The sequence below is a fragment of the Chryseobacterium piperi genome (assembly GCF_002285635.2).
Classification (GTDB): Bacteria; Bacteroidota; Bacteroidia; order Flavobacteriales; family Weeksellaceae; genus Chryseobacterium; species Chryseobacterium piperi.
The window spans coordinates 634,385-692,055 of the sequence record NZ_CP023049.2; the positions used below are offsets into that span (position 1 = coordinate 634,385).

Genomic DNA, 57,671 nt, shown 5'->3' on the forward strand with positions numbered 1-57,671 from the left:
GACAATTCATACTATTATTTTTTCATTTTATGTTCATGTTTTTTCTTTAATAGTCTTTTTAATCTGCTGTGATTAGGATAGCTTCTGTTAGGGGTAATATTGTTGAAAAATAAAGCTACAAGTAGTAGAATGACGCATCCTGAAAGAACAGGGGATAGAGCATACCAATATCCAAGTTCAGGAATTTTCCCCGATGAGGTAACGGCAATCAGTGCTGTAGCACCACCCGGTGGGTGAAGGGTTTTTGTATACTGCATTAAAACAATTGAAAATGCAACGGCTAATGGTGCGGAAAGCCAGAGAATATCGGGAACAATTTTATAAATGGTGACACCTACCAATGCAGAGAGAACATGCCCGCCAATTAAATTTCTGGGTTGTGCCAGAGGGCTTTGGATAGCTCCGTAAATCAAAACACTGGAGGCTCCGAATGAACCGATAAGGAAAATGTTTTCCTGTTCCAAAAGATAATGGGATTGTATAAATGCAATAATTCCAATTCCAAAAAAGGCCCCTAAAAAAGACCAAAAATGTTCCTTGTAATCTACAAGTGTTTCTTTATAAATTACATATTTTGAAACTCTGAATGTTCTTTTTATTTTCTGCCTCATGTATTCTTCTTTATTTTTTTATCAATTGGGTTAAATTTTCAATAAAAGCCTTTGTATAAAGGCCTTCTTTATCATAATCAGGATCTAATATAGTGATTTCAATTCCGATACATTTTTCATTTTCAAACAATGGTAATAAAATATCTTTAAGATCATCATAGCTTATCCCATCTTCCATTCTACTGTCTACTGCAGGCATAATTTCATCTTTTAAAACATCCACATCAAAGTGTATGAAAAAGCCATCCAGTTTTTTTTCATGAACCATTTTCAAAAAATCTTCAGCCGTTTTTTTGAAACCGTTTTTTCTGAGCTGATAAAGATCAAAATAATGAATGCCGGAATGAATAATCTGATCAACGTATTCCTGGTCATCCGTTTCTGCATTCCCGACACAAAATATATTTTCTTCTGAAAAATAGGGCTTTAAATTTTTAATATTGGTAAGCTTTTCATGTCCCATTCCTGTTACAATCGCCAGATCCATTCCTGCAATACCTCCGCTGGGAGAAAGTTGGGGCGGAATATAATCGGTATGACCATCCAAATAAAATAAACCGAAGTTTCCCAGTTGTTTTAATGCAATGGCGTTTCCTATGAGGATACTGCAGTCACCACCAAGCATAATATTGAAAATATTTTTATCAAAATTTTCAAGGATAAGCTCAGATTGTTTTTCAGCATATTCAATTATCTGATTTGGATTTTTAACGCTGGTATCAGTATCAAAATCCATAGCATATTCGGGAGCTTCCAGTCTGAAAATATTTTTGGGGTTGATTTTTTCGTGAAATCCGAATTTCCGAAGCCATTCAGGAAGCTTTTTAACACCCGGCTCAGTTTCGTGATCTTTTTTTGTCAAACCTAAGTTAAGGGGGAACTCAAAAATAGTAATCTCTCTTTTCATACTATAATTTATACTTCAAAGATACGGATTTATCCATTTTCAAACGATTACAAATGAATTATAAATCTGTAAAATTGGTAAAAGAAACAGTAATTGGTATAAGGTTATTATGATGGGTTACTTGTTAAATTTGTTTTATACCTGGGTTTTTATAAAGATATATTAAATAATGTTAGGTATTTATTGACATATAATAACAAAATGAAATAACTATTTATCAGAAATATAAAATAAGTAATTAATCAAAAAATAAAAGTATTATGCCATTAGTTAGAATTGACGTTATAGAAGGAAGATCAGATAAAGAACTGACCCTTCTTGCAGATACAATACAGGAAGTATTGATTGAAACATTTGCCGCACCGGAGCTTGATCGTTATCAGGTTATTCACGAACACAGAAAAGGTCTTATAAAAGCATTAGATACTGGATTAGGCTACAAAAGAACTGATCAGCTGGTTCTTCTCCAGATTACACATCAGGGACGTAATAGACAACAAAAAGAAAAAATGTATGCTGCAATGAGCCAGAAGCTTGAAAAAATAGGAATTTCTCCTACGGATTTAATTATTTCATTAATTGAAAATAATAAAGAAGATTGGTCATTTGGATTGGGAAGAGCACAATTCCTTACCGGAGAATTATAATAAATTAATAGTATGCATCGTCGAAAATTTATTAAACAGGTTGGGATTGGATTTGTGGCTTTACAATTCCTTCCAACATTGGGTCTTGCCCAATCAAGGAAAGATAATAAGGCTTATAGTAGTCTGCCCTTGGTAAGAATTGATGTAGTTAAAGGAGAGCGGAGTGATAAAGAATTGGCTGAGCTTGCAGATGTAATACAGGAGGTATTGGTCAAGACTTTCAATGCACCACCCAAGGATCGTTATCAAATTATTCATGAGCACAAAAAAGGACTGATAAAAACACTGGATACTGGACTTGGGTACCCCAGAACTAATAAAATTGTGATTCTGCAGATTACCCAACAAGGAAGAACAAGAACTCAAAAACAAGCCATGTATGAGGCTATGGGTAAAAGTTTAGAAAAGATTGGAGTTCCACAAACAGATCTTATCATTAGTGTCAGTGAAAATACATTGGAAGATGGGTTCTTGGGATTGAATAAAGCTTAGTTCGTTATGAAAGAATTTACAAAAGAGAGATTCAAATTATTGAAATAATCTGGCATCAATAAAAACTTAAAATTTTGACCTTGCTCAATTATATATAGATTCATTTTTTTACATAAAAACAATGAATTTTGAACTGGATCTGCTAATGACTTGTAAGTCGTTATTACTAATATTAAAATAAAACACTCATTATGAATAAAAAAACAAGTATTCTTAAAAATTCCTTATGCCTGACAATACTGTCATTAAGTCTTGCAGCCTGTAATAATAGTGATCGTGAAGACAATACCCCTGCAACTGTATTGTCGGAAAATTATTCATTTAAATCTACAGGTTTTTATCCTGAGGGAATTGATTTTGACACAAAAAACAACCATTTTGTAATCAGTTCCTTTCGGAAGGGCACTGTATATACTTTAAGTGCTGATGGAAAAGAATTCACTCAATTGGTAGATGATGCTAACCTGATTGCTGCTTTGGGAGTATATACTGATGAAGCTAATGATAGAATCATTGTTGCGAGTGGAGATGCTGGAGCTTCAGAAAAAAGTGGTGCGAATGGAAGTACAGCGGGGCAGAAGGCCTATGTCGGAATTTACAATGCAAAAACAGGTGTTCTAATCAAAAGTATTGATCTAAAACCTCTTGTTACGTCCGGTGGTGTATTTCCTAATGATATTGCTATGGATGGAAACGGAAATATTTATGTTACCGATTCCTTTTCGCCAATTATCTATAAAATTGATCAAAATTATAATGCTTCAGTGTTTATAAGTAATAATAATTTTTCAGCTCCTCAAGGGTCTTTTGGACTTAATGGGATTGTTTATAAAGATGGTTATCTTATTGTATCACATACTCAAGCTGCTAAGCTTTTCAAAATTAATATTGCTGATAATAGTGTCGCAGAAATTACGGGCTTAAACAATGCCTTTAAAGCACCTGACGGATTGGAGTGGAAGGATAATAATCTCATTGTTGTAGAAAATGGATTAGGTGAGGGCAAAGTACATCTACTTTCCACCAGTAATGATTGGGTTTCATCCTCAAAAATTAAAGAATCCACCATTGGTAAAACTGAATTCCCAACGACCGCATTTGCTGCTAATAATGGAACTGTGTATGTACTTCAGTCCTATCTTGGGAAATTGTTAGGCGGTGATGCTTCACAAATAGATTATCAAATAAAAGGAATAAAATTTTAATACATTTTTTTACCCAAGTTTTCTAGGTGAAGTTGTGAAGCTTTTAACAACTGAGTAATTTTATAATTTTTTGTTAACCGTAAATTAAAGAAGACCTCAAATAGTGACTCTTTTTCATAAGTATAATTATTTAATTGATAAAGATTAGAAGTTGGCTGGATTGGCCTGAATTTTATGAAAACATTATCCGTTTGCAAACGACTACAAACGAATTTAAATAATTTGTAACCGACTTAAATGTGTGGGTTTGTCAATCTTTGCAACAGAGGTTTGAGAAAACAGTGAACGCTCTTACCTAAATTATTAATCTTTAAAAATTATAGTTATGTCACTAAGAAACAAAGTAACATTAATTGGTTACACAGGAAAAGAGGTTGAAATGGTAAACTTCGATAATGGAAATGTAAAAGCAAATGTGTCTTTAGCAACGAGTGATCATTACACCAATGCAAAAGGTGAAAAAGTAGAAGAAACACAATGGCATAATCTGGTGGCTTTCGGAAAAGTAGCTGAAATCTTTGAGAAATATGTTCCCAAAGGAAAAGAGATAGCTGTTGAAGGAAAACTGACTTATCGGTCTTATGATGATAAAGAAGGAGTGAAACGATACATTACGGAAATCAGAGTAGATGAAATCCTACTGCTGGGAGGAGGTAATAAATAATATAAAAACACAAATGATGAAAATAAAAGTTTTTAAAATAAGATTGCCTCAGGAATACTTACATAAAGATCAGAAGGCATTAGATGATTTTTTGAGCAGTCATGAAATTATAAAAACAGAAACGGCGTTTGTTCAGGATGAAAATTACTGGTCTGTCGTTCTGTATTTTGAAGAGTTTAAAACAACAGGAACAAGTGTCAAAGAATCCAAAGTCATAAAGTATTCTGCAGAAAATGATGTATTAAGTGCAGATGAGGTGAAAATTCTAGATGCCTTAAAATTATGGAGATCGGAAAAGGCAAGAGAACAAAGCCTTCCTACTTATTTTATTGCGAGTAATAAGGAGCTGATGTCAGTTGCTAAATATAAGCCTGCTAAGAAAGAAGAACTATTAGAGATCAAAGGCTTTGGTAAGCACAAAATAGAAAATTATGGAGAGGAGATACTTGAAATTCTGGAAAGTATTTGATTTTTAATAGATCAATAAAAAACACAAATGATGAGATATTATGAAAGAAGCTGAAGGAAATTATTTTCTTCAGCTTCTATGTTATTTAAAAGTCCTTTCAATTCCTTATTTTTGCAAGACTTATCAATATTATTATCATTTATCTATTATAAAATGAAACCAAGCTTAGCAAAAGGGACAAGAGATTTTACCGCACAGGAAGTTTCAAGAAGAAAATATATCATTAATATCTTACAGAACAATTTTGAATTATTTGGATTCCAGCCTTTGGAAACACCAAGCTTTGAAAATCTGTCTACATTAACCGGGAAATATGGAGAAGAAGGAGATCGCCTGATATTTAAGATCCTTAACTCAAGTATTAATGAAGCAAAAGAAGAGAAGAAGGCACAAATGCTGAATGACTTCCAGCGAGCTTTAGACAAGCCTTTCAGTTCAGAAAGCTTGACAGATAAAGCGCTTCGTTATGATCTTACTGTACCTTTTGCGCGATTTGTAGCCATGAATCACGGACAACTTACATTTCCATACAAGCGTTACCAGATACAGCCGGTTTGGAGAGCAGATCGTCCTCAAAAAGGAAGATTCAGAGAGTTTTATCAGTGTGATGCCGATGTTGTAGGAAGTGAAAGCCTTTTACAGGAAGTAGATCTGATTCAGTTGTATTTAAAATCGTTTGCTGATTTAAAAGTTTCTGTTACTATTCATGTTAATAATAGAAAGATTCTTTCCGGCTTAGCTGAATATGCAGGGATTACAGACAAGCTAATTGATTTTACAGTAGCTCTTGATAAATTGGATAAAATAGGAAAAGAAGGAGTCGTAAAAGAATTGTTAGAGAGAGAAATTTCACAAGATTCTATAGATAAACTGGATTTCTTATTTTCTCAGTCTGATGATGCATTAGAAAATCTTCTCCAGCTTAAAGAAAAATTCATAGGGAATGAAATAGGACTTAAAGGAGTAGAAGAATTAGAATTTGTTCTTACCCAGTCTCTCAGCCTTGGGGTTGACATCCAAAACCTTGTTTTTGATATTACATTAGCGAGAGGGCTGGACTATTATACAGGGGCTATCTTCGAAGTAAAAGCTGATGAAGCTCAAATGGGATCTATCGGTGGTGGTGGAAGATATGATAATCTTACAGAAGTTTTTGGAGTTAAAAATATTCCCGGAATTGGTATTTCTTTTGGACTAGACAGAATTTATTTAGTAATGGAAGAGCTGGATCTTTTCCCTAAAGAAGCCACTTCAAAAGTAGAATATTTATTTGCTAATTTCGGAGGTGAAGAAACAGTGGAAGCTTTAAAATTGATTATGCAGTTAAGAGCAAAAGGTATTTCTGCTGAGCTCTACCCTGAAAGTTCAAAAATCAACAAACAGTTCACTTATGCTGAGAAGAAAGGAATTAAAAACCTAGTATTTTTAGGAGAAGAAGAACTTAAAAACAGAACCGTAACCTTTAAGAACCTTGAAGCGGGGGAACAAAAGACAGTTTCTCTGGAAGAGTTTTTAGGATAAAAAAAATAAACAATAAAAAGAGTCTCCTTAAATAACTAAAGAGACTCTTTTTTTATTGTAGCTTAGCTTTTATCGCTTCATATATTTTTCGAGTGTAAGGTACTTCAATGTCTGATTCACTTCCGTATCTGATAATGGCTCCGGCAAATAATTCTAACTCACTGTTTTCTTTCCCGGAATTGATATCCAATTGTAAAGATGTTGGTGTTTCATAAGGGAATGTAGACGCTTTTTCAAAAGTTTTTTCAACAATATTCTCGTCCAGATGAATATCTTTCTTCTTAGCAATTGATTGTATTTCTTTCATTATTTCTTTTGCCTCATTATTTTGTAATGAATCCGTACAAACTTTGCCAATAGAAGAGTTGTGTAAAGCTGTCACCAGTCCAAAACTTGCTATGAAAGTAAATTTTGTCCAAATATCGGTCAATGGATTATCTTTAAATTCAAAATCAATATGGCTTGTTTCGAGCATTGTAATTATCCAGCTGATATCTTCGGAAGGATGTTGAGGGTCTTTACCCAATATTATTTTACCCGCACTTCCTTTATGCTCAACCACTCCTTTTTCCTTGATATGAGAAGCTACATAAATACAAGAAGGTAAAATAACATGATCAGGAATGATTTTTCTTATTCTATCATAAATGTCTGCTCCATTCATCATCGGTAATAGAACCGTATGTTCATTAATGACTTCTTTTAATTCCTCACAAACTCTTTCTAAATCATATTCTTTAACACAAATCAATACAAGATCAGGATTCACTAGATCACTAATGTTTTCATACACTTCATTAGGTTGTGTTGTGTTATGACGATGCTCTGTTGAAATTAGTGTCAGTCCTTCTTCTTTTACTTTTTTGTAGGTTTCACCTCTGGCTATAAATGATATGATATATTGTTGAAAAGTTTTATTGTTTTGGCTGATTTTAAATCCAAAATAACCACCGACACCCCCAAGTCCAATGACTACAACATGTTTTTTACTCATAATATTTTACTGATTTATTAATTTTTTACTAATAATAAAGATGGCAATTTATTTTAACAATAAAAAAAGATATAATCTATATTTACCGTTAGATATAAACGATAAAAGATGTTTGTAGATTTTCTATTAAAAAATTAGTATTAAAAATTATATTTGATAAAAAATAAATAGCCATTAATCATGGAAAATTACTTAGAAATTAATAAAAACTCATGGAATGCCAAAGTAGATCCCCATTTGAAATCAGACTTTTATTTTGTTGATGAATTCTTAAAAGGAAAAAATTCACTCAATTCAATTGAGCTGGATCTCTTGGGTGATATCAAAGGAAAAAGCATTTTGCATTTACAATGTCATTTCGGGCAAGACTCTATTTCTTTGTCGAGGCTGGGTGCGAAAGTTACAGGAATAGATTTGTCTGATAAAGCAATTGAAACTGCAATTAATCTTGCGAAACAATGTGAAACGGATACCCAATTTATCTGTTCAGATGTTTATGATCTTCCTAATCATCTGAATGAACAATTTGATATTGTTTTTACAAGCTATGGCACAATAGGCTGGCTTCCGGATCTTGAAAAGTGGGCTCATGTGGTTAATCATTTCCTAAAGCCTGAAGGAAAGTTTGTGATGGCCGAATTTCATCCTGTAGTCTGGATGTTTGATGATGATTTCAAAGAAGTAAGCTATAATTATTTTAATGAAAAACCAATCATTGAAACCTATGAAGGAACTTATGCTGATCTTTCAGCATCTATTGTCCAGGAATATGTAATGTGGAATCACTCTCTGGCGGAAGTTCTTCAGAATTTAATTAACAAAAAGTTAAACATAGAACATTTTAGGGAGTTTGACTGGTCACCTTATCCTTGTTTTAAGCATGTAGAAGAATTTGAAAAAGGGAAATGGAGAATATCCCAGTTTGGAAATAAAATACCTCTGGTATATGCTCTTTCTGCGCAAAAAAAGTCATCGTAATAAATATTACGATGACTTTCTATATATGAATGTTAAAAAAACTAGTATTAACTCAAAGAATCTTCAGCTTTTGTTTTTGCTTCGTTTACTTTGCCCTCAACTTGAGAAGCTACATCATTTGCTTTAGTTTTAATATCATTTCCCCACTTGTTAAGGTTATCCTTAGCAGTGTTGATCTTATCTTTTACAGCTTGTTGTTCTTCCGGAGTTGATTTCTTATACTTCCAGTAAGCTAAAGCACCTAAACCTAATAAAGCTAATAATCCATTTGTTTTATTTCCCATGATTTCTATTTTTTTAAATTAATATTAAAAATTTGTTGTTTAATATCATGTAAAATACGTGCCAAAAAAAAGATTATAATGATAAAAAAATGTTAAATTAATTGAAAACCTCAAAATTTTCTCCATCAAAACTTGCAAAAACCATGGTTGGATAAGAATCTTGATGATACATATTCCCATTTTTATCAATAGCAATGGCCCCTGCGAAACCATCGATTGTTTTTAATTCATCAAAAGTTTTATGGAACGCATTTTCCAGATTCATTCCATCGGTAACTCTTGTTACTATTTTTGTTGCAGTAGCATTGCTTACAATATCTTCTCCCACTCCCGTACAGCTTACAGCACAAAACGAGTTGGCATAGTTACCGGCAACTGTAGCCGAATCAGAAATTCTTCCCGGAATTTCGAAGCCTTTTCCACCAGTAGAAGTGGCAACTGCCAATTTCCCAATCTTATCAATGGCAACACAGCCTACCGTACCTTTTCCTCCATTATGCAGCTTGGCTTCATACTCTCTTCTTCTCTGAGTAATTTCAGTAGAAAAATTTTCAAAGCCATGTTCTGAAGCATAGTTTTTGGCCCCGCTTCCTCCTAAAACTCTGTCATCTTCTTTAATTAATTCTTTAGCAACAAAAATTGGGTTTTTGACATCCTGAATATTGATAACACCACTTAATTTTTGTGTTTCTCCATCCATAATGGCTGCACTCATTCGTATAACCCCATCACTTTGAATTTGAGAACCAATTCCCGCATTGTATAGTTCATCATCCTCCAAAAGAGAAACGGCATACGCGACAGTGTCAAATGCAGAATGAGACTGCAGGTATTCAAAAGCCTTTCGGGCTATATCTTTTAAAGAATTTTGTTTGGCAACTTTTACTTCGTGGCTTTGATCACTTTCTGAAAAGAAACCGCCGTGAACTATTATTTTCATATTAATTTGGTTGATAGTTGATAGTTGATAGTTGATAGTTGATAGTTGTGAGCAATAAGGGTAAAGAAGAATTAAATATACTTAAAACTCCCTCTTAACTACTCCCTCAACTTATTATTTATCTTGTGGAATCGGATTAAATTGAGAGTTTTCTATTGTTAATGTCTTAGTGATAAGGTCATAATGGTCATTCATAGACATCACATGCACTGTTAAATTGTCTATAGAAATAGGCTCTCCTAAATTGATATTTGTAAGATTGGTATCTTTGATAAACCGGCCGTCAACAATAATCACAAGACCTGAACCTACGGCAGTCATTACGTCGTTATGAATAAATAAACCTGTATCTTCTCCTAAACCTATTCCTAAAGTTCGCGGATTATTGACAACAGCCTGGAACAAACGTCCGATTCTGCCTCTCTGTACAAAATGTGTATCAATAATAACATTATCAATTAAACCTAAGCCTTGAGTAGTTTTGATTTCTCCTTTTAATAATGCTTCAGAACTGCTTCCCTGATAAATCATATTTTCGGATGCAGCGGCGGCTCCGGCAGAAGTACCGGAATAGATAAAATCCTGCTCCTGATATTTCAGAAGAATGGTATCATGAAATCTTGTTCCACCAAGAATCGAGGTTAGCCTTAGCTGGTCTCCACCGGTAAACATGACTACATCAGCAGCATTAGCCCTGGCTACCATTGCGTCAGAATTAGCCTCTTCACGATTATGGATGTCAAGGATATTTACATTTTTAGCACCTAAAAATTCAAATGCTTTTTTATATTCTGTACCTACAATTTGAGGAATTTGTGAAGCGGTTGTTACCACTTCAATGACAGAGTCTTCTTTTAGTTTAGATTCATTAATAATCTTTCTTAAAATGCCTCTTTCGAAAAAATTGAGGTTTTTTTCAATGTTCTGATCGTAATCGTTTTCTGCAAAACTTCCTTTGTTTACAGCGCCTCCGATAACAATTAATTTTCCAACAGGTTTCATCATAGTATGCAAATTTAAAAAATAATTAATATTTGACGAAATAACATTGACATTTAAAGTTGATTTTGAGGATTTTAAGATTGTTAAGGATATTTATATTTTTTTTAAGAAATCTTTAAATGGGCTATGGTTTTGTTTATGCTTTTACATTATCTTTGATTTTAGAAGATGTTATTATTAATCAAGAAAAGCGAGAATTGACTATGAAAATTGAGAAGATACAGGCTTTGCGCGGCCCCAATATTTGGAGCATTAGACGGAAGAAGCTGATACAGATGAGGTTGGATCTTGAAGAGATGGAAAGTTTTCCTACCAATAAAATTGATGGCTTCAGAGAACGGATAGAGAAAATGCTCCCTTCTTTGATCACTCATCGATGTTCGGAAGGAGTACACGGAGGCTTTTTTCATAGAGTAGAAACAGGTACCTGGATGGGACATGTGATTGAACATATTGCACTGGAAATTCAAACCTTAGCAGGAATGGATACCGGATTTGGGAGAACACGTGAAACAAAAACTCCGGGAGTGTATAATGTTGTTTTTGATTATATCGAAGAAAATGCGGGAATTTATGCAGCAGAAGAAGCTGTGAAAATTGCCGAAGCATTAATTGAAGGAAGAGACTATGACATCAACCATTGCATTCATACCTTGAAGGAGATCCGTGAAAGGGTTCGTTTAGGTCCATCCACAGGAAGTATTGTAGAAGAAGCCGTTTCGAGAAAGATTCCATGGATACGCTTAGGAACCAATTCTTTGGTACAGTTGGGATATGGAATTAATCAGCAAAGATTTCAGGCTACGATTACCGGAAAAACAAGCTCCATTGCTGTTGATATTGCATGCAATAAAGAATTGACAAAAAGAATGCTTCATGATGCTGCTATTCCGGTTCCTATCGGAGAGCTGGTCATTAATGAAGAAGAATTAGATTTGGTCATCAAAAAAATCGGATATCCTATAGTTCTGAAACCATTGGATGGAAACCATGGAAAAGGCTCTTCCATTAATGTCAATGATTGGGAAAGTGCTAAAATAGGATTGGAGCATGCCCAGAAGTATTCCAAAAAGACTATTGTAGAAAGATATATTACAGGATATGATTTCAGAGTCCTGGTCATCAACAATAAAATGGTTGCAGCAGCAAGGAGGGTTCCTGCTCATATTGTTGGAGACGGAGAATTGAATATCCAGGAGTTGATAAATAAGGAAAATGAAGATCCAAGAAGGGGATATGGACATGAAAATGTTTTAACTGAAATAGAAGTTGATAAGGATACTTTGGAGCTGCTAGAAAAGCTTCAGTATACCCTGGAAACGATTCCCCAGAAAGGAGAAGTTGTTTATTTAAAATCAACAGCTAATCTATCGACGGGAGGAACTTCTATCGATGTAACTGATATGGTTCATCCTGAAAACATAACAATGGCCGAAAGAATATCTAAAATTATTGGATTGGATGTTTGCGGAATTGATATTATGGCGGAGAATCTTACACAACCTCTTAAGGAAAGTGGTGCTGCTATTATTGAAGTAAATGCAGCTCCGGGGTTCAGAATGCATCTGGCTCCGAGTGAGGGCCTTCCAAGAAATGTTGCAGCTCCTGTAGTGGATATGCTGTATCCGCAGGGAAAACCATTTACGATTCCAATTATAGCGGTAACAGGAACGAACGGAAAGACGACCACCACAAGATTAATCTCCCATATCGTTAAAAATAACGGATATAGAGTAGGCTTTACAACATCTGATGGTATTTATATTCAGAATACAATGCTTACTAAAGGAGATACTACAGGTCCGCTTTCTGCAGAGTTTGTTTTAAAAGATCCAACCGTGGAATTTGCGGTTCTGGAAACGGCAAGAGGTGGGATTTTACGTTCCGGATTAGGCTTTTCTCAGTGTGATATCGGTGTTTTGACCAACATTAAAGAGGACCATTTGGGTATGAATGATATTCACAACCTGAAAGATCTTACTAAAGTAAAAAGGGTAGTTCTTGATAGTGTAAAGAAAAACGGATGGAGTGTGATGAATGCTGATGATGAGTATTCTATGAGAATCGTTAATGATCTTGACTGTAATGTTGCTATTTTCAGTTTGGATGAGAATAACCCATACATCAAGAAATTCGCAAAAGAGGGTAAAATTACCTGTGTTTGTGAAGAAGGTTTTGTAACGATTAAAAAAGGAGACTGGAAGATCAGGATAGGGCGTGCTAAAGACTTTCCGATTACCATGGAAGGAAAAGCAAGATTTATGATCGCCAATGTTTTGGCTGCAAGTTTAGCTTGCTACTTGTATGGTTTCGGGATTGAAGATATTTCGAATTCTTTAAGAACATTTATTCCAAGTGCGCAGCTGACTCCGGGAAGATTAAATATTTTTAAATTTAAAAACTTTAAGGTGCTGATTGATTTTGCCCACAATCCTGATGGATATGAGGCGATTGAAGATTATCTTAAAAACATAGAATCTACGAAGAAAATAGGGATTATTTCAGGAGTGGGAGACCGAAGAGATGAGGACATTAGATTATGTGGCAAAATTGCAGGAAGAATGTTTGATTACATCATTATCAGAAATGAAAAACATCTTAGAGGAAGAAAAGAAGAAGAAATCAATGGATTGATCATAGACGGAATTAATGAAGCAGGCAGAGACGTAAGCTATGAGATTATTCCTAAAGAAATTGAAGCATTAAAGCATGCTATGGGTATGGCTGAAGAAGGTACCTTTATTACTGCTCTCAGCGATGTTATTTCCAATGCGATAGACCTAGTACAAGAATACCAGGCTAAAGAACTGCTTGAAGATGACAAAATTTAATTGAGAATATAAATAAAAAAAACCTCCGATCGGAGGTTTTTTTATTTATAAGATGTTCCAGTTTTTTTCAATATCCCTCATTTTTAATAAGTAAAAGTATAAAGGAATTAACTCCATTCTAAGTGTAAAGTTGATATTTGAATTAGTGAAAGGAATAATGACCATCATGATGGTACAGACGGCAATACCTACTATAGCATCAATGATTGCAGCTTTTGGAGCCCATTTTTCTTCAAACCAAAGTCCATAAGCAACAATGCCTTTAAAAATTAATAGAACACAAATAATAAAACCAGGTATGCTGTAAGGATGATAGGCTTGGATTCCATAAATTGATAAGGAAACATTAGTTAGGAAAAATCCGGAAATTAATATCAAAGCGGCTACAGATCCACCAATTAAAAATAACCAGGTGAATATTTTAATCCATACCGGTAATAAATCACGCCTTCTTGCAGGATTGTTTTTTACATCAAATTCTTCAAAAGCAGAGTTTTGTTCCATAAATATATTTTAGTTTTTAATTAGTTTTACATCTCTCCAAAGAACACATTAGAGCTTCCAATCCAGATGGCATCTTTTTTATTGAAATCCACATTTACCATAGCAGCTTTTGTCATTCTTCCCAGGTTTTCCAGTAGAATAGGGCGGTCATCATTTTCCCTCCAGATATAGAGTAGGCGAACTTCAGCTTTTGAAAACTCTCCGTTGATATCTTCAAAAATGGGCTCATAATTCACCTTTTTTTGTAAAATATAATTTTCTTTGTCCTTGATTGCATTGGTAATTTCTTCTGTAGGGTTTAGGTTAACTCCACTACCGGCAAAAGAGAATAGAGGTTTCAAAACATAATTATCGAGATTCTCATTTTCAGGAAACTCATGTAAGAAATAGCTTTTAGGAACAAATTGGTGCTGAAGAAGAGGAAGCAAGAACTTCGAAATTTTAAAAAACCAGTTAGGGTGCGTAACCCATTTTACATCCACTTCTTCACGAAAATCAAACGAAGTAGTAAGATCAGGAATTTTATCCAGTTCATCAAAAATAACCCGGTTATAAATTCGTTTTATTTCAATGAGTGATCCATTATTCTCATAATATAGTTTTCTTCCTTCCTTCTTTATTTGAGTCAGACAGACTGTTTTTATGCCTAAAAGTTTTTCTGTAAGAGCAAAGTCAATAGCTGTTTTTTGTTTTTCGGGAAAAATTTCCAGGAGAATTACATTTTCAGGATTTTCGTCATTGACGATTAATTCTTTTAGATAAGTTGTAAAGTCATCAAAAGACATAGGGCTTCTAATCTCTGAAAGAAAAGGGTAGACTTCACAAAATGTATTTTCAAAAGCCTTTTGAAAAGCATAAAGGGAAGGAAATGCCTGAAGTTCTATTAGCTGAGGTTCTATTTCTCCATTCTCACTTTTACAGATACCAAAATCAATGGTAAAAAAATGAGGTTGATCTGTATCATTAGGAACTCTGCAGTTTTCTGGAATGGCTTTTTGAAGTATTTCAGAAGGAAGAGCTTTGATCTGGTCAATAATACTTTCACTGGCATCAACAAGTTTACGTTCAAACTCTTTAGTAAGAAATAAGGGACTTTCCGAAACTCTGAATGAGGTTTCAAGACCGCTTTTTTGTTTTAAAATATCTTTAAGCTGGGTGTATTTTTCAGGTGAAAAGTCCCGGTTAAACTGTTTTCTATATTTTGGGATCATATTTTTTTTCTTTGTGATTTTAAAAAATCGAGCAATTTTGCTCGATTTATATAGGTGTAATTATTTCAATATTATTAAGCTTATGCCATCGCCTCAGCTCTTTTCAAAATATTCTTTCTTGCAAATTGTAAAAACCTTGGAAGTATCTGAGATCGTGTAAGGATGATTTTATCTTCATCATCAATTCTATCTAACGTTTCCAGATATTTTTCCATTCCGAAATTTTCAATCATGGCTTCTTTGTTCTTTTCATCCTTTAGATTCTCAATTATACTGTCTGAGTTGGCTTCCGGATGAAATTGAGTTCCGAAAATTTCTTCTGAAAAGCGAACAGCCATTACTGCTCTTTCCAGATCTATATGAGGGCGGAACTTTTCTATAGCCATAATTTTCATTCCTAATTCTTCAAAACGCTCATGATCCGGCTCAATGAACTGAAATGATCTTGAATCAACTCCATAAAAAGGATCTGCCAGGTTTTTGAATAAAAACTCTTTCTGGCCATCTTCCGTTTTGTGAATAGGCATTACTCCAAAAGAGAAAGATTTTCTTGGACAGATATTTCCTAAATTCCAATGAATACTCGCTATTTGGAATGAGTGGCAGATTAAAAACAGATATTTTTTATCATCACTATGCTGATTATGCAGATATACAGAATCTAAAAAACGGGCATATTCTGTTTCCCACTCCAAACCCTCTTTATGTGGAGTTCCCGGACCTCCTGACGAAATAAAAATGTCAAAATCATCTGCATTGGGAATTTCATTTTTATACCTTACATCAAAGATCTGAATGCTTACATTTTCCTCACAACTCTGCTGAAAGGCTTCAGAAATTTCTTTAATGTTTCTAAATCCCTGATTGACATGATTGTTATTCATATCCAGCAAAGCGATCTTAATATCTTTCATACTTCATATTTTTTACAAAGTTATCAAAATATTATGATATGGATTCTCCGTGAGTGATACCATATTCTGTTTCAGAAATCATATAATCCACTACTTTTGTAAGATCTCCGGTCTCTCTAAAAATCTGAAGCTGTCGATCAGCTCCGGTACCGTTTTCTAATATTTTCCATGCATATTCGACTTCATTTCTACAGCCCAGATCATCCACAACATCATCTATAAATTCAAGAAGTTCTTTTAATAAATCTGGATAAGGAACAGATTCTTCCTTACCAAAATCGATAAGGTGAGAATGAATGCCATCCTTAGAAGCACGCCATTTATTCTCATTGAGTAATAACCTTCTATAGCTTCTGAAACTTAAATTCTGTTGATGAAGTTTATAAATTTTAGCCACAAGGCTTTGCATGATGGCCGCCAAACAGACTGTTTCATCAATTCTTAATGGCATATCACAGATTCTGAATTCAATTGTAGGGTAGAATGGATGCACCCGCAGATCCCACCAGATTTTTTTAGCATTATCAATAGTCCCGGTTTTGATAAGAAGATCTACATAGCTGTCAAATTCAGATAATGAATTAAAATAGCTGGGAATCCCGGTTCTTGGAAATTTCACAAAAATTTCTTGCCTGTAGGATTTAAATCCGGTATCTCTCCCGATCCAAAAAGGAGAATTAGTTGATAATGCGTAAACGTGAGGAAGGAAATAACGCATGATGTTCTGAATTCTTACGCCTTCTTCCCGGTTGGGTATACCTATATGGACGTGTAGCCCGAAAATAAGATTTTCTCTGGCAACGTCACCCATGTCGTCAACAATCTTGACATATCTTTCCCCTTGTGTAATGGAATTATCCGACCAATGTGAAAACGGATGGGTTCCGCCTCCTGATACTCTGAGTCCCTGCTCATGAGCAGTATTGATAAGATGTCTTCTTAAGTTGGTCAGCTCAGTTCTTGCATCCTGAATATTCTGACAGATGCCTGTTTCCATTTCAATCATGGATTCATGCATCTCATGCTTTAAGTTTTCACTTAAAACAGCTTTACCACCTTCAATAATTTTCGAAACATGAGAGATAAGATCTCTGCTCTCAACATCAATAATTTGATATTCTTCTTCGATTCCTATAGTAAACTGATGCATTTTTTGTGTTTTTTTATATTCTCTTTCAATGGCTTATCTCACCGAATCTTTTACAAAATTCCCCCAGGAAATATTAGGTTTTCCAGGTATGTACTCTTTAGCTTTTTCAACCGCAAACTTTGCAGCATGCTCTACAATCCAGGCGAAGTTTTCTTCTCCCACAGAGTTTCTGTCGGCATCAGGTGCCGGATTACAAAAATCTATTGCATAAGGAATTCCGTCTCGTACTGCAAATTCTACTGTATTGAAATCATATCCTAATGCTTCATTCATGGTAATGGTATAATCATGAATTGTTTTTAATAGCTTTTTTAATTCTTCTCCTTCTGTTTGGTGAGTCGTTGCATATCTCAAATGAGGCTCATTTCTTGGCTCATAAGGCATAATATGGACATATTTTTTCCCAAGACAGTATACTCTGTAATAGTCATCAAAAATAATTTCTTCCTGAACCATCATGACAAGTTGTTCAGTTTCTCCTAATTTATTCCATAAATCTTCGGGACTATCCACCCTGTATACATTTCTCCAGCCACCTCCGTCATGAGGTTTCATATAAGCCGGAAATCCTACGTAATCGAAGATATATTCCCAATCATGAGGAAATTTTAAATTTCTAAATGATGTTTCCGATGTATTGGTTGGCCTTTCATGTGATGGTAATAAAACGGTTTTTGGAAGTGGAATTCCTAGTTTTATCATCAGGGCATTATTGAAAAATTTTTCATCAGCACTCCACCAGAACGGATTATTGATTACATAGGTTCCGTTCAAAGCTGCGTTTTTAAGATAAGCTCTGTAAAAGGGGACATCCTGAGAAATTCTGTCTATAATTACAGCATATCCATAATCAGCACCCTGTTCCAGCTTATCAATATGTACAGGTTCTGCTATAATTTCTCCACCTCCCAGCTCATTGACTTTATCAATGAATGCCCAGGGAAACGTGTCCTCCATACCGAATAGAATTCCCACTTTTTTTGCCATAATTTTTGTTTTTTAGTGTTTTTTTATATTAATATCTGATCATTTCTCATTTTATGAGAAAAAAGCACCAATGAACTTTGGGAAAACCATCCTCCAAAGGGGCCAGTCGTGATTGATCCATTTTCTCTCATCATACCAGTAATCGATTCCTTTCGACTGTAATATCGCAGCCATTTCCAGATTTTTATCTTTACAGATATCCTGATCTGAAGTACTTAATACGATATGCATATGCTTATATTTCCATGCTTCATCATATTTTACAAACTCTTTAGGACAGTTGAAGTATACCAGATCATCTGAATAGCCATCCATGAAATTTCTGATACTGAATGCCCCCGAAAGGCAAAACAGGTGAGATACAACATCCGGAAACCTAAAGGCAAAGTTAGCAGCATGATATCCTCCGAAACTCGCTCCTGCCACCGCTACACGATGGGTATTATGAAGTTTCTGAATGTAAGGAACATACTCCTGAATCAAAAACTGTACATATTTCTCATAATTTTTTATTCTTTGCTCTGGAGAAATAGCATTGTCATAGAATGTCCAGCTGTCTATGGTCTGGATATTATAAAGCTTTACTTTTCCCTGTTCTACAAACCAATTGATACTTCCGTTAAGATGAAAATCATGATTCTGAGTGTATTGCCCCTGAGACGTAGGGAACATAATGATCGGATATCCGTAATGTCCGGTTACTTCTACTTTAATACTTATTCCTAATATGTTTGAATAATAATCAGTATGTTCTATCTGTGGCATTTTTCTTAATTGGTTTTTATTGTTTCATTTGGGCTTATATAACTGGTGTCAATTAAATAATTCAATTGTCTTTTAGTTGATCATGTCTACCGCATTGCATTGATTTCCTGTAAGCCTGATATTGAATAAACTATTAATTGTTAAGTTAAATAAATATATATGATTTTTGAATATCATTACTTCATATGAAATTTATGAACTTGGTTTTCCATTACTTTTAGGCGGGAGGATGTTAAGCATCCCTGCATAGATTTTTTCGGCTGTGCTATCCAATCGTTCTTGTATGATTTCCGGTTTGCCAGATTTGTATACAATTCCTACGTGATAATCTATTGGCAAAAACTTGACCACTTCTTCACATTCGAAATCATTATAATCAGGCTGCTGGTCTTTTATGAGCGCAATGATTAGTCCTGAATAATATTCTGCAGGTTTTGAAATGGTATAACTTTTCGATCTTAATAATGAATCCTCAATTTTTGCCCACTCTCTCCAGATATTGATATTACTGGAAGCTTCAACCAAATCAGGAATATGGGCACCACCAACCCGTGATGATGTTTCCAGGAAATACCATTGTCCATCATCCTTACTTCGGATAAACTCAGTATGAGTAGCTCCGTTAAGGAGCCCGAAATGAGACAGAACTTTAGCATTAGCCTCTTTAAGAGATTTAAATTCATCAGAATTTTTTCCTAAAGTTTTTGTTCTGAAGACTCCTCCTTCGTGAGAGACCTCCATTGGGGGGGCAAGATATTTTGATGCTGAAGTAAAGACTATTTCTTTATTGAATGTTAAACTGTCAACATGATAAACATCGCCGGGCTTAAAGCTTTCCAATAAGAAGAGATGACGTTCTTCACCCAACGCATTCAATGCCTCCCAGAGTTGGTCTTTTGTCGTAATCTTTTTTATTCCTGAAGCCGAAGCTTCTGACCGGGGTTTTAGAACCCATGGTGCGGGGATCTTGTCAATAAACGCATTCACTTCATCATTATTAAAAACGGGAGTGAATTCCGGGACATTGATACCTGAGTCTTTGGCTTTCTGCCTCATGGCCAGTTTATCTCTGAAATACCGATGGGTAGTCTGTCCCATTCCCGGAATACGGAAAGTTTCCCTGATTAATGCTGCTTTTTCTACATCATAATCATCAAGAGCAACTACTGCATCCACTTTTCGGGTTTGCATCAAATGCGAGAACCCTTGAATTAGATGATCAAGATTCCATACAGACGGCTTTAATTCGGGCATATAAAATACCTCATCAATAGCATGCCATGGCCAATTCTTTTCCTTAATGTTTTCCGATGTAATCAAGATTATTTTATTACCGAGCTTCTTCATTTCATCCATGAAATCATAGCCCTTGTAATAGCACGAAATACATACTATAATTTTCTCCTCCATACAGTGTTTTTTAGTTTTTGATAGATTTTCAAAAATAAAAGCAAAACTTTGTTGATTAATTAATATCAAAAGAGCATCATTGCTGTGATTTTGGGAATCTTAAATCAATTATACAGAGAAATTTTGTAATAAACTAATTTTTATCGATAATTTTCGATTAAATCGGCTAGCAACTGTACTCCAAAGCCTGTTGCCGCTTTTTCTTTGGCATATCCGACACTTCCGAAAGCTACTCCGGCAATGTCTAAGTGAGCCCATTTTGGATGGTCTTCAATAAATTGTTCTAAAAACTTTGCCGCGACAATACAGTCGCCAATCGGTTTCATCGAGATATTTTTTAAATCAGCTACGTCTGACTGTATATCTTCTTTCCAGATATCCCATAAGGGAAGATTCCATAGCCTTTGATTGGTTTTATCTCCGGCTTTGATTAAGGTATTTTTAAGTTCTTCGTTATTTGAAAACAGAGCTCCGCAGGTATCTCCAAACATTCTCACAGAACTGCCTGTTAGCGTTGCCAGATCAATAAGAAGATCTGTTTTGTAGTTCTTTGAAAGATAAGAAAGTGCATCTGCCAGGATCATTCTTCCTTCTGCATCTGTGTTTAGAACCTCAATTGTTTTTCCGTTATATGCAGTAATCACATCACTTGGCAGAAAAGCTTTTTCAGAGATCGCATTATCGGTAATAGGAAGAACAGCGATAATATTTACCGGCAACTGCATCTCTGAAGCATAAATTAAAGTGCCCAATACAGCTGTTGCGCCTCCCATATCAGACTTCATATAATGCATGTTGTCAGGGTTTTTTAAAGAGATTCCTCCAGTATCAAACAGGATACATTTTCCTACTAAACCAATGGTTTTAGCATTTTTTACTGATGTTTTGTATTCCAGGATCGTAAAAGCGGCATCGTAAACACTTCCCTGGTTTACGGAAAGATAGGCTCCAAGACCTAATTCTTCACACTTTTTTCTGTTGAAAACGGTATATTTTAGCTGATTCTTCTTGGCTAAATTTTTAAGATATAAGCTTAAAATATCTGTTTTTTTTAGATTCGCAGGCTTATTCAGCCAGTCCTGGCAGGCAGTCTGTCCGTTGGCTAATGCAATGGCCCGTTGACTGATAATATCCAGTTTTTTCTGGCTTAGATTTTCAAACTGAATTTCAAATTTAGCATTCCAGAATGGATGATTTTTTTCAAAAGGATAATGATAAGTACCTGTTAACAGGCCTTTCACAAATTCTTCAAATTGTTTTTCAGTGATGAAATCTGCCAAGACTAAAGTAGGAACAGCTTGTAATGTTTTCTTTTGTGTTTGTGAAAACTTTACGGCTACCTGCTGTATTTCAAAATCCTGGAATTCTGATTTTCCAAGGCCTATGAAATAAGTAACGGTTTCTTCATCAGTATTGATGAAGACCTCGTATTTCTTACCGCTGAAAAAAGTAGAAATATTTTTATTGAAATTATTATTTGTTTTTGCCCATTCTTCTTCTGTAAATAACTGAAAGATCTGGGTATATGCTTTATTTTTTTTATTGATTAGTTTCATAAATTTTTATTGTTTAATGCTTTTTTGTTGTGGAGTAACTTCTACCGGATTTTCTGTATTGTCATAGAAGAGCCATTCAATAGCTCTTGGAAATTCCTGAGACCAATAAAATTCACTGTGGGTACCTTCAGGATTGATATTGGTTTTAAATTCGAAATCAAATAGATTTTTTTTCTCCCATTTTTTTAAATATTCTTCAAAGACACGAATTCTTTTGACCATTTTAGAACCTTCCTGACCTCCGCCATACAAATATATTTTTGTTTTGAAAGGAACCCTAAAGTTCATCATTGGAAAATTATTGTTTGGCTCTACCCAGAGAGAAGGAGAGAATATCAGAAGTTTAGAATATACTTCAGGGTAAAGAAAGCCACTGTAAATACTTATTAAAGCACCCAGAGAGCTACCTCCGATTCCAGTGTTGTCCCTGTCTTTTTTAGTCCTGTAATTTTCATCGACAAAGGGTTTTAAGGTATCTGCAATGAAACGGATATACTTTTTGCCTTCAGAACCATTGGCAATATTATCATTATCGAATATGTATTCTTTGATTCTTTCAGCACTTCCATGTTCTATAGCAATGATGATAATATCGCCACGACCATATTCTGCAAGGATGGAAAGCTTTTTGTCAATCTCCCAGTTTCCGTATTGGCTTCCTTCATTGAATAAGTTTTGAGCATCCTGAAGATACAATACAGGATAACTTTTATTGGAAATGTAATAATCATAGGGAAGTAGCGCCCATACCTTACGGTATCTGTCCAATTGTGGAATGTAAAATTCTTCAGAGATCATTTCGACAATGGGAAAGAATTCGTCTTTAAAGGGCCCCCAGTTCAATCTCCATTGTTCTACAACATTATCCGTTGAACCTAATGATTTTTTTACTTTCCGGTTTGGGGTTATACTGCCGTATGGATCAAGTTCAACATTTTCCCAACCTCCTTTTGTAAACTTATATTCGATATCTTCAGGGAGTACATCGTCACTAATTTCGATAAAATAATTGCCTGGATCTGTTTGTTTAAGCTGATAGTTGCCGTCTTTGGGATTCCAGTTATTAAAATTTCCTGTTATGTATACAGTTCTATCGTCACTAATTGCAGTGTAAAGCTTAAACTTCATTATGTGTTTTTAAATTCTGATAAATTTATAAAAAAACTTTAGATATGGTTCATCCCAAATTTTATATATTTGATAGGAAGGTGGATGAAAGAACATATATAACAATTATTTGAATTTTAATTCATTGTTTCTAACAGTATTTTTCGTAGTTTCAAGGAATATAAAAATTAAATGTGCCTGATGAATTCGGTTAAAACATACACGCTTTTTACGGATCATGATGTTTATCTTTTTAAAGAGGGTAGGCATTATAAGCTCTACGATAAGTTCGGAGCACATTCCGTGATTAAAGATGGAATTCAGGGCGTTTATTTCTCTGTCTGGGCTCCCAATGCTAAAAAGGTTTCGGTGATCGGAAATTTTAACAGCTGGAATCACAAAGACCATATTCTGTATCCGCGCTGGGATGGTTCGGGAATCTGGGAAGGATTTATTTCCGGATTGACATGGGGAACCCTCTACAAGTATGCTGTTGAAACGGTTCATGGAGATATTTTAGAGAAAAGCGATCCTTATGCACTAAGCTGGGAACAGAACTTACAGGCTGCATCACTGGTATCTACCACATGGTATGAATGGAGTGATCAGAGCTGGATAAAGACCCGATGGAAAAATAATAGTTTGAAAGCTCCGATTTCAGTATATGAAATTCATTTAGGATCTTGGATAAGGGATACAGAGCGACCGGACGAGTTTTTAAACTATAGAGACATAGCTAGGAAGCTTGTGCCTTATTTAAAAGAAATGGGATTTACCCATGTAGAGTTTATGCCGGTAATGGAGTACCCTTATGACCCAAGCTGGGGATATCAGATTACAGGTTTTTATGCTGCAACATCGCGTTTCGGTTCTCCTCAGGATCTGATGTATTTAATCAACGAGCTTCATAAAAATGAGATTGGTGTTATTTTAGATTGGGTTCCTTCACACTTTCCGGGAGATGCCAATGGTTTGCACAAGTTTGATGGTTCTTTTTTATACGAACATGAAGATCCTAGAAAGGGCTTTCACCCTGACTGGAAATCATATATTTTCAATTACGGAAGAAATGAGGTGAAATCATTTTTAATTTCAAATGCCATGTTCTGGTTGGAAAGATATCATGTAGACGGATTAAGGGTGGATGCCGTAACATCTATGCTCCATCTGGATTATTCACGAAATGAGGGAGAATGGGAACCGAATATATACGGCGGGAATGTAAACCTTGAAGCAAAAGCTTTTTTACAGGAGTTTAACACGGCTGTTTATAAAGAGTTTGGAGATCATATTATAACCATTGCAGAGGAAAGTTCAGATTTTCCTATGTTGACAAAGCCTGTACATGATGGAGGAGTCGGTTTCGGAATGAAATGGATGATGGGCTGGATGCATGATACTCTGGATTATTTTAAATTGGATCCTATTCATAGAAAAAATAATCATCATAAGCTGACTTTTGCTTCGATGTACATGTATAACGAAAATTATATGATGCCTTTATCACATGATGAGGTAGTACACGGGAAAGCAAGTCTGATTTATAAAATGCCGGGTGATGAGTGGCAAAAGTTCGCAAATCTTCGTACATTGTATGTATATATGTATACTCATCCCGGAGCAAAATTGCTTTTTATGGGGGATGAGTTTGGGCAAACCAAAGAATGGAATTTCAGGCAAAGCCTGGATTGGCATCTGTTGCAATACCCTGTGCATAAAGGTTTACAGACTCTTGTTAAAGATTTGAATCATGTATACAGATATGAATCTGCTTTTTATGAAAATCAATTTCATCCGAATGGATTTGAATGGGTGGAAGCTGATGATCAGGCTAATTCTGTATATATCTATTTAAGAAAAGGGAAAAGAAAGGATGATATTTTTATGGTAATACTGAACCTCACTCCACGGGTTTTGGACTATAAAATCGGAATAGCTTCAGGGGCACATTGGGAAGTTATTTTTAACTCTGATGATGAACGATATAACGGAAGCGGGGTAGATCCCAAAATTCTTAAAGAAGAATATGAAGAATGGATGAATCATCCCAAATCAATGACGTTAACATTACCTCCGCTTGCGGGACTGATTTTAAAGCAGAAGAAGGATAAAAGATATAAATTACAAAGAATTAAATCATATAAAAGATAAAAATGGTTGTTTATCACTTGAGTACGGAATGTTATCCCGTAGCAAAAGTAGGAGGCTTGGCCGATGTTGTCGGAGCATTACCTAAATATCAGAATAAAATAAAAGGAGTAGATGCTAAAGTTGTAATGCCTTGGTATAATAAACCTTTTGTTTATGATCATGAGTTTGAGGTAGTTTTTGATGGTTTTATTCATCAGGGATCTCATATGCTTCAGGTACAGGTAATGAAGGAGAAAACAGATACTTTGGGATTTGAATTGTATATGGTGAAGATTCCGGGACTTTTAGATAGAGACAATCCTTATGGCTATCAGGATGAAAGTTTTCAGTTTTTAGCTTTCCAGCATGGTATTTTACATTGGCTGAGTGCTATGAAAATCAGGCCTGATGTTTTACATTGCCATGATTATCATACAGGATTAGTTCCTTTTATGGTTGAACACTGTCCTGAATTTGAGTTTTTAAAAGGAGTAAAAACCATTGGGACTATTCATAACGGGGAGTACCAGGGAGTGATGGATTGGAGTATGGCGAATTATATGCCTGCTTTTGATCGTTATAAATGGGGGCTTCTAGACTGGAATAAGCTTATTAATCCTCTGGCTTCTATGATTAAATGTTCTCATGCATTTACTACCGTTTCGGAAGGATACCTCGAAGAGCTGTATATCAGCTTCAGAGGGCTGGAAAGCCTGGTTCGTGAAGAGTTTGGAAAAGCCTACGGAATTATCAACGGGATTGATACAGAGGTGTGGAATCCTGAAACAGACCCAATGCTGGATTTTAATTTTGGTATTGAGAATGCAATTGAACAAAAGAAAAAGAACAAAGAGAAGCTTTGTAAAGAATATGGCTTAAAGCCAGAGCTTCCATTATTTGCTTTTATCGGCAGATTTGCAACTGAAAAAGGGGCAGACTTGTTACCAGATGTTGTATGGAGGAGTATCAAGCAGAGCTATGGAGCTTTAAATATTATGATTCTCGGCTCCGGAAACACCTATATCGAGAATATATTAAAAGAGTATGAGCACACGTACAGTAATTTTGCTTTGGATGTGGGATACAAAGAATATCTTTCTCATAAAATATATGCTTCGGCAGACTTTTTACTGATGCCTTCAAGGGTTGAACCTTGCGGACTTAACCAAATGTATTCCATGAGATACGGGACTATTCCTATTGTGAGATATACGGGAGGTTTGAGAGATACTGTGGAAGATATTTCCACTGGAGGAGCTGGACTGAATTTTACATATGCCGGTGTAGATGATGTGATTCATGCCATGAATCGAGGGGTGAGTATTTATAATCAGAAAAAGCTCATGGGAGATCTTATTGATGCGAATATGAGGTTCGATTTTGCATGGGAGAAATCAGCAGAAAAATATATAGCATTATATAATAAATAAAAAATATATTAAAGTTCAGGGGGCGGACTGATATTAAGAAAGAATAGAACATAAATCTAATTAAATAACACGCAAGATACTTATGAAACGAAATGTTATATCCATTGTTTTGGGAGGAGGTAGAGGGACGAGGCTTTTTCCGTTAACCTATTCTAGGTCAAAACCCGCCGTTCCAATTGCCGGAAAATACAGACTGGTAGATATTCCTATTTCAAATTGTTTAAATTCCGGATTGAATAAGATTTTAGTTTTAACTCAGTTTAATTCTGCGTCTTTAAATTCTCATATTAAAAACTCATATCATTTTGATATTTTCAGCAAAGGCTTTGTTGATATCCTGGCTGCTGAACAAAATGTTGAAAATGAAAGCTGGTACCAGGGAACAGCAGATGCTGTCCGTCAGTCGATGAAGCATCTGGAGAAATATGATTATGATTATATTTTAATCCTTTCCGGAGATCAGCTTTACCAGATGGATTTTAGAGAAATGCTGGATTATCATATTGAAAAAGGAGGTGATGTTACCATTGCTACAATCCCAGTGAATGCGAAAGATGCAACAGGCTTTGGGATTTTAAAATCAGATGATGAGGGGAATATTACGTCTTTTATTGAAAAGCCCGGTTTTGATGTTTTGGGAGATTGGACATCTGAAGTTTCAGAAAAGAATAAACATGAAGGAAAAGAATTCCTTGCGTCAATGGGAATTTACATATTCACCAAAAGTATCCTCAAAAAAATGTTTGATGATGATGCCGGTGATGATTTTGGAAAAGATATCATTCCCAATTCGATAGGGAAGTATACAACACTGAGCTATCAGTATGAGGGTTATTGGACAGATATCGGAACGATTCAGTCTTTTTATGAGGCCAATCTGGATTTGTGTCAGGATTTTCCACAGTTTAATCTATTTTCTTCGTCACCGATCTATACTAGGGCGAGAATGCTTCCGCCATCTAAAATTAATGGCTCTTATGTAAGCAAAGCTGTTTTTGGTGATGGGTGTATCATTATGGCTGATAAAATTGAAAATTCAGTTATTGGAAACAGAACACGTATCGATAAAGGAAGTACGATTGTAAACTCTTATGTGATGGGATCAGATTTCTATCAAAATACGGCAGAAATTGTGCTGAATGATCAGCAGGGACGTCCGAATATGGGGATAGGGAAGTATTGCTATATTGAAAAAACAATTTTAGATAAAAATTGCTATATAGGAGATAATGTGAGGATTATCGGAGGTAGTCATTTAAAGGACGGTGATTTTGAAACCCATTCTGTACAGGACGGAATCGTAGTGGTTAAAAAAGGAGCTGTTCTGCCTCCTGGAACTCATATAGGATAAGAGAATGGAAGTTGGAAGCTAGAAGAGGGAGGTTGTTGAAATCAGAAAGACTGGAAGTTCATTTTGAATATTAAATGTTTTAAAGGTTACATTAAGAAGAATCTGTTTCAGTTTCGATTAAAAAAACATTTTCATAGTTAGGTAGAAATAAACCATTAAGATTATTAAGAAACTTCTCTTATTGTCGAGTGGCAAACACTATTTAAATCCACCAATTTACGATTTCACCATTTCACGATTTTGCGATTTTACAACTCAACTCAAAATAATAAAACCAGAGTGATCAAGATATTGGTCACTTTTTTTATTTGTATTACTTTTGTGCGATGCGTTTGTTTAAAATATTTAGTGTAATTGTTGTATTGCTGGTAGGTGCATATGCGCTTTCCATGTACTACTTTGTGGAAGAAAATAAAAACTTTCAGATTGAAAAAGAGATTGATTATCCGGTGGATAAAGTCTTCCATCAATTCAACAATTTACAGAATTTTACCCGCTGGAATAATTTCTTTACAAGTTCCCCGTCTATTGACATTGACTACTATACGCCGTACGAAGGAAATGGAAGTGCAATAAGCTATATCGATCCTAAAAACGATACAGATGGAGAGATGTTTATCCGATACGAGAATAATAACCAAACGCTACGATATCAGCTTTTTGAAGACAAAAATGAGAACCCCACTCTTGTAGATGTTAAATTCAAGGCGATATCTCCTGAAAAAACAAAAATTACCTGGTATGTTCATACCCCTAAATTGCCTGTTCTAAGGAGGGTTGAAAACTTCTGGACCGAAGATCGTTTTGCTGATAATATCGATAAAAGCATGGTCAATCTGAAAAATGTTCTGGGAAATAAAGTAGAAAAAGATAATCAGCTGGCAGCTATCAAATATGATAGTTTGATGGTTGAAAAAGACGAAGAAATAGTATTGTTGGGTATTAATGTCAGTGCTTCCAATAAAAAAGATGCTTTGTATAAAAATATTGTTATGAATTACAATAAGGTTTATAACTATGTAAGTATGGATTTAGGCAAAAGGGATGATGAATTTGGTTTTCCTGTTCTGATTACGGATGCTGATAATTACAAAGATAAAGAGGTGTCTTACTTTATGGGAATTCCTTTATCGAAAAAAATAGGAATTACAGATAATAACTTTAGCTTCAGATCGGTAAGCCCTACTCAAAACTATGTGATGTATTACAAAGGGTCTTATGCCGGAAGAGTGAGAGCGATACAGCAACTCATCCAAAAAGCGAAGAAAGATCAAATGCGTTTTGGTGATATTCGTCAGGTTTTCATTGAACGCCCGATGGAGGATCAGGACGTGAACATGAAGCTTTCATTATCAGTCTACAAGTAAATTCTTGGAAATTATTTTTTTTATGGTTTTTTTAATATTTTGAGGCGGTCTTAACTCGGTTTTTTTTATTAAATTTGAGGATTAATTCGACAAATAAATTTTAATAATAGATAAACTGTAATAATGGACAGATTTTCATTCCTAAACGCAGCTCATTCTCAGTTAATTGAGGATTTATACCAACAGTACTTAAAATTCCCGGATTCTTTAGAGCCATCATGGAAAGCCTTCTTTCAAGGCTTCGATTTTGCCTTGGAGAACTACGGTGATGAAGATAATATTCAATATATCCAAGCTCCAGCTAACACTGCCCCGGCAGTACAGCAAATATCTCAGGCGGTATCAAACGGAGAAGTACCTGAGCACATCAAGAAAGAATTTAAGGTGGTAAACCTTATCGAAGCTTACAGAACAAGAGGTCATTTGTTTACAAAGACTAATCCTGTAAGAGAAAGAAGACACTACACTCCAACTTTAGACATTGAAAATTTCGGTCTTAGTAAGGAGGATTTGAATACGAAATTCAACTGTGCTGTAGAAACAGGGATGAAAGAACCTGCAACACTACAGGATATTATCAAGCACCTGGAAAGCATCTATTGCGATTCTATCGGTGTGGAATACACGTATATCAACAACGTTGAAGAGAAAGATTTTATTAAAAAATGGTTACAGGTTAACGAAAACCATCCAAGTCTTTCAGCTAATGAGAAAACTGAAATTTTATTGAAGTTGAATCAGGCTGTAGCTTTTGAAAACTACCTTCATACAAAATTTGTTGGTCAAAAAAGATTCTCTCTGGAAGGAGGGGAAACTTTGATTCCTGCATTGGATCAGTTGATTTCAAGATCTTCTCAGCTCGGAGTAGATGAGGTGGTTTTAGGAATGGCTCACAGAGGAAGATTGAACGTGTTGTCTAATATTTTTGGAAAGTCTTACAAGCAGATTTTCTCAGAATTTGAAGGAAAAGAATTTGAAGAAGATGTATTCTCAGGTGACGTTAAATATCACCTTGGATCTTCTAAAAAAATAAAGACAGCTTCTGGAGAAGAAGTTGCCATTAACCTGACTCCGAACCCATCACATCTGGAAACAGTAGCTGCTTTAGTAGAAGGTATTTGCCGTGCTAAAGTTGATGACAGATATAAAGGAGATTACTCAAAAGTTTTACCAATTGTTATTCATGGAGACGGCGCAATTGCCGGACAGGGAATTGTATATGAGGTAGCACAGATGATGACTCTTGAAGGATACAAAACAGGAGGTACGGTACATATCGTTGTGAATAACCAGGTTTCATTTACAACCAATTATGCTGATGCGAGATCTTCAACATACTGTACAGATATTGCAAAAGTTACTGAATCTCCGGTAATGCATGTTAATGCAGATGATGCAGAAGCAGTAGTACACGCAATTCACTTTGCAGCTGATTTCAGAGCTAAATTTGGAAAAGATGTTTACATTGATTTATTAGGGTATAGAAAATATGGTCATAACGAAGGTGATGAGCCTAGATTCACACAACCTAATTTGTATAAATTAATTTCTAAGCATCCTAACCCAAGAGAAATCTATAAAGAAAAATTAATTCAGGATAGCATTGTTTCCAATGAAGTTCTTAAGAAGATGGAGACTGATTTCAAAGCGCTTCTGGATAAAGACTTTGATGCTTCCAAGGAAATAGAAAAGAATGCAATGGATGTGTTTATGTCTGATGACTGGACCGATTATCCTATTGCGAAAAGAGGTGCTATGCAGTCATCGGTTGATACCAAGTATGACTTGGCTAAACTGAAGGAACTGGCGCTTAAAATGTCTACACTTCCGTCTGATAAAAAGTTTATTAATAAGATTACAAGACTTTTTGAAAACCGTATCAAAGCAATTGAAGGTAATTCTTTAGATTGGGCATTAGGAGAATGGTTAGCTTATGCTACATTGCTTACTGAAGGACATAATATAAGAATTTCTGGAGAAGATGTAGAAAGAGGAACGTTCTCTCACAGACATGCTGTTGTCAAAACTGAAGATACAGAAGAAGAATATATTCCGTTAAGACATATTTCAGAAAGCAGATTTGATATTTATAATTCTCACCTTTCGGAATATGGTGTTTTAGGATTTGATTATGGTTACGCTATGGTTTCTCCTAATACATTAACAGTTTGGGAAGCACAGTTTGGAGACTTTGTTAACGGTGCTCAGATTATCGTTGACCAATATCTGGCTGCTGCTGAAGAAAAATGGAAAGTTCAGAATGGTTTGGTGATGTTATTGCCTCACGGTTCAGAAGGACAAGGAGCAGAACACTCTTCAGCGAGGTTAGAGAGGTTCTTAACACTTTGTGCAAATGAAAACATGGTAGTAGCGAATATTACTTCTCCTGCCAACTATTTCCATTTATTGAGAAGACAGCTGAAATGGCCTTATAGAAAGCCGCTAATCGTAATGAGTCCAAAATCATTATTAAGACACCCTAAAGTAGTTTCTCCATTGGAGGATTTTGCTAATGGTACTTTCCAGCCTATTTTGGATGATCCTACTGCTGATGCTAAAAAAGTTGAAAAATTAGTTCTTTGTTCAGGTAAATTGTATTTCGAGTTATTAGCTAAAAAAGAAGAGCTTAATGCTGATAATATTGCTTTAGTAAGATTCGAACAATTATATCCTCTACAAGCTGATGCTGTTGAAGCGATCTTCAGTAAATACGAGAACAAAAAAGAGGTAATCTGGGCTCAGGAAGAACCTGAAAATATGGGGGCATGGTCTTACATCTTAAGAAACTTCAGAGATACAGGAATTCAGGTAATTGCTCCTGTACCTAGTGGTGCTCCGGCTCCGGGAAGTCACAAGATGTTTGAAAAGAACCAAAATGCAGTAATCAACAGAGTGTTCAATACCAATGATGCACCGGCAAAAAGACCTGTAACAGCTTAATAATAAATAATAATCAATTTAAAAAATAAAAAATACGATATGTCAGTTTTAGAAATGAAAGTTCCTTCACCGGGCGAATCAATAACAGAAGTTGAAATCGCGACTTGGCTTGTAAAAGATGGGGATTATGTAGAAAAAGATCAACCAATCGCTGAGGTAGACTCAGATAAAGCAACTCTTGAACTTCCTGCTGAACAAAGTGGTATTATTACTCTAAAAGCAGAAGAAGGAGATGTTGTACAAGTAGGTCAGGTAGTTTGTTTAATTGATGTAGATGCTCCAAGACCGGAAGGTTCTGCGGCGGCTCCTGCACCAGCTGCAGAAGCTCCTAAACAAGAAGAGGCTCCTAAAGCTGCTCCAGCTCAGCAAGAAGCTCCAAAACCAGCTGCACAACCTGTAGCAGCAGCGGCTACTCAAACATATGCAACAGGAGCACCATCTCCTGCGGCTAAAAAGATTCTTGATGAGAAAGGTGTTGATGCCGGACAAGTTTCAGGATCTGGAAGAGACGGAAGAATCACTAAAACTGATGCAGAATTAGCTGCTGTTCCTTCTATGGGAAGTATATCTTCTACAACAGGATCAAGATCTACAACGACTACTAAACTTTCAGTTTTAAGAAGAAAAATTGCTTCAAGATTAGTTTCTGTAAAGAATGAAACAGCAATGTTAACGACTTTCAACGAAGTTGACATGTCTGAAATCTTCAGAATCAGAAAACAATACAAAGACGAATTTGCTCAAAAGTATGGAGTTGGACTTGGTTTCATGTCTTTCTTTACTAAAGCGGTAACAAGAGCTTTACAAATGTATCCTGATGTGAATGCATCAATCGATGGAGATTTCAAAATAAACTATGATTTCTGCGATATTTCGATAGCGGTTTCAGGTCCAAAAGGATTGATGGTTCCGGTATTGAGAAATGCAGAAGATATGACTTTCAGAAGCATTGAAGCTAATATTAAAGACTTAGCGACTAAAGTAAGAGATGGTAAAATCACTGTTGACGAAATGACTGGAGGTACTTTCACAATTACAAACGGTGGTACTTTCGGATCTATGATGTCTACTCCTATTATCAATCCTCCTCAGTCTGCAATCTTAGGAATGCATAACATCATTCAGAGACCTGTTGCTGTTGACGGACAAGTAGTAATCAGACCGATGATGTATGTTGCATTGTCTTACGACCACAGAATTATTGATGGAAAAGAATCTGTAGGATTCCTTGTAGCAGTAAAAGAAGGTATCGACAATCCTGTTGAAATTTTAATGGGAGGTGACGAAAGAAAAGCCTTAGGATTATAAATTTTAATAAAATTATAATATAACTTACAATCTCGTCTTAAAAAAGGCGAGATTTTTGTATTTATTTAAACAAATAATAAGCGATGTTCTCAAAAATAACTTCTAATATCAAAGTTTCAGTAGTTCCTGAATATGATAGTAAAAATAGTTACCCTTCTGAAAACCGTTATGTTTTTAAGTATAATATTACCATAGAAAATGACGGTGGTTTTCCTATAAAAATCCTGAAAAGAAAATGGCTGATCTTCGATGTAGGATTCGGTTATACGGAAATTATAGGTGACGGCGTAATAGGATTGACACCAGAAATCTCTACAGGAGAGAATTTCGGTTACTTTTCTAACGTAATGTTACGTTCAGGAGTAGGAAATATGAGTGGCAAGTATCTGGTGAAAAATATGGATACCCAGGAAAGTTTTGAGATAGACATTCCGAAGTTCAACCTGCTTTCAGAAGTTTTAAGCAATTAATTAGAGCAGTTTGATTTTCGGTTGCATATATTCATGAATTTCTTCATTGCTGCTGAGGAATAACTTTTCAAAGGCTAATAAAGAAATTTTTGCACAGGCTTCAGCATCGTCTCCAGCCCTGTGATGGTTAAGACTGATCTGATGATATTCTGCCAAATGCTTTAAACCATATTTAGGAAGATAATTCCATGATTTCTTAGCCAGCTGTATACTGCAAAGGTAATTCAGTTTTGGCGTAAACATTCCATAATGATTAAGGCAGCCTCGTAAAACACCGGCATCAAAACTTGCATTATGAGCGATCATTAACGTTCCATACATCATCTCTTCCACCTCATACCAGATTTCATCGAAAGTAGGGGCATCTTTTACATCTTCGGGTACAATTCCATGTACTGCTACATTAAACCTACTGAAATAGGGAAAACTAGGAGGCTTTATCAGCCATGTTTTTGTTTCAACAATTTTAGAATCCTGAACAATACAGACCCCCAGCTCACAAGCTGAACTTCTGTCATTGGTTGCTGTTTCGAAATCTATTGCACAAAAATCCATTTAAAAGATACTTAAGAATTAAGAAGGTATAAGTTATGAATTATTTTAATAATAGCGTAGGGATGAGGCTATATTACTAAGGGTATTCTATTAAAGAAAATGTTTAAAAATAAGCCATTTACTTTGGTAAAAGTGATCTATTTGTTTCTTTTGGCGAAGCTTCCAGGTTCCGGGAAGTTGAGCGTAAAATCCGAAATGAGCTCTAACCACTGCCCATAAATGTGGAAACCCATATTTAAAGCCAAAATAAATTCCGGCAACTCCATCTAAACACAATCTGAAGAAGATAAGTTCTATAAGCTTTGGAAAAGGAAGATTTTTAAGCATCATAGACAGGTTATTCCGTATGTTTAAATAGGTTTTCTGAGCACTCTGTTTATTTAAAGTGCCTCCGCCAACATGATAAACAGTAGATTTTCCTGTATAATAAATTTTCTTTCCGGTATTAATAAGTCTCCAGCATAGATCTATTTCTTCCTGGTGGGCAAAGAACCTTTCGTCAAACCCATTCTGTTCCCAAAAATCTTTAGATCGAATAAAAAAACAGCATCCGGAAGCCCAGAAAATTTCTGTCTCATCATTGTATTGACCATGATCTTCTTCCACATCATCAAAGACCCTTCCTCTGCAATAAGGGTATCCTAGATTGTCTATTAATCCGCCGCCGGCGCCGGCAAATTCAAAATGGTTCTTATTGTTATAAGATAAAACCTTAGGTTGGATAGCCGATACCTCAGGTTTCTTTTCAAATAGCTCAATAACAGGATTAATCCAGTTTTCAGTAACTTCAACATCTGAGTTGAGAAGGCAGAAGTACTCAGTCTTTATTTGTTTTAAACCTACATTATAACCTCCTGCGAAGCCATAATTTTTATCATTTTTAATAATTTTTACTGTGGGAAAGTTGGTATTAAGGTATTCTAAAGAATCATCAGTAGAAAGATTGTCGATCACGTAAACATCTGCATCTTGAGAAAAATGAATGACACTCGGGAGGAATTTTTCAAGCCAGTTTTTACCGTTCCAGTTTAAAATAACAACTGCTAATTTTTTTGACATCTGATCTATATTTTTTCTGAATCAAAAGTTTTGATTGAATCCTGATATTTCCATCTTCTGTGTGACCACAGATAATTATCAGGACGTTTATGCAATGTGTTTTCTAATAATTTATGAAATTTCTTTACTACCTCATGCTCAACAAATTTTTCTCCATCAGGATAGATTCTGTGATAATTGACCTGATAAAAACCACGCTTCACCTTTTTCATTTCACAATAAATAAACGCAAGATCCATTCTGGTCGCTAATTTATCATATCCAATAAAAACAGGGGTTTTTTGATTAAGAAAATTAAGACCGTAGTTGACATGAGAAACATGGGGGCTCTGATCTGCGACAAACATATAAATTGACTCACCGTCATTTTTGGTCCTGAAAATATTAAGAATAACCTCATTGGCTTCCAGAGCCTGGTTTCCGAATTTATTACGGACCTTTTTCATTTGGTTTTCCCAAAAATCACTGTTTACTTTTCTGTATACGGGGTGACAGTTCTTTTGAGGGACAATTCTAGCCAAAGCATTAATCCATTCCCAGTTGAATACATGTCCTGCAAGTAGGATAATGTTCTTCCCTTCAGCCTTTGCTTCATGGAACAGCTCCTGGTTGATATGCTGCATCCGAACCCTGGCCTCAGTTTCAGAAATACTGAATGACTTTACGGTTTCCACTAAATAATCGGAAAAATTCAGGTAGAATTTTTTTCTTATTTCTTGTATCTCTTCTTCAGATTTATCCGGAAAAGAGTTTTTGATATTCTGAGTGATTACTTTTTTTCTATAACCTACGAGGTTATAGTTTAGAAAAAAAATAATATCCGAAAAAATATATAATATTTTTAACGGGAGCTTAGATATCAGGTATAGTATTTTTATCAGAAAATTCATAAAACAGGCAAATTTAGTGATAATAAAAATATGGTTCTATTTTTGCTGCTAATAAGTATTATTTTTTTACTTTTATGCTATGAAAAAATTGTCAATAACAGCTTTCCTGATGCTAAGTACTCTTATTTTTTCTCAGGAAACAAAAATAACTCCTGATGTTAAGGATTCAAGAGATAAAGCGTTGTTGGTAAAGGCTGACCATGCAGAATTGGAGGCTAAGAAGAAAGCCGCTGAAGAAAAAGCCAAATTACCTAAACCTTATAATCCTAAAGCTGATGCCCAGAAAGATATCGAGAAACTGATTGCACAAGCTAAGAAGGAAAATAAAAATATCATGATTCAGGCTGGTGGAAACTGGTGTATCTGGTGTCTTAGGTTTATTCAGTTTGTACAGACTACCCCTGAACTGAAGCAGATTGTTGATAAAAACTATCTGTATTATCATCTTAATTATTCTCCTGATAATAAGAATGATAAAGTTTTTGCAAAATATATTAATATAAAGGAGCAACAGTTTTACCCATTCTTTATAATATTGGATAGTAATGGAAAGAAAATCCATATTCAACAAAGTGAAGTATTAGAAGATGGGAAAGGGTATAGTAAAGAAAAAGTAAAAGAATTTTTAGAAAAAGGAAAAGTTCTTTAAAATAAAAAAGCTCTTTTTAATGAGTTAAAAAGAGCTTTTTTATTTTTTAATCGCATGTTGAAACATGCATAGAGCCTCCTCTTCCGTTAGCGTCATAACAAGCGGCGCCTCCTTCATATTGGACACATGAAGTACAAGAGCTTACATAAACTATGGAGCCATCAGAACATGATGCTGCACAAGACTTTCCTCCGATGATTATTCGTAAATTTTCTCGGGATAATTTTTTTAAATTTTTCATAATTATGGTGTTTAACGTTCACCAATAAATATATACAAAATTGTCTAAAATTATCTGATTTGTAATTGTTTACATTAATTTTCTTATCCAGCTTAATTTTTTATCAGAATAAGGTGGGTATTTAATATTAGGTTCACCCCAGGTTATTTTTTCAAGAATGGATTTGGAATGTGAAAAGGTTTCAAACCCATAAACTCCATGGTAATTTCCTATACCCGAGTTTCCAACACCACCAAAAGGCAGGTGATCGTTGCTTAAGTGCATGACAACATCATTGATACATCCACCACCAAATGAAATCTTCTGGATGAACATTTGTTTTTCTTCAGAATTATTACTGAATAAATAGGCAGAAAGAGGTTTTTCTAAGTTGGTAATGGTTGTCAATACCTGATTAAAATGGGTAAAAGAAAGAACGGGTAAAATGGGACCGAAAATTTCTTCTTGCATCACATCATCCTGCCAGCCAATACCAGTCAAAAGGGTAGGTTCAATAAATAGTTTCTCTTCATTATAATGTCCTCCGAAATAAACTTTTTCCTGATCAATCAGCTTGATAAGACGGTGAAAATTTTTTAAATTAATAATTCTTGTATACTGTTCGGAATCCGGTTCATAGCTGAACTCTTTAATATATTTTCTAAGCATTTCCAGAAATTGTTCCTGAACAGATTCTTCTACCATCAGATAATCCGGAGCTACACATGTTTGTCCGGCATTCAGGAATTTTCCCCATACGATTCTTTTGGCAGCTACTTCTAGATCAGCATCTTTAGTTACAATAACAGGTGATTTTCCACCCAATTCAAGGGTTACCGGAGTTAAGTGTTCTGCTGCTGCTTTATAAACGATTTTACCCACTTTTGTGCTACCGGTAAAAAATATTTTATCGAATTGTAATTTTAAAAGTTCAGTTGTTTCATCAATTCCACCTTCATAGACGTATGCATACTCAGAAGGGAAATTATTGTTAATGAGATCAGCCATGATCTTCATTGTATTGGCGGCGATTTCGCTAGGTTTTAAAATACAGCAGTTTCCGGCAGCTAAAGCTGCTATCATGGGAGAGAGTGAAAGTTGATATGGATAATTCCAGGCGCCGATTACGAGAACGCAGCCCAAAGGCTCCGGATAGATTCTGCTTTTTCCTAACTGGTTGGCAAGATTGGTTGAAACTCTTTTAGGCTTTGAAAGAGCTTTCATATTTTTTAAATAATAATCAATATCCTTTAAGACAAAAGAGAGCTCTGTTGTAAACGTATCAAATCTGGACTTTCCGAAATCCTTATTAATTGCCTCGTATAAAAGGTTTTCATTTTGAATAAGAAGACCCTTTAACTTCTCTAGATAGATTTTTCTAAATTTTAAACTTTTAGTTTTTTGTGTTTTGAAAAACTCTTTCTGACTGGCGGCTATTTCCTGAATTTCCATAATTCAAATTTGAAAAGGTACTGCAAATTTTCTGCCTAAAATTTTACATAATGTTTCTAATGGCAATTTTAGCTGGATGGTATAAAAGTAATAGGAGAGCTGTAATCAGTGCTAGCCAGAATAATCCGGTAAATATTTCCATATTGGAAAGCAGCATAGACTGAGCAGTAATTTTGGCTTTAAAGGCACCTGCTGTCATTGATAAAGATTCGTTGACAGGTAATTTTGCAATTTGAGCTCCGAAAATTTGATTCCATTGAGAGTAAAAGACAGGATTAGTATCGGTTAAATTATAGCTCAATGTATCAGAATGTTTCAGGGTAAGAAACAACATCAGATTCTGCATCAAAGCATAGCCGATAGCAGTGGTCCAGAAACGGGTAGTGGTACCCATTGCAGTTCCATTCGCCACATAATCTTCAGGAAGTCCTGCAATTAAAAAGAAAACCAATGGTGTGAATAGAAGCCCTTGCGCAATACCCTGTAAAAATAAAGGCGGGCAAATGGTAGAAAGGGTAGTATCAGGATAAAAAGTGTAGGTAAACCAGGCACAGTCTATCGCCAATAACAAGAATCCAGTGAAGAAGACGATTCTGGATGATACTCCTTTCATTAAACAAATACCAGATAAAAACACTCCTATAAGAGTTCCGGCGACATTCCAATACTGGATATCAACGATATAGTCCCACGGCCATTTCCACACGGTAGCCATAATGCTATACACATTATTCAATCCTGAGCGGATCAGATAAAAGATGAAAAATAAAATCATTCCGACAATGACATTTTTGGAGTTGAACACCTCGAAATGAAAAATAGGTCTTTTTGAATTTCTCTGTTTTAGAATAAAAAGTCCTCCGGAAATCATGAATATAAACAAGCATGTAATAATAGTATCCGATTCAAACCACATCAGTCTTTTACCATAAATAATAGCATAAGCTCCTGATTGCAGACAAGCCCATAACAAGAACCAGCTTGGAATGTCCAGTTGATATAACGGTTTTTTCGGGAAAAATCTGTTTTTATTAAAAATCGCAATTCCTATGATTAATACGAAGATGTGGAAATAAAGAATCATTAAGATCATATGTTGAAAGTCATAATCCTGAATGCTTGATTTTAATAAGGAAGTGGTAATAGTTCCCCCCGTAAGCATAATCGTATACATGAAAAGATAAGCAATCACCTTAGCATGTCTGGTATTGAGCTCTGCAATGATGAGTGGTAAAAATATAGCACCCTCCAGTAGTCCGAAAATTCCTTCGAGAAAACGAATCACAAGAATCACATGATAGTCATTAGTAATGGATAATACGTACAAAATAATTACAGAGACCGAGGACATCAGCAGGATATAATATTTAACGCTGAAGTAGGCCATAAATCGCTGTAAAACTAAAAGGGTAACCACAAATGTACCGTACATCAAAATCAATAAGTATTGGACGTCATCTGAGTCTACATCCATAAAAGATGAAGTGAAGGCACTATTAGAATGCAGAATCGATAATAACATCAGGTGGGGAAACAATGCCAGAATAAGAAGTGGCAGTTTCAGCCATTGTGGTACCCATTTATAATAAACTGAATTATGTTGCATGTTTTGAGAGGTTAGGTGGTAGGTAGCAGTAGTTAGGTAGGAGGGATTAGGGAGATTAGTAATTGGTTCCAAGGATCTAGTTTCGAGATGCGAGGCACGGGATCTGAGGTAGTAGATTCATAGTACTTATTAAAAGTTGGAAGTTGAATTTACGGCAAAAATGATATATTGATTTATGACCTCGAAACTCGAACCTCGCATCCGAATCTAATAACTCATACTTCATAACTTATAACTCCTAGAGTTTCTTTGCACTTACGAGAACGTTCATTCCGGAAAGCAGCTTTTCATTATCCTGGTTGTTATCTAAAATAATTTTTACAGGAAATCTTTGCTCTATTTTGACAAAATTTCCGGTTGCATTATCAGGTTTTACCAGCGAGAACTGTGAACCGGAGGCTGGGGATATGGATAGGATCTTTCCTTTAAATTTCATATCAGGGAATGCATCTGCTTCGATGGTCACTTCCTGCTTCTGGTCTATCTGTCCCAATTGTGTTTCTTTATAATTAGCAATAATCCATTTTTCTTTGCTCACCATCTGAACCAGTGCTTGTCCTTCTTTAATCAGCTGACCTTCCTGGATTGTTTTTTTGCCTACCCATCCGTCATAAGGAGCCGTAACTACGGTATAGGAAAGGAATAATTTAGCATTATTAAGGCTGGCAGAGCTTTGTTGAATCTGGCTTTTTGCAGGCGCAACCTTGGTTTCCTGCTCAGTAGCCCCTGCCCGAATTGCATTTTTTTGCTGTTCCAATGCTAGAAGGTTGGCTTTAGCCTGATCATATGAAGCCTTAACATTTTCGAACTGTTGTTCTGTCGCGGCATCTTCAGCCACCAGATTCCTATATCTTTTGTAGTCCTGTTCTGTTCTCCATATATCGATTTTAGCAGAAGCTATTTTAGCATCGATGATTTTAGTATCGCTTTCTTTAGTATTAACGCCGCTTTTGATTGTGGCTATATTTTCAGAATTAGCATGAAGACTGGCTTCAGCCATTTTTACCTGATTCACGAATTCACGATTGTCAATAACAATTAGGGTATCCCCTTTGTGAACAAATTGGTTCTCGTCGAACTTTATGGTTTTGATAAACCCGGGTACTTTACTTGAGACAGGCGTTATATACTGCTCGATCTGGGCATCATTGGTTGTTACATTCTTTCTTGAAAAAAGATAAAAACTTACCATCCCTGTGATTCCACTAATGATGAGAATCCAGGCTAATAAAGTAATCGTCTTATTGATTCTTTCTTCTTTTTTAGTCAGTTGCTTCTTTGTCATAGCTTTTATAGATTTCCAATAGTGTATTGAAGTTGGTAGTATTTAAGTTGTCGGTTGATTTTTACGGAAATAAGATTGGACTGTGCTTCCAGATACGTATTATCGGCATCGATAAGCTCTGTGATCAAACTCAGCTTATTGATGTATTTAGTTTTTACAATCCGGTAGTTTTCCTTTGCCTGATTGATTGCTTCTTCTGCAATTTTTACTTTTTGATCTGTTTCTTCAAACTTTTTGTAAGCCTCATATACATGATGCTTCAGATCTTCCTCTTTTTCTTCGATCTGGAGTTTTGCCAAATCGATATTTTCTCTAGCTTCTTGCATTTTGTATTTATTCTTATACAAATTTTCAATAGGATAGGTAAGGTTTACTCCGATCATTCCCAAACGGTAGGCATAGGGCTCGGGAGGGAAAAACATCATATTGGGATACTTAAGAAAATATTCCCCGCCAGCTGTTATTTTTGGTAAATAGTTAGCTTTTACTATTTTCTGATCAATCTCTTTTAAAGACAGGTTTTTCTTGGTAATTTCAACAGATTCATTCTTTTGTAAGGCAGTATCCGTTAGCTCATTGATGTATGGGATTTCGGCATTCTCTGAAACCAGATCTTCTGTATCCGTATGCATTTCCTGTTGATCCGGCAGAGATAAAATGGTTTTAAGCTTATGTTCAGCAATCTGGATATCATTGTCCAACTCTGTCCAGCTCATCTTATGATTGGAAAGCTGAAGAGATGTTCTTAATACTTCATTAAAGGTAACTACACCATTATTTTTTAGTGCTTTTACCTGTTTAATGTTTACAGAATCCTCCTTCATTTTTTCATTGATAAGGTCCTGCTGCTCTCTTAAGTGATGAATTTGAAGAAAAGCGGTAATAATCTCCATTTTAAGCTGTCTTTCATCCAGCTGTGTTCTTAATGTTGAAATTTCACTGTCAATAGACCCTTTTTTTTCTGCATTTTTTATTTTACCACCCATATAGACAGGAATAGAGGCTGATAGTGTAAAATCATACATTCCGTTGATGATATCATACTTTGTGGCCTTTCCAAATACTCCATTTTCATGTTGAAAGAGATTGGATACTTGATTGTAGCTGGTGTGGAATTCAATGTCCGGGAGCCTTTCCATTTTAAGATCTTTTTCTTTGGTTTCAGACATTGTTTGTTTGAGATGGCTGATCAGAATATTTTTGTTATTCCTCAGACCTAGTTCTACAGCCTGCTGTAGATTGAGATGTTGATAATCGATCATTTGCGATTGTAGAAGATTGCTTATCAATAATAAGCACAACGCAATGCATTGATATCTGCATGCGTCAAATATCATTTTCATAAATTTTTTAAAGGTTTTTTGCTAAATTGATTTTGATAATGCAAAGGTACGCTGAGTAGCTAAAGAGCTGATTTGTGAAAACAGAAAAATATTTGCTCATTTACGCCAAATAGAAAAATTCTGATTACCTTTATCCCATGAATGATAGCCATTTTAAAGCAGTAGAAGAAGAAGATGCAGAGTTTTATGTATATCACGTATTAACCGGGAATATAAAAACAGACATTCATAACCATAGTTCTGCCCAGTTGGTCTATGCAGAGGGGGGTATTGTACATATTTTTACAGAACTTAAACACTGGTATCTTCCCGCAAGATGTTTTATGTGGATTCCGGCTGGGCTCCCGCATTACATTTTTACTTCCAGCCCAAAAGTAGATTTATATAATTTTTATTTTAAAAAAGAGGAAGAAGAAAATGGCTTTTTTGATGAAATCAATATTTATTCTGTAAGTCATCTGCTTAGGGAGATGATTTTATACACAAAAGACTGGGATGGGAAAATCACAAAAAATGATGGAGCAAGATATTATTTTCTCAAAGCTTTAAAAGGGATTTTACCGGAAAAAAGAGATAAGAAGCTGGCATTTCCTGTTCAGCATCCTTTTCCAAAAGATGAAACTTTACTGAAGATTGCAAAATATATCCATGCTAATCTTGAAAAGAGCCTTACGATTGAATCTACGGCCAAAGAGTTCGGAATGAGTACCAGAACCTTATCAAGGAAGTTTAAAGAGATTTTAGGGATGAATTACGTCCGTTTCCTGCGTGCTTTAAGAATTACAAGGTCCCTGGAGCTCATGTTGGAAGGAAAGTATAATATGTACGAGATTGCGATGATGGTAGGGTACAACAGCCTGTCTTCTTTCAGTAATATCTTTAAAAAGGTAATCGGAGTACCACCGACGGAATATCAGCAGAAATTGAAAGGAGAATAGGTAATAGGTAATAGGTAATAGGTAATAGGTAATAGGTAATAGGTTGAAATGTACATCATTGAAGAGATTTTCAATTAATTAATTTCTCTTAGCTCCAATGAATAATAATTTGTTAATACATTAATATCTTCCCACTAACTACAAAAAAACCACCTCAATAATGAAGTGGTTTATATATTTTGAAAAGTCTAGCTTATTCTTAAGCTTCTTCTTCAGATTTAGCTTCTTCTTTTTTAGCAGCAGCAGGAGCAGCTACAACAGGAGCATCAGATACAACATCGAATTCAAAGTTGTATTCTACATTTCTGTGTAATCTGATAATAGCAGTTACTTTACCAGTTCTCTTAATTGTGTTCCCTGGAATTTTGATATATTTCTTCTCTACTTCAACACCAGCTTTAGCAAGAGCTGCAGAAAGGTCAGCGTTGTTGATAGATCCGAACAATTTATCACCAGATCCAACTTTAGCAGGAATAGTAATATTTGTTTTCTTTAATTGCTCAACTACAGCGTTAGCAGCAGCAATTAATTTAGCTTCTTCTTCTTTTCTAGCTTCTAAAGTAGCTTCTAGAGTAGCTTTATTTTTTGGTGTAGCTAAAAGAGCAATTCCCTGAGGAAGTAAGAAGTTTCTAGCATAACCTGGTTTTACATTTACTGTATCAAACTCAAGACCTAAGTTTTCTACGTCTTTTTTTAAGATAATTTCCATTGTTGTTGTCCGTTTTAGAGTTCCGAGTTCCGGGTTTTGTGTTCCGGGTTTCTCTTTCCTTCGTTAGAATTTATTAATTAATTCAGCAACAAAAGAAGAAGGCAAGCCTCCTTCTCTTATTTATTTTTTTTGTAATCTTACTTTAATAAGTCAGCTACGTAAGGCATTAAAGCAAGGTGTCTTGCTCTTTTGATAGCAGCAGAAACTTTTCTTTGATATTTTAAAGAAGTTCCAGTGTATCTTCTTGGTAAAATTTTACCCTGCTCGTTTACGAACTGTAATAAGAAATCAGCATCTTTATAATCTACATGCTTAATTCCGAATTTTTTGAATCTACAATATTTCTTTTCAGATTTTGTATTGATATCAAGTGGAGTAAGGAATTTTACTTCTGATTCTCCTCCAGCTGAGGCTTGTTTAGCCATTTCATCTATTGCCATGTCTTGTCTTTTTAAATTGGGTTAATAATTAAGCTTTAGCTACTTTTACTTTTGTTCTTCTTGTTACAGCGTAATCAATAGCGTGCTTGTCAAGTTTAGTAGTAAGGTAACGGATAACTCTTTCGTCACGTTTGAAAGCTAATTCTAAATCAGCAACGACAGTACCTTCTCCTTTAAACTCGATTAAAGTATAGAATCCGTTCTTTTTTAATTGGATCGGATAAGCTAATTTTTTTAATCCCCAGTTTTCTTTAGCAACGATTTCACAGTTCTTTTCTTTTAAAAGATCTTCAAATTTTTTCACTGCTTCCTCCACCTGAGCATCAGATAGAACGGGAGTTAAAATGAAAACAGTTTCGTAATTGTTCATAATGTTAAATGAATTTGTTAATTATTTCGAGGTGCAAAATTAAATATAATATTTCTAATATACAATACTTCATGTATCTTTTTAATAATCCTCTACAGGAGGCAATTACTCGGAACGGCTGCGTTTTGCACAATACTGTGAATTTTTGTATTTTCGTGTTCCTTAAAAAACAATCAAAATATGAAAATTAATTATTACGTTTTACCATTGCTGCTAGCTGGAACGTTTTTTTATTCTCAGGATAAAATTTCTAAGAAAAACGGACAAAGCTTTGAAGCAAAAGTTGTCGAGATTGGAGACTCAAATATTACGTATCAGGAACTGGATAACCCTGATGGACCTGTACGTTCTATGGATAGATCGGAAATTTATGAAATAATTTATAGTAACGGAAAAACTGAAGTATTAGGGAAGTACAAGACCGAGGCTGAAGTGAAAGAATTTATTGTGCGTAAAATTGATGAATTCGGAATAGATAGGGATAGAAAAGACCTTGCTTTACGTGCCAAATTTGAAGGAGATAATATTAAGATTAACTCTGTCAACATGAAAGATCGTGTGGTGAAAGAAGGAGACTGGTGGGACTTAAGTAAAATAGTCACATTCCATAATATTTCCAGAAGAAAAGATAATATTGCCTACTTGAATATTGTGACATATAAAATCACAAAATCAAAAAGAGAATTGAGTAAGCTCGTTATTAAAATAACGGACCATGAAGTAGCAGCTGATATATTAGAAGCAATGAAAGATTTAAAGATGATGCTTAAAAAAGATTAAACATCATCTTCTTTTTGACTTCTAACTTCTGTCAGGAAGTTTATTTTAATCACATCGTACAATGAGTGTCTGCTTACCAGAATAGAGGCAATAGAAGATACCATTCCTGCGAGCATCAGATGGAAAATTAATGAATGTCTGTCTGTCATTTCCAGAACGATAATCGCCGAAGTAAATGGAGCTCGTGTAATCCCTGTAAGGAAAGCCACCATTCCGGCAAGAACGACAACGTTCGTTTCGTTTTGGGTGAGATGAATCACTCCTGATATGACAGAACCTATACTTGCTCCGGCTGATAGAGCCGGGGCAAAAATACCACCAGCACCACCTGATGTAAATGATAATGCTGGTCCCAGCATTCTTAAAATAGGAACATACCATTCTTCATGTTTATCCTTAGTGAAAAGCACTCTTTCCATAATTTCTTTTCCTGATCCCAGAATTTCCCTGTTAATAAAGTAGGCAATAGAGGCAATAACCAGTGCACAAGCTACAAGAAATAGTACATTAGCTCTGTCTGTTTTCAGGTTTTTCTTTTTCCAGCTGCTTACTCTGAGCATGATGACAGAAAGCTGACTTGCTAAAATTCCCGCAGTACCTGCAACGAGAATAATAGGAAACATAACCATTAATGTGACATCATTGGTTTTCGGATATCCCAGATATAAATAAGAACCTGCCAATGTCTGGGCAGTGAGTCCTGCAATAATTACCGCTGTAAAAAGGGCTGTTTTAAAATAATTGATATGGGTTTTTGAAAGTTCTTCCACAGCAAATACAATTCCTCCAAGTGGGGTATTGAAGGCTGCTGCCAATCCTGCTGCTGCACCTGTCATAATCATATTTTTCTTGGAAATTTTCGGCCACCATTCCGGAAGGTATTCATTGACTTTTCTAAAAATGGAACCTGCGATTTGTATAGTAGGTCCTTCACGACCCACAGCACCACCTCCAATGACCAGAATAACGGATGAAATAATCTTGAAAAAGATGATTTTAATACTTAATAGGCTCCTGATTCTTTTATGTTCCTTGGGATTTGCTAATTCTACAGCCGCCATAACCTGCGGAATTCCACTCCCTTTGGCATTAGGAGCAAATTCCTTCACCAGCCACCAAGATAAAACAAAACCAATGGGAGCAATAATAAAAATCATCCAGGAATGCCAGTCGAAAATAAAGTTTAAAAGGTTTTCTCCCCAAGCAAATATTTTGGCATACATAACGGCGAAAAAACCTGTGATTACAGAACCTATCCAAAAAGGAATAGCCTGAAGAAGATTGTTTTTCAGCTGTTCATTCCGAATGTTATCAAAGGATTTTTTAAGAGCTCTCCGTACATAAATAAATATTTCACGCATATTTCGTAGCAAGATTTTGTGTAGTATGAAAACGTAAAATAATAGGTGTGATAGGATATATGAGTCCTTTCAGAGGCCAAAACAGGTCGGTCTTTTTTATTATAAAGTTCATCATCTAAAGTTTTTTTAAATGTAATATTATTTACTTATAAATCCAATAATAAAAAAACCTCCGAATCAATTCGAAGGTTTATATTGGGAAAGGAATGTTATTTATTCCTTACTTATTATATTTCTGTGTTCAGATCCCAGTTCTGAAGGTAATCGTGAACATGCTTTAGGAACATTCCTCCTAAAGAGCCATCTACAACTCTATGGTCATAAGAGTGAGACATAAACATTAACTGACGGATAGCAATCACATCACCATCTTTAGTTTCAAGTACTGCCGGCTTTTTAACAATAGCTCCGATAGCCAGGATCGCTACCTGAGGCTGAGGAATAATAGGAGTTCCCATTAAATTTCCAAAGCTTCCTACGTTAGAAATAGTATATGTTGCTCCCTGAGTGTCTTCAGGTCTTAATTTTTTATTTCTTGCTCTGAATGCTAAATCATTGATTGCTTTGGCTAATCCTGAAAGAGATAATTGATCCGCATTTTTGATAACAGGAACAATAAGGTTTCCATCAGGAAGGGCAGTAGCCATACCGATATTGATGTTTTTCTTTTTAATGATGTTATCACCATTTACAGAAACATTAATCATCGGATAGTCCTGAATTGCTTTTACAATGGCTTTTACGAAAATCGGCATGAACGTCAATTTTTCACCTTCACGTTTTTCGAATAAATCTTTATGTTTATTTCTCCATTTTACAACATTAGTAACATCTGTTTCGATGAAAGAGGTAACGTGTGGAGCAATGTGTTTTGCTTTTACCATATTTTCAGCGATGATTTTTCTCATTCTGTCCATCGGAATGACTTCATCACCTGCAGATACGGAAATTGGAGTAACAACAGGAGTTGTCGCAGCTGGCTGAGGAGTTGAAACAGTTTGCTGAACTGCCGGAGTTGTTTGAGGCTGGCTTCCTCTGTTGTTTACGTAAGCTAAAATATCTTCTTTTGTAATTCTTCCTTCCAAACCACTTCCTTTGATGGATTTAAGTTCGGTTTCAGAAATATTTTCTTGTTGTGCAATAGATTTTACAAGTGGTGATAAATAAAGATCTCCTGAAAATTCAACCGCAGCGTTTCCTGTATTAAAAGGCTCTTCGATTGTTTTCAGTGTTTCCGAATCAGGTGCTGAAGTTGGGGCTTCTTCTTTTACTTCTTCTGAAGCTGTGTTTCCGCCTTCTCCTTCAATTTCTAAAATAGCAATGGCTTCACCAACTTTTGCAACTTCATCCTTTTGCTTTAGGATTTTCACAATTTTTCCCGAAACTGGTGTCGGAACGTCTGAATCTACCTTATCTGTTGCGATTTCTACTACGGAATCATCCTCCTTCACATGATCACCCTCATTGAATAACCAAGTGATAATTGTAGCTTCCATAACACCTTCTCCCATGGAAGGAAGCAATAATTTGTACTCTGCCATTTTTATTTTTTAGATTTTGACAAATATATAAAAAAAATCGGTTTTTTTACGGAATATATAATGTTACGAAAATTCGATGTAAATATTTCCACCGATATTCAGTCCAAATAAACTTTTGGCTCCATTCTTTTTGCTCCCTTTATAGATGGTAAGCTCCAGCAATTGACTGTCATTGAAAATGGCAGCGGATTGTCCGTGAAATTCTGTTTCTCTTTCCCAATCGGATACTACTTCCGTATGGCTTGAAAATATTTTTGAAAGGCTTAAGTTTCTGAATTTAACCGTAAAGCTTTCATGTCCTTTACCTACTGTTTCGAAAAAGTCTTTGCTGATATTGGAAATGATATTTCCGAAATTATCGATATACATGACTTCACCGATAATCATTTTTTCGGTCTCGTTATATACTGGTCTAGGGAAGAGAAGCTCCTTGGCGTTTTTGATCTTTCTTCCAATAACTTCCGGTAGCCCTCCATTAGCCAAATGCACTGCTGCAGGAACAAAAATATCTGTTGAAGTGAAGTTGATAACGTCATCAAACCTGTTGTTTAGGGTAATCTCATAAATAGCTTCGGGCTTTATATCAAAGAAGATAAGACTTAACAAGCCATTGTCTGCAGCCAGAAAATAAGAGCCATCAGCTTTATATAAAATGTTTCTGCGGGATTTATGATAAAAACTGTCTACCGATAAAATATGAATGGTGCCTTTAGGGAAATGTTTATAGGCATTTCTTACAATATATGAAGTTTGTATAAGGTTGTATACCTGTATTTCGTGGGTGATATCAATAATATTCACCTCTGGATTTAGAGAAAGAATTTTGCCTTTCACAGCAGAAACTCTGTAATCTAAATTTCCGAAATCCGAAGTAAGGGTAATAATTGACATTTTATAATTGTGGAATGATACTGATCTTGCAAATTTATTTAAAATAAAGGAAAATCATATGATTATAAGTCATAAAATATGATAAAAATGCAGTGTTGCAGAATGTCAATTTCGAGGCAGTAAAGCAAAAATAATACAGTTTTTTAAATACTAAATAAAAAGAAGAGGACAATAAAAACTATAGTGGCATTTCTTCTTAAAAATATAAGATGACCAGGATCTTTGTTTCTTATTTTAAAGCTGAAATATAATTTATTTAGCTAAGAAGTAGCGACTTGTGATTAAATCCTGCTAAAATGAGGATTGTGGATAACAAAATTAATATGCGTTTGGAAAAAAAACTTTAAATTAGACTCTAATAAAAAAATGCTTACATGTTTGAATTAACATATGATTTGGAAGAGATCGATGCGAAACTCTTCTATGGAGTTAATAACCAATATTTCAACTTAATAAAATCAAGCTTTCCAACCCTTAAAGTTACCGGCAGAGACCATTATATTTTTGCAATGGGAAATCAGGAAGCTCTAGATATATTTAAACAAAAACTTGATGATATTGTAAAGTTTATTTCTAAAAATAATTCTATTGGACTTAAAGATGTTGAAAACATTCTTAATATTAAAGATGAGAATGAAAAACAATTGATTTTTGATCAGGATATTATTGTAAAAGGAGTTAACGGTAAAATAATAAAGGCTAAGACAACCAATCTTAAAAAGCTGGTAAAAGAAACAGAAAAAAAAGATATGGTATTTGCTATTGGCCCTGCAGGGACGGGTAAAACATATACTAGTGTAGCTTTGGCTGCAAGGGCATTAAGGGATAAAGAAGTTAAAAGAATTATCCTTACAAGACCGGCAGTAGAAGCGGGGGAGAGTTTAGGTTTCTTACCTGGTGATCTCAAAGAGAAGCTGGATCCGTATTTACAGCCTTTATATGATGCGCTTAGAGATATGATCCCACACGAAAAGCTGGAAGGCTTTATGGAGAAGAAAGTAATCGAGGTAGCACCCTTAGCTTTTATGAGAGGGCGGACGCTGGATGATGCTTTTGTTATCCTGGATGAAGCTCAAAATACAACCCATGCCCAGATGAAAATGTTCCTTACCAGAATGGGGATGAATGCTAAGTTTATTATTACAGGAGATCCAAGTCAGATCGATTTACCTAAAAATCAGCAATCAGGCCTGAAAGAAGCCATGAGAATTTTGCATGGGGTTAATGAGATCGGTTTTGTACATCTTACAGAAGAGGATGTAGTAAGACACCCTGTAGTAAGAAAGATTATTTTGGCTTATAATGATGAAGATAAAAGACTAAGAAACGAATAATAGATATAGTATTAAAACTATTTTGAAATATTTTAAACCACTTATTAATAAGTGGTTTTTTTATTTACGATTGGTGGGTGTTAGAATGAAAAATAAATATTATTTTTGCGCCATCAAACAAACTATTTTAAAAATGAAAAAACTATTGTTATTAGGCGCTTTTGCGTTTTTAGGAGGTGCTGCTCAGGCGCAAGAAGGTTTTAAGTTAGGAGCTCATCTTGGAATTCCTGTAGCTGATGCGAGTGATGTTTCATCATTTACTTTAGGATTGGATGCATCTTATATGTGGAATATTGCCAAAGGTTTTGATCTGGGAGTTGCTACCGGATATTCTCACTTTATAGGAAAGAATAACTTTGATGACTTTGGATTTATTCCTGTAGCTGTTTCAGGAAAGTATAAGTTTTCAGGTGCTCCTGTATTTGTAGGATTGGATCTTGGATATGCAATTTCTGTAAAAGACGGGATTGATGGTGGTTTCTATGCTCAGCCGAAATTCGGATATCAGATGGCGAAAGGAGAATTGTATTTAGGATATCAGAATATAAGCAACAGACGTGACTTTGGATGGTACAGAACCAGCTCTACAGTAGGTGCTATTAACATTGGATATAACTTCTACCTGAGATAAAATATTAGAAATGTTAAAATTTCTTAACTCCAATTGCAAAATTGGAGTTTTTTTATGTTAAAATTTGTGAAAAAGTTAAAGGTCTCTATTAGGTACATTTTATTGTCGTAAAATGCTAGTATTCATGGGTGATATTAATCATATTAACAAATTTTAATATTAGGGTACCCCGCTGTAAATTTGCCCTCAGAAAGTATTAAAATTTTTTAAAAATGAAAAAATTATTATTAGCGGGTGCTGTTGCACTTTTCGGTTTATCTAATGCTCAGATTGCTCAAGGAACTACTTACCTTTCTGGAACTGTTGGATATTCATCAACTGAGAATAACAATAACGATAGAAAAGTAGATAATTTCAGAGTAATCCCAACTGTAGGATATTTCGTTGGAACTAATGTAGCTATTGGGGTAGGTGTAGGATATGCTTCTAATGTTGATAAAATGACTGTTGACAATGCTTATACTAAAACTCGTAACTCTGCTGTTGTAGTTGAGCCTTTCGCAAGAAAGTACTGGACTTTAGGAGAGAAGTTTTATATCTTCGGTCAGTTATCTGTACCAATGGAATTCGGAACTGACAAAAGAGACGTTTCTATTCTTAACAATACTACAAGTACAAAAGCAACTTACAATGCATTTGGAGTTTCTATTAAGCCAGGTTTAGATTATTTCTTAAACAAGAACTGGACTATCGAAGCTACAATCGGAGATTTCGGATACAGCAACTTTAAGTACAAAAATGCTAAAAGTATCGATAACTACAGATTCGGACTTGACTTAGCGTCAGTTTCTATCGGTGTTAAATATGTTTTTGCTAAGTAATTAACAAAATACTATAATCTAAAGTCCTAAGTTTTTCTTAGGACTTTTTCTGTTTTAGATTTAAAATTATAAACCATGAAAAAATTATTACTTGCTGGTGTTGTAGCATTTTTTGGCTTGTCTAGCGCCCAGATTAATAAGGGTACAGTGTATGTCTCAGGACAAGCAGGCTATTTTAAAAACAACTATAAAAACACAGGAGATTCTAAAGAAGAGTTTAAAGTAATTCCTTCTGTAGGAGTTTTTATAGCACCTAATCTAGCGGTAGGTGCAGGTATAGGGTATACCAATGGTAAGGAAATATCCCGCGAATTTTTCTACTATAACTCTGCTTTTTCAGTGGAGGATGTTACAGCTAAACCCTCTGCGTTTGTAGTGGCTCCATTTGTAAGAAAATACTGGACACTGACTGATAAGTTGTATATTTTTGGACAACTAGAAGTTCCCATGAAATTTGGAAAAACTCGATATGATCTGGAATCATCATATGTAGATTATCAGAATGGTTATAGCTTCCAGGAATCTTTTTCTGTAGAGGAGAAGTATACGTCAATCGGAGTTAATATCAAGCCCGGTCTGGATTATTTCTTAAATAAGAATTGGACTATTGAAGCGACAATCGGTGAGTTCGGATATGAAAATCTTAAGTATAAGAACGGTGGGAAAAGTATTAACAAATATGACTTTGGATTAAATTTTTCTTCGGTTACTTTCGGAGTTAAGTATATATTTGCAAAATAAAACTAAAGTCCTATAACAATTATAGGACTTTGATCTATAAATTAAAATTTTAATAACTATGAAAAAATTATTACTGGCTGGTGCTGTAGCACTTTTCGGACTGTCAAACGCTCAGATGACTAAAGGAGACTGGGTAATCAGTGGAAATACTGGTTTAGGATTTAACAATGTAAGTACAACAATTAAAGTGGCTGGTCAGTCTGTAGACGGACCTAAAGTCAACACATTTTCCGTATCGCCTTCCGTAGGGTATTTTGTGATCGATAAATTAGCTGTAGGAATTGATTTAGGATTCTTAACTGCTACAACAAAATTTCAAGGAATTAAAGCTACAACAACCAATTTTTCTGTAATGCCAACGGCAACTTATTATTTTGTTAATGATAGTAAGTTTGTCCCTTTCCTAGGAGCTGGAATCGGGTATTCGTCAGTTAAAAACAAAGGAAATGCTGATATTATGGGCGTTTCTGCTTCTGATGAAACAACCACAGATGGTCTGGCATGGAAAGTGAAAGGAGGTGTTACGTATATGGCAACTCAGTCATTAGGGGTTAATTTAGGTGTTTCTTATGACCAGTTTTCTAACAAAGAAAAGTATATGAATATGGATGTAAAAACTAATGTAAAGACATTCGGTGTTAATGTAGGAATTTCTTATTTCATTAAATCAAAATCTCAGAAAACGGATAAATAATCTGTATTAAGATAAGATAAAAATAAACCCGGCTCGAATGAGCCGGGTTTTATATTTTGTTGATGTTTTAATTATTTTCCAAACATTCCACCCATTCCAGGCATATTTGGCATTTTGCTCATCATCTGCATCATTTGCTTTCCTTGAGGACCCTGCATCATCTTCATCATTTTCCCCATTTGCTCAAATTGTTTCATCAGCTGATTAACATCTTCGATCTTTCTTCCTGCACCTTTGGCAATTCTTTGCTTTCTCTGTGTATTGATGATAGAAGGTCTTCTTCTTTCGTCCGGTGTCATAGAGTAGATGATGGCCTCGATATGTTTGAAAGCATCGTCGCTGATTTCAACATCTTTAATTGCTTTTCCAACTCCCGGAATCATACCCATCAAATCCTTCATGTTACCCATTTTCTTGATTTGATTGATTTGTTTCAAGAAATCATCAAAACCAAATTCATTTTTGGCAATTTTTTTATGAAGTTTTTTAGCTTCTTCTTCGTCAAATTGTTCCTGAGCTCTTTCTACTAAGGAAACAACGTCTCCCATTCCTAAGATTCTGTCAGCCATCCTTTCCGGGTAGAAAAGGTCTAAAGCTTCCATTTTTTCACCTGTAGAAATGAATTTGATTGGCTTTTCTACTACTGAACGAATCGTTAAAGCAGCACCCCCTCTTGTATCACCATCTAATTTGGTAAGAACAACACCGTCAAAATTTAAAGCTTCATTAAATGCTTTCGCTGTATTAACAGCATCCTGACCGGTCATGGAGTCTACTACGAATAAAGTTTCCTGAGGTTTAATGAAATAATGAACGGATTTAATTTCGTTCATCATTTGCTCATCAATTGCCAAACGACCTGCTGTATCGACAATAACCACATCATGATTATTTTCTTTTGCAAATTTAATGGCGTTATCAGCAATAGTAGATGGGTTGGTAGCACCTTCTTCAGTATAAACCGGAACTCCGATCTGACCTCCTAAAACTTTCAGCTGGTCGATCGCAGCAGGACGATAAACGTCACAAGCTACCAATAAAGGTTTTTTATTCTTTTTAGTATGTAAATAATTAGCTAGTTTTCCTGAGAATGTCGTTTTACCGGAACCCTGAAGACCTGCTATAAGAATTACCGAAGGTTTTCCGGAAAGGTTAATACCTTCCTGAGATCCTCCCATTAGATCTACTAATTCGTCATGAACAATCTTGGTCATTAGCTGTCCCGGAGTAAGGGAAGTAAGAACGTTTTGTCCTAAGGCTTTATCCTGAACTCTTTTGGTAAGATCCTTTGCAACTTTATAATTAACATCGGCATCTACCAATGCTCTACGAATTTCTTTTACGGTTTCCGCAACATTGATTTCTGTAATTTTTCCTCTTCCGGAAATATTATGAAGCGCCTTGTCTAATTTATCCTGTAAACTATTAAACATATTGATTGTAAATTATAGTTTGCAAAAATAAGGATTTTTTAGTAATATATAGGATATACTGTGCCGAGATTTATTTTGCTTAACAAATTATAATTTTATTTTTGCAAAATGAATTTTTGGAATGTTTTCATTATTGTGTTTTTAATAGGGGTATTTAATAGTATTGTATATATAATATTTAAAAGATATCTCCAGGATAAGCCTAATGCTGCTATGAGGTTTCTTATGGTTAACATTGTAAAAGATGTTATCTGGTTTGTTATTTCCTTATTATTAATAGACAAAACAAGAAGCAATTTTATCTTCCTTATTATTTGCTTTGTAGCAGCGTCATTCTTTATATATTTCCTTGTAATAAAACAGATTAACAAATCTTGATTTTTTTGATGATAAAAATCAATTTTTAATATTGGTAAAGTTTAATAAAATCAATATATTTGCACACGATTAAAAAAGAGATATGAACAGAAAGATTTCTTCATTATTTTTCGCATTTTTATTTGTGTTTATTAGCACTTTAGCTAGTGCTCAGCATGAGTCTGAGGGTGAAAAAGTGGCTGAGAAAGTAGAGCAGAAAGAAGCTAAAGATGGTTTTAATGCTACGAAAATGATCATGGAACATATTGGTGATTCCAACGAATGGCATTTATGGACTACAAAAGATGAGAATGGTGAAGAACACCATACTTCTATTCCTTTGCCTGTAATTATTAAAGATAATACAGGGTGGCATACTTTCCTTTCTAGTGCTATAGCTCACGGTCATGAACACGATGGTTATACTTTAGAAGATGGCCAGGTAGTTTCTATTAAAGGAATTGAAAAAGCAACTTTGTTTTCAATCATTAGTGGAAAGCAAAAATCAAATGAAGTTTTCTTCGACCTTTCAATTACTAAAAATACAGCATCTATGTTTTTATCAGTAATTTTTATGCTGGTATTATTCATAGGAATGGCAAGAGGTTATAAAAAATCTCAACTTCCAAGAGGTTTTGGAAAAATAATGGAGCCGGTAATTGTATTTATCAGAGACGAGGTAGCTATACCTAATATTGGATCTGTAAAATATAAAAGATATATGCCTTATCTTTTGACAGCATTTTTCTTTATCTGGTTTAACAACCTTTTTGGATTGGTACCTTTCTTCCCTGGTGGATCAAATCTTACAGGTAACATCGCGATTACTGCTGTATTAGCTGTTATTACTTTATTAATTACATTATTCAGTGCTAATAAAGATTACTGGAAGCACATTTTTATGCCGCCAGTTCCGATCTTATTGTATCCTATTATGGTTCCAATCGAGATTATCGGGATCTTTACAAAGCCATTTGCTTTAATGATGCGACTTTTTGCTAACATTACAGCAGGTCACATTATGATCTTAGCAATTATATCTTTGATCTTTATTTTCAAATCTCCGTTCTTAGGATTTGCATCAGTACCATTAGCATTATTTGTTTCCGTATTGGAATTATTGGTTGCTGCGTTACAGGCTTATATATTTACAGTATTATCAGCATTGTTTATTGGTATTGCAGTTGCAGAGCACGAGCATGGACATGAAGAGCACGCTCACTAATTAAGAAAGCGTTTATTATTAAAATAATTTTTAACTAAATATTTATTTATTATGGATTTATCAACTGGAACAGGATTAGTTTACGTAGGTATCGGTTTAGCAGTATTAGGAGTAGGTCTTGGTATTGGTAAAATCGGTGGTCATGCAATGGATGCTATCGCTAGACAACCAGAACAAGCTGGTAAGATTCAAGGAGCAATG

The 57,671-nt window shown here is 35.0% G+C and carries 56 protein-coding genes (2 of these 56 running past the window's edge); 25 read left to right on the forward strand and 31 right to left on the reverse strand.

Going from position 1 to position 57,671, the window contains the following annotated elements; translation table 11 throughout:
- The 3 genes in view from CJF12_RS02775 to CJF12_RS02785 are tightly spaced (at most 10 nt apart) and all read right to left on the reverse strand, a layout consistent with a single transcriptional unit that may run on beyond the window.
- Window positions 1-10: the 5' end (the start) of a DUF2116 family Zn-ribbon domain-containing protein gene (locus CJF12_RS02775; protein WP_034681846.1), read on the reverse strand. The gene continues 335 nt to the left of window position 1, outside the view; 10 of the gene's 345 nt are visible here — the first part of the coding sequence; the start codon lies at window positions 8-10; the stop codon falls past the left edge of the window.
- Between the two features lie 4 nt (window positions 11-14).
- On the reverse strand, window positions 15-611 hold the full coding sequence (locus CJF12_RS02780; RefSeq protein ID WP_034681842.1) for an HPP family protein: 597 nt from the start codon (window positions 609-611) through the stop codon (window positions 15-17).
- Between the two features lie 10 nt (window positions 612-621).
- Window positions 622-1,518, reverse strand: a complete 897-nt coding sequence (locus tag CJF12_RS02785; RefSeq protein ID WP_034681838.1) for an arginase family protein — start codon at window positions 1,516-1,518, stop codon at window positions 622-624.
- A 260-nt stretch (window positions 1,519-1,778) separates the two neighbouring features.
- Between CJF12_RS02785 and CJF12_RS02790 the strand changes: the two genes are divergently transcribed.
- From CJF12_RS02790 to hisS, 6 genes are all read left to right on the forward strand, one after another.
- A complete protein-coding gene (locus tag CJF12_RS02790; RefSeq protein ID WP_034681834.1) occupies window positions 1,779-2,165 on the forward strand; it encodes a tautomerase family protein in 387 nt (128 codons plus the stop codon).
- Window positions 2,166-2,177: 12 nt separating this feature from the next.
- The gene (locus CJF12_RS02795; RefSeq protein ID WP_228379058.1) at window positions 2,178-2,657 is read left to right on the forward strand and encodes a tautomerase family protein; all 480 of its coding nucleotides are present in this window, start codon (window positions 2,178-2,180) and stop codon (window positions 2,655-2,657) included.
- A gap of 191 nt (window positions 2,658-2,848) precedes the next feature.
- A complete protein-coding gene (locus CJF12_RS02800; protein WP_034681832.1) occupies window positions 2,849-3,862 on the forward strand; it encodes an SBBP repeat-containing protein in 1,014 nt (337 codons plus the stop codon).
- Between the two features lie 325 nt (window positions 3,863-4,187).
- Window positions 4,188-4,526, forward strand: a complete 339-nt coding sequence (locus CJF12_RS02810; RefSeq protein WP_034681827.1) for a single-stranded DNA-binding protein — start codon at window positions 4,188-4,190, stop codon at window positions 4,524-4,526.
- Between the two features lie 13 nt (window positions 4,527-4,539).
- Window positions 4,540-4,995: an HRDC domain-containing protein gene (locus CJF12_RS02815; RefSeq protein ID WP_084675594.1), complete on the forward strand. Its 456-nt coding sequence runs from the start codon at window positions 4,540-4,542 to the stop codon at window positions 4,993-4,995.
- Between the two features lie 153 nt (window positions 4,996-5,148).
- Window positions 5,149-6,516 carry a histidine--tRNA ligase gene (hisS, locus tag CJF12_RS02820; protein WP_034682014.1) on the forward strand — a complete coding sequence of 456 codons (1,368 nt, stop codon included), beginning with the start codon at window positions 5,149-5,151 and terminating at the stop codon, window positions 6,514-6,516.
- A 52-nt stretch (window positions 6,517-6,568) separates the two neighbouring features.
- Here the strand turns inward: hisS and CJF12_RS02825 are convergent, their stop codons facing one another.
- Complete coding sequence (locus CJF12_RS02825; protein WP_034681825.1) at window positions 6,569-7,510, reverse strand: ketopantoate reductase family protein; 942 nt, start codon at window positions 7,508-7,510, stop codon at window positions 6,569-6,571.
- A 180-nt stretch (window positions 7,511-7,690) separates the two neighbouring features.
- Between CJF12_RS02825 and CJF12_RS02830 the strand changes: the two genes are divergently transcribed.
- Window positions 7,691-8,488, forward strand: coding sequence for a class I SAM-dependent methyltransferase (locus CJF12_RS02830; protein WP_034681822.1), 798 nt, complete (start codon window positions 7,691-7,693; stop codon window positions 8,486-8,488).
- Between the two features lie 47 nt (window positions 8,489-8,535).
- Here CJF12_RS02830 and CJF12_RS02835 read toward each other — a convergent pair whose 3' ends face one another.
- From CJF12_RS02835 to CJF12_RS02845, 3 genes are all read right to left on the reverse strand, one after another.
- Window positions 8,536-8,772 carry a YtxH domain-containing protein gene (locus tag CJF12_RS02835; protein WP_034681818.1) on the reverse strand — a complete coding sequence of 79 codons (237 nt, stop codon included), beginning with the start codon at window positions 8,770-8,772 and terminating at the stop codon, window positions 8,536-8,538.
- A 97-nt stretch (window positions 8,773-8,869) separates the two neighbouring features.
- The gene (locus CJF12_RS02840) at window positions 8,870-9,712 is read right to left on the reverse strand and encodes an isoaspartyl peptidase/L-asparaginase (RefSeq protein WP_034681815.1); all 843 of its coding nucleotides are present in this window, start codon (window positions 9,710-9,712) and stop codon (window positions 8,870-8,872) included.
- 114 nt (window positions 9,713-9,826) lie between these two features.
- Window positions 9,827-10,714 (reverse strand): cyanophycinase, encoded by an 888-nt coding sequence (locus tag CJF12_RS02845; protein ID WP_034682012.1) that lies wholly within the window; start codon window positions 10,712-10,714, stop codon window positions 9,827-9,829.
- 203 nt (window positions 10,715-10,917) lie between these two features.
- Here CJF12_RS02845 and cphA point away from each other — a divergent pair, with 203 nt between their 5' ends.
- Complete coding sequence (gene cphA, locus CJF12_RS02850; RefSeq protein ID WP_034682008.1) at window positions 10,918-13,545, forward strand: cyanophycin synthetase; 2,628 nt, start codon at window positions 10,918-10,920, stop codon at window positions 13,543-13,545.
- Between the two features lie 45 nt (window positions 13,546-13,590).
- Here the strand turns inward: cphA and CJF12_RS02855 are convergent, their stop codons facing one another.
- From CJF12_RS02855 to CJF12_RS02895, 9 genes are all read right to left on the reverse strand, one after another.
- Window positions 13,591-14,049 carry a hypothetical protein gene (locus CJF12_RS02855; RefSeq protein ID WP_034681814.1) on the reverse strand — a complete coding sequence of 153 codons (459 nt, stop codon included), beginning with the start codon at window positions 14,047-14,049 and terminating at the stop codon, window positions 13,591-13,593.
- A gap of 26 nt (window positions 14,050-14,075) precedes the next feature.
- Window positions 14,076-15,260 carry a hypothetical protein gene (locus CJF12_RS02860; RefSeq protein WP_034681811.1) on the reverse strand — a complete coding sequence of 395 codons (1,185 nt, stop codon included), beginning with the start codon at window positions 15,258-15,260 and terminating at the stop codon, window positions 14,076-14,078.
- Window positions 15,261-15,340: 80 nt separating this feature from the next.
- Window positions 15,341-16,174, reverse strand: a complete 834-nt coding sequence (locus CJF12_RS02865; RefSeq protein WP_034681809.1) for a type 1 glutamine amidotransferase — start codon at window positions 16,172-16,174, stop codon at window positions 15,341-15,343.
- A 31-nt stretch (window positions 16,175-16,205) separates the two neighbouring features.
- Window positions 16,206-17,324, reverse strand: a complete 1,119-nt coding sequence (locus CJF12_RS02870; protein ID WP_034681808.1) for a carboxylate-amine ligase — start codon at window positions 17,322-17,324, stop codon at window positions 16,206-16,208.
- Window positions 17,325-17,357: 33 nt separating this feature from the next.
- On the reverse strand, window positions 17,358-18,311 hold the full coding sequence (locus CJF12_RS02875; protein WP_034681806.1) for an ATP-grasp domain-containing protein: 954 nt from the start codon (window positions 18,309-18,311) through the stop codon (window positions 17,358-17,360).
- Window positions 18,312-18,362: 51 nt separating this feature from the next.
- Window positions 18,363-19,076: an alpha/beta hydrolase-fold protein gene (locus CJF12_RS02880; RefSeq protein ID WP_034681804.1), complete on the reverse strand. Its 714-nt coding sequence runs from the start codon at window positions 19,074-19,076 to the stop codon at window positions 18,363-18,365.
- A gap of 192 nt (window positions 19,077-19,268) precedes the next feature.
- Entirely contained in the window at window positions 19,269-20,486 is a 1,218-nt protein-coding gene (locus CJF12_RS02885) for an ATP-grasp domain-containing protein (protein WP_034681802.1), read from the reverse strand.
- Window positions 20,487-20,626: 140 nt separating this feature from the next.
- Complete coding sequence (locus tag CJF12_RS02890; RefSeq protein WP_034681799.1) at window positions 20,627-22,042, reverse strand: M17 family metallopeptidase; 1,416 nt, start codon at window positions 22,040-22,042, stop codon at window positions 20,627-20,629.
- 6 nt (window positions 22,043-22,048) lie between these two features.
- The gene (locus CJF12_RS02895; protein WP_034681797.1) at window positions 22,049-23,170 is read right to left on the reverse strand and encodes an alpha/beta hydrolase-fold protein; all 1,122 of its coding nucleotides are present in this window, start codon (window positions 23,168-23,170) and stop codon (window positions 22,049-22,051) included.
- A 180-nt stretch (window positions 23,171-23,350) separates the two neighbouring features.
- Between CJF12_RS02895 and glgB the strand changes: the two genes are divergently transcribed.
- From glgB to apaG, 7 genes are all read left to right on the forward strand, one after another.
- Complete coding sequence (gene glgB, locus CJF12_RS02900) at window positions 23,351-25,300, forward strand: 1,4-alpha-glucan branching protein GlgB (RefSeq protein WP_034681795.1); 1,950 nt, start codon at window positions 23,351-23,353, stop codon at window positions 25,298-25,300.
- A 2-nt stretch (window positions 25,301-25,302) separates the two neighbouring features.
- Window positions 25,303-26,709: a glycogen synthase gene (locus CJF12_RS02905; protein ID WP_034681793.1), complete on the forward strand. Its 1,407-nt coding sequence runs from the start codon at window positions 25,303-25,305 to the stop codon at window positions 26,707-26,709.
- Window positions 26,710-26,791: 82 nt separating this feature from the next.
- Entirely contained in the window at window positions 26,792-28,060 is a 1,269-nt protein-coding gene (locus CJF12_RS02910) for a glucose-1-phosphate adenylyltransferase (RefSeq protein WP_034681791.1), read from the forward strand.
- A 326-nt stretch (window positions 28,061-28,386) separates the two neighbouring features.
- Window positions 28,387-29,427 (forward strand): SRPBCC family protein, encoded by a 1,041-nt coding sequence (locus CJF12_RS02915; RefSeq protein WP_034681790.1) that lies wholly within the window; start codon window positions 28,387-28,389, stop codon window positions 29,425-29,427.
- Window positions 29,428-29,550: 123 nt separating this feature from the next.
- Entirely contained in the window at window positions 29,551-32,367 is a 2,817-nt protein-coding gene (locus tag CJF12_RS02920) for a 2-oxoglutarate dehydrogenase E1 component (RefSeq protein WP_034681787.1), read from the forward strand.
- Window positions 32,368-32,406: 39 nt separating this feature from the next.
- The gene (gene odhB / locus CJF12_RS02925; protein WP_034681784.1) at window positions 32,407-33,675 is read left to right on the forward strand and encodes a 2-oxoglutarate dehydrogenase complex dihydrolipoyllysine-residue succinyltransferase; all 1,269 of its coding nucleotides are present in this window, start codon (window positions 32,407-32,409) and stop codon (window positions 33,673-33,675) included.
- An 83-nt stretch (window positions 33,676-33,758) separates the two neighbouring features.
- Window positions 33,759-34,145 carry a Co2+/Mg2+ efflux protein ApaG gene (gene apaG / locus CJF12_RS02930; protein WP_034681781.1) on the forward strand — a complete coding sequence of 129 codons (387 nt, stop codon included), beginning with the start codon at window positions 33,759-33,761 and terminating at the stop codon, window positions 34,143-34,145.
- On the opposite strand, the gene CJF12_RS02935 is transcribed toward apaG, so the two are convergent.
- The 3 genes from CJF12_RS02935 to CJF12_RS02945 all read right to left on the reverse strand — a co-directional run bounded on the left by CJF12_RS02935 (window position 34,146) and on the right by CJF12_RS02945 (window position 36,649).
- Window positions 34,146-34,700, reverse strand: coding sequence for a 3'-5' exonuclease (locus CJF12_RS02935; protein WP_034681776.1), 555 nt, complete (start codon window positions 34,698-34,700; stop codon window positions 34,146-34,148).
- A gap of 90 nt (window positions 34,701-34,790) precedes the next feature.
- Entirely contained in the window at window positions 34,791-35,759 is a 969-nt protein-coding gene (locus tag CJF12_RS02940; RefSeq protein WP_034681774.1) for a glycosyltransferase family 2 protein, read from the reverse strand.
- 5 nt (window positions 35,760-35,764) lie between these two features.
- A complete protein-coding gene (locus tag CJF12_RS02945) occupies window positions 35,765-36,649 on the reverse strand; it encodes a lysophospholipid acyltransferase family protein (RefSeq protein WP_034681770.1) in 885 nt (294 codons plus the stop codon).
- A gap of 79 nt (window positions 36,650-36,728) precedes the next feature.
- Between CJF12_RS02945 and CJF12_RS02950 the strand changes: the two genes are divergently transcribed.
- Window positions 36,729-37,298 carry a thioredoxin family protein gene (locus tag CJF12_RS02950; protein WP_034681769.1) on the forward strand — a complete coding sequence of 190 codons (570 nt, stop codon included), beginning with the start codon at window positions 36,729-36,731 and terminating at the stop codon, window positions 37,296-37,298.
- Between the two features lie 46 nt (window positions 37,299-37,344).
- Here CJF12_RS02950 and CJF12_RS02955 read toward each other — a convergent pair whose 3' ends face one another.
- The 5 genes from CJF12_RS02955 to CJF12_RS02975 all read right to left on the reverse strand — a co-directional run bounded on the left by CJF12_RS02955 (window position 37,345) and on the right by CJF12_RS02975 (window position 43,204).
- On the reverse strand, window positions 37,345-37,539 hold the full coding sequence (locus CJF12_RS02955) for a bacteriocin-like protein (protein ID WP_034681767.1): 195 nt from the start codon (window positions 37,537-37,539) through the stop codon (window positions 37,345-37,347).
- Between the two features lie 69 nt (window positions 37,540-37,608).
- Entirely contained in the window at window positions 37,609-38,970 is a 1,362-nt protein-coding gene (locus tag CJF12_RS02960; RefSeq protein ID WP_034681764.1) for an aldehyde dehydrogenase, read from the reverse strand.
- Between the two features lie 43 nt (window positions 38,971-39,013).
- Window positions 39,014-40,576: an MFS transporter gene (locus CJF12_RS02965; protein WP_131329483.1), complete on the reverse strand. Its 1,563-nt coding sequence runs from the start codon at window positions 40,574-40,576 to the stop codon at window positions 39,014-39,016.
- 238 nt (window positions 40,577-40,814) lie between these two features.
- Window positions 40,815-41,861 carry an HlyD family secretion protein gene (locus CJF12_RS02970; protein WP_034681756.1) on the reverse strand — a complete coding sequence of 349 codons (1,047 nt, stop codon included), beginning with the start codon at window positions 41,859-41,861 and terminating at the stop codon, window positions 40,815-40,817.
- A gap of 5 nt (window positions 41,862-41,866) precedes the next feature.
- Complete coding sequence (locus CJF12_RS02975) at window positions 41,867-43,204, reverse strand: TolC family protein (RefSeq protein WP_228379057.1); 1,338 nt, start codon at window positions 43,202-43,204, stop codon at window positions 41,867-41,869.
- A gap of 137 nt (window positions 43,205-43,341) precedes the next feature.
- On the opposite strand from CJF12_RS02975, the gene CJF12_RS02980 reads away from it, so the two are divergent.
- Window positions 43,342-44,142 carry a helix-turn-helix domain-containing protein gene (locus CJF12_RS02980; protein ID WP_034681745.1) on the forward strand — a complete coding sequence of 267 codons (801 nt, stop codon included), beginning with the start codon at window positions 43,342-43,344 and terminating at the stop codon, window positions 44,140-44,142.
- Window positions 44,143-44,341: 199 nt separating this feature from the next.
- On the opposite strand, the gene rplI is transcribed toward CJF12_RS02980, so the two are convergent.
- The 3 genes from rplI to rpsF form a co-directional block, all read right to left on the reverse strand.
- The gene (rplI, locus tag CJF12_RS02985) at window positions 44,342-44,851 is read right to left on the reverse strand and encodes a 50S ribosomal protein L9 (RefSeq protein ID WP_034681742.1); all 510 of its coding nucleotides are present in this window, start codon (window positions 44,849-44,851) and stop codon (window positions 44,342-44,344) included.
- 137 nt (window positions 44,852-44,988) lie between these two features.
- Window positions 44,989-45,291, reverse strand: coding sequence for a 30S ribosomal protein S18 (gene rpsR / locus CJF12_RS02990; protein ID WP_007844708.1), 303 nt, complete (start codon window positions 45,289-45,291; stop codon window positions 44,989-44,991).
- A 28-nt stretch (window positions 45,292-45,319) separates the two neighbouring features.
- Window positions 45,320-45,661, reverse strand: coding sequence for a 30S ribosomal protein S6 (gene rpsF, locus CJF12_RS02995; protein WP_034681739.1), 342 nt, complete (start codon window positions 45,659-45,661; stop codon window positions 45,320-45,322).
- A gap of 180 nt (window positions 45,662-45,841) precedes the next feature.
- On the opposite strand from rpsF, the gene CJF12_RS03000 reads away from it, so the two are divergent.
- The gene (locus tag CJF12_RS03000) at window positions 45,842-46,441 is read left to right on the forward strand and encodes a hypothetical protein (protein WP_034681736.1); all 600 of its coding nucleotides are present in this window, start codon (window positions 45,842-45,844) and stop codon (window positions 46,439-46,441) included.
- Here CJF12_RS03000 and CJF12_RS03005 read toward each other — a convergent pair.
- The 3 genes from CJF12_RS03005 to CJF12_RS03015 all read right to left on the reverse strand — a co-directional run bounded on the left by CJF12_RS03005 (window position 46,438) and on the right by CJF12_RS03015 (window position 50,234).
- Window positions 46,438-47,802: a chloride channel protein gene (locus CJF12_RS03005; protein WP_034681734.1), complete on the reverse strand. Its 1,365-nt coding sequence runs from the start codon at window positions 47,800-47,802 to the stop codon at window positions 46,438-46,440. The genes CJF12_RS03000 and CJF12_RS03005 overlap by 4 nt on opposite strands.
- Before the next feature lie 227 nt (window positions 47,803-48,029).
- Entirely contained in the window at window positions 48,030-49,343 is a 1,314-nt protein-coding gene (locus CJF12_RS03010) for a dihydrolipoamide acetyltransferase family protein (protein WP_034681731.1), read from the reverse strand.
- Between the two features lie 63 nt (window positions 49,344-49,406).
- On the reverse strand, window positions 49,407-50,234 hold the full coding sequence (locus tag CJF12_RS03015) for an SAM hydrolase/SAM-dependent halogenase family protein (RefSeq protein ID WP_034681729.1): 828 nt from the start codon (window positions 50,232-50,234) through the stop codon (window positions 49,407-49,409).
- A gap of 374 nt (window positions 50,235-50,608) precedes the next feature.
- Here CJF12_RS03015 and CJF12_RS03020 point away from each other — a divergent pair, with 374 nt between their 5' ends.
- The 5 genes from CJF12_RS03020 (at window position 50,609) to CJF12_RS03040 (ending at window position 54,455) form a co-directional block, all read left to right on the forward strand.
- On the forward strand, window positions 50,609-51,568 hold the full coding sequence (locus tag CJF12_RS03020) for a PhoH family protein (protein ID WP_034681727.1): 960 nt from the start codon (window positions 50,609-50,611) through the stop codon (window positions 51,566-51,568).
- 133 nt (window positions 51,569-51,701) lie between these two features.
- Window positions 51,702-52,199 (forward strand): hypothetical protein, encoded by a 498-nt coding sequence (locus tag CJF12_RS03025; protein ID WP_034682007.1) that lies wholly within the window; start codon window positions 51,702-51,704, stop codon window positions 52,197-52,199.
- Between the two features lie 212 nt (window positions 52,200-52,411).
- Window positions 52,412-53,020: an outer membrane beta-barrel protein gene (locus tag CJF12_RS03030; protein WP_034681725.1), complete on the forward strand. Its 609-nt coding sequence runs from the start codon at window positions 52,412-52,414 to the stop codon at window positions 53,018-53,020.
- A gap of 75 nt (window positions 53,021-53,095) precedes the next feature.
- On the forward strand, window positions 53,096-53,761 hold the full coding sequence (locus CJF12_RS03035; protein ID WP_034681722.1) for an outer membrane beta-barrel protein: 666 nt from the start codon (window positions 53,096-53,098) through the stop codon (window positions 53,759-53,761).
- Window positions 53,762-53,819: 58 nt separating this feature from the next.
- Complete coding sequence (locus CJF12_RS03040) at window positions 53,820-54,455, forward strand: OmpW family outer membrane protein (protein WP_034681720.1); 636 nt, start codon at window positions 53,820-53,822, stop codon at window positions 54,453-54,455.
- A 71-nt stretch (window positions 54,456-54,526) separates the two neighbouring features.
- Here the strand turns inward: CJF12_RS03040 and ffh are convergent, their stop codons facing one another.
- Window positions 54,527-55,888 (reverse strand): signal recognition particle protein, encoded by a 1,362-nt coding sequence (gene ffh / locus CJF12_RS03045; RefSeq protein ID WP_034681717.1) that lies wholly within the window; start codon window positions 55,886-55,888, stop codon window positions 54,527-54,529.
- A gap of 460 nt (window positions 55,889-56,348) precedes the next feature.
- On the opposite strand from ffh, the gene atpB reads away from it, so the two are divergent.
- On the forward strand, window positions 56,349-57,470 hold the full coding sequence (gene atpB, locus CJF12_RS03055) for a F0F1 ATP synthase subunit A (RefSeq protein WP_034681714.1): 1,122 nt from the start codon (window positions 56,349-56,351) through the stop codon (window positions 57,468-57,470).
- A gap of 51 nt (window positions 57,471-57,521) precedes the next feature.
- Window positions 57,522-57,671: the 5' portion of an ATP synthase F0 subunit C gene (locus tag CJF12_RS03060; protein ID WP_034681712.1), read on the forward strand. Its footprint extends 69 nt past the window's final position; only the first 150 of its 219 coding nucleotides appear in the window; its start codon is at window positions 57,522-57,524; its stop codon lies beyond the right edge, outside the window.

Coding starts and splice junctions, on each gene's coding strand:
- CJF12_RS02780 (WP_034681842.1), bottom strand. CDS start 611: ATGAGGCAGAAAATAAAAAGAACATTCAGAGTTTCAAAATATGTAATT.
- CJF12_RS02785 (WP_034681838.1), bottom strand. CDS start 1,518: ATGAAAAGAGAGATTACTATTTTTGAGTTCCCCCTTAACTTAGGTTTG.
- CJF12_RS02790 (WP_034681834.1), top strand. CDS start 1,779: ATGCCATTAGTTAGAATTGACGTTATAGAAGGAAGATCAGATAAAGAA.
- CJF12_RS02795 (WP_228379058.1), top strand. CDS start 2,178: ATGCATCGTCGAAAATTTATTAAACAGGTTGGGATTGGATTTGTGGCT.
- CJF12_RS02800 (WP_034681832.1), top strand. CDS start 2,849: ATGAATAAAAAAACAAGTATTCTTAAAAATTCCTTATGCCTGACAATA.
- CJF12_RS02810 (WP_034681827.1), top strand. CDS start 4,188: ATGTCACTAAGAAACAAAGTAACATTAATTGGTTACACAGGAAAAGAG.
- CJF12_RS02815 (WP_084675594.1), top strand. CDS start 4,540: ATGATGAAAATAAAAGTTTTTAAAATAAGATTGCCTCAGGAATACTTA.
- hisS (WP_034682014.1), top strand. CDS start 5,149: ATGAAACCAAGCTTAGCAAAAGGGACAAGAGATTTTACCGCACAGGAA.
- CJF12_RS02825 (WP_034681825.1), bottom strand. CDS start 7,510: ATGAGTAAAAAACATGTTGTAGTCATTGGACTTGGGGGTGTCGGTGGT.
- CJF12_RS02830 (WP_034681822.1), top strand. CDS start 7,691: ATGGAAAATTACTTAGAAATTAATAAAAACTCATGGAATGCCAAAGTA.
- CJF12_RS02835 (WP_034681818.1), bottom strand. CDS start 8,772: ATGGGAAATAAAACAAATGGATTATTAGCTTTATTAGGTTTAGGTGCT.
- CJF12_RS02840 (WP_034681815.1), bottom strand. CDS start 9,712: ATGAAAATAATAGTTCACGGCGGTTTCTTTTCAGAAAGTGATCAAAGC.
- CJF12_RS02845 (WP_034682012.1), bottom strand. CDS start 10,714: ATGAAACCTGTTGGAAAATTAATTGTTATCGGAGGCGCTGTAAACAAA.
- cphA (WP_034682008.1), top strand. CDS start 10,918: ATGAAAATTGAGAAGATACAGGCTTTGCGCGGCCCCAATATTTGGAGC.
- CJF12_RS02855 (WP_034681814.1), bottom strand. CDS start 14,049: ATGGAACAAAACTCTGCTTTTGAAGAATTTGATGTAAAAAACAATCCT.
- CJF12_RS02860 (WP_034681811.1), bottom strand. CDS start 15,260: ATGATCCCAAAATATAGAAAACAGTTTAACCGGGACTTTTCACCTGAA.
- CJF12_RS02865 (WP_034681809.1), bottom strand. CDS start 16,174: ATGAAAGATATTAAGATCGCTTTGCTGGATATGAATAACAATCATGTC.
- CJF12_RS02870 (WP_034681808.1), bottom strand. CDS start 17,324: ATGCATCAGTTTACTATAGGAATCGAAGAAGAATATCAAATTATTGAT.
- CJF12_RS02875 (WP_034681806.1), bottom strand. CDS start 18,311: ATGGCAAAAAAAGTGGGAATTCTATTCGGTATGGAGGACACGTTTCCC.
- CJF12_RS02880 (WP_034681804.1), bottom strand. CDS start 19,076: ATGCCACAGATAGAACATACTGATTATTATTCAAACATATTAGGAATA.
- CJF12_RS02885 (WP_034681802.1), bottom strand. CDS start 20,486: ATGGAGGAGAAAATTATAGTATGTATTTCGTGCTATTACAAGGGCTAT.
- CJF12_RS02890 (WP_034681799.1), bottom strand. CDS start 22,042: ATGAAACTAATCAATAAAAAAAATAAAGCATATACCCAGATCTTTCAG.
- CJF12_RS02895 (WP_034681797.1), bottom strand. CDS start 23,170: ATGAAGTTTAAGCTTTACACTGCAATTAGTGACGATAGAACTGTATAC.
- glgB (WP_034681795.1), top strand. CDS start 23,351: ATGAATTCGGTTAAAACATACACGCTTTTTACGGATCATGATGTTTAT.
- CJF12_RS02905 (WP_034681793.1), top strand. CDS start 25,303: ATGGTTGTTTATCACTTGAGTACGGAATGTTATCCCGTAGCAAAAGTA.
- CJF12_RS02910 (WP_034681791.1), top strand. CDS start 26,792: ATGAAACGAAATGTTATATCCATTGTTTTGGGAGGAGGTAGAGGGACG.
- CJF12_RS02915 (WP_034681790.1), top strand. CDS start 28,387: ATGCGTTTGTTTAAAATATTTAGTGTAATTGTTGTATTGCTGGTAGGT.
- CJF12_RS02920 (WP_034681787.1), top strand. CDS start 29,551: ATGGACAGATTTTCATTCCTAAACGCAGCTCATTCTCAGTTAATTGAG.
- odhB (WP_034681784.1), top strand. CDS start 32,407: ATGTCAGTTTTAGAAATGAAAGTTCCTTCACCGGGCGAATCAATAACA.
- apaG (WP_034681781.1), top strand. CDS start 33,759: ATGTTCTCAAAAATAACTTCTAATATCAAAGTTTCAGTAGTTCCTGAA.
- CJF12_RS02935 (WP_034681776.1), bottom strand. CDS start 34,700: ATGGATTTTTGTGCAATAGATTTCGAAACAGCAACCAATGACAGAAGT.
- CJF12_RS02940 (WP_034681774.1), bottom strand. CDS start 35,759: ATGTCAAAAAAATTAGCAGTTGTTATTTTAAACTGGAACGGTAAAAAC.
- CJF12_RS02945 (WP_034681770.1), bottom strand. CDS start 36,649: ATGAATTTTCTGATAAAAATACTATACCTGATATCTAAGCTCCCGTTA.
- CJF12_RS02950 (WP_034681769.1), top strand. CDS start 36,729: ATGAAAAAATTGTCAATAACAGCTTTCCTGATGCTAAGTACTCTTATT.
- CJF12_RS02955 (WP_034681767.1), bottom strand. CDS start 37,539: ATGAAAAATTTAAAAAAATTATCCCGAGAAAATTTACGAATAATCATC.
- CJF12_RS02960 (WP_034681764.1), bottom strand. CDS start 38,970: ATGGAAATTCAGGAAATAGCCGCCAGTCAGAAAGAGTTTTTCAAAACA.
- CJF12_RS02965 (WP_131329483.1), bottom strand. CDS start 40,576: ATGCAACATAATTCAGTTTATTATAAATGGGTACCACAATGGCTGAAA.
- CJF12_RS02970 (WP_034681756.1), bottom strand. CDS start 41,861: ATGACAAAGAAGCAACTGACTAAAAAAGAAGAAAGAATCAATAAGACG.
- CJF12_RS02975 (WP_228379057.1), bottom strand. CDS start 43,204: ATGAAAATGATATTTGACGCATGCAGATATCAATGCATTGCGTTGTGC.
- CJF12_RS02980 (WP_034681745.1), top strand. CDS start 43,342: ATGAATGATAGCCATTTTAAAGCAGTAGAAGAAGAAGATGCAGAGTTT.
- rplI (WP_034681742.1), bottom strand. CDS start 44,851: ATGGAAATTATCTTAAAAAAAGACGTAGAAAACTTAGGTCTTGAGTTT.
- rpsR (WP_007844708.1), bottom strand. CDS start 45,291: ATGGCAATAGATGAAATGGCTAAACAAGCCTCAGCTGGAGGAGAATCA.
- rpsF (WP_034681739.1), bottom strand. CDS start 45,661: ATGAACAATTACGAAACTGTTTTCATTTTAACTCCCGTTCTATCTGAT.
- CJF12_RS03000 (WP_034681736.1), top strand. CDS start 45,842: ATGAAAATTAATTATTACGTTTTACCATTGCTGCTAGCTGGAACGTTT.
- CJF12_RS03005 (WP_034681734.1), bottom strand. CDS start 47,802: ATGCGTGAAATATTTATTTATGTACGGAGAGCTCTTAAAAAATCCTTT.
- CJF12_RS03010 (WP_034681731.1), bottom strand. CDS start 49,343: ATGGCAGAGTACAAATTATTGCTTCCTTCCATGGGAGAAGGTGTTATG.
- CJF12_RS03015 (WP_034681729.1), bottom strand. CDS start 50,234: ATGTCAATTATTACCCTTACTTCGGATTTCGGAAATTTAGATTACAGA.
- CJF12_RS03020 (WP_034681727.1), top strand. CDS start 50,609: ATGTTTGAATTAACATATGATTTGGAAGAGATCGATGCGAAACTCTTC.
- CJF12_RS03025 (WP_034682007.1), top strand. CDS start 51,702: ATGAAAAAACTATTGTTATTAGGCGCTTTTGCGTTTTTAGGAGGTGCT.
- CJF12_RS03030 (WP_034681725.1), top strand. CDS start 52,412: ATGAAAAAATTATTATTAGCGGGTGCTGTTGCACTTTTCGGTTTATCT.
- CJF12_RS03035 (WP_034681722.1), top strand. CDS start 53,096: ATGAAAAAATTATTACTTGCTGGTGTTGTAGCATTTTTTGGCTTGTCT.
- CJF12_RS03040 (WP_034681720.1), top strand. CDS start 53,820: ATGAAAAAATTATTACTGGCTGGTGCTGTAGCACTTTTCGGACTGTCA.
- ffh (WP_034681717.1), bottom strand. CDS start 55,888: ATGTTTAATAGTTTACAGGATAAATTAGACAAGGCGCTTCATAATATT.
- atpB (WP_034681714.1), top strand. CDS start 56,349: ATGAACAGAAAGATTTCTTCATTATTTTTCGCATTTTTATTTGTGTTT.